This window comes from Ruegeria sp. BHSB064 (genome assembly GCF_059613205.1).
Map to the genome: position 1 here is coordinate 1 of NZ_JBXWSB010000021.1, position 51,950 is coordinate 51,950.

A 51,950-nucleotide genomic window follows, 5' to 3' on the forward strand; every position below is an offset into this window, starting at 1 on the left:
CCTGTTCCAAGCAGGCAAGCTGCGCGGAAACGTCGAACAGTCCGGCCGCTTCGGTTGTGATTTGAACATCCAACCTCGGCGCGATGCGGCGCAATTCGGCGATCGTTTCCAGATAGGATCCAGCATCCAGCGAATGCTGACCATTCGCGTCCCTTACATGAACATGAACCCCATGTGCTCCGGCAAGTTGGCAGGACCGTGCGGTTTCGACGATCTGATCTATCGTGACCGGCAGGGCAGGATGATCTGCTGTAGTCCGCCGCGCACCATTTGGCGCCACCAGGACATAGGGGGTGTTGTCGTCGTCAGCGGGATTGGGATTCATCGGTTCTTTCCTCTTACCAAGGCGCAACTAAACCTCGGACAATTCGTTTTCAATTTACGCCATAGAAAACATATGTTTTATTTTGACCATGACCCCTACCCTGATGGCACTCACGGATCAGTTAAGGCGCGAGATCGATCAGATGCCCGCGCAAATGCAGGTCGCGGCAAAGTATGTCGTCGATCATCCCGGTGACTTTGGGCTGAACCCGATCCGCGAAACCGCCGACAGGATCGGCATCAGTTCAAACGTTTTGGTACGGCTCGCGCAGCGCATGGGCTTTGACAGCTTCGATGCGTTTCGCCAACCGTTTCGCAGCGCCTTGACGACAGACAGTGAAAACCGGCTGGGGCAAGGCTGGTTAGAGCCTCCGGCGGGGCAAGACCCGTTCCATATGGCACAGGTCAAATTCGCTCAGAACGAGATGAATGTTGTGTCGCGATCCCTGCGCCTGATGGATCCGCATCTGACACAACAAGCCATCGGTCACATGGTTTCCGCGCGGCGCTGTTACGTGACCGCGACCCGGTCCAGCCACGCCCTGGCCTATTACTTTCACTACGCAGGCCGTATGGCACATCCCGGGTTGCAGTTGGTGCCCCGCCACATGGGGTCAGCCATTGACGATTTGGTCGAAGCCACGGCTGAGGATTGTCTGTTTGCCATCACCGTCCATCCCTATTCGGCCGATACGATCCAGTCGATGCGATTTGCCCGCGACCGGTCCATGCGTATCGTATTGCTGTCGGATAGCGAGGTGATCGCGCCGGGGGTCGAACCGGATGTGGTGCTGCCCGTCAGCACACGCACTCTGCATCCACTTTCAAGCTTCTCGGGCGCTATGGCCGTGTTGGAATGTTTGCTCGGGCATCTTTTTGAGGCCAGTGGCAAAGAGGCCCGGGACCGCGTGGAACAATACCAAAAAGCACGCGAAGACACGGGGGCTTATTGGCGGCCCGGCGTTTTACCAAAGCTCAGGAAACCCTGAAAACCTTGCTGTGATTCGGTACACGCGCGACGAAACGGCTAGGTTTTGCGTTTGGCACGGGGCTGCGGTCTGGTTGGAATTTCTTTGAGAAGCCCGCCAACTCCCATGGCAGCAATATCTGCACCGGTTGTCTCAACTCCACACGCGATCCGGGAAAGAACCCAATCAGCACCGTTCAACGCCGGAGAGCGCGCGCAACCCGGCAATCCAATGACCGGGCGATCCTGCAAGGCGCCCAAAAACAACAGGTTCCCGGGATCCACCGGCATTCCAAAGCGATCCACCTGCCCGCCAGCCAGTCTGACGGCCGAAGGCGCCACATCTTCCGGGTCCGACGTCGCCGAACCCGTCAGGATCATCAGCACCTCGCCGTCGCTTTGCGAGACCGCTTTGGCCAGAGAATCGACCCGGTGCGGAACGATCTGTACATCACACAGCTCCATATCCAGCAACTCGACCCGGCCCCGAATGGCGGCTATCCCCTTCTCGTTCGAAGGTCCGCCCGGAATGTCCGTCACGATCAGCCCGGCTGTTTGGTGAACCGGACGCGCCAAACGGATTGCGCCCCGCGCCAAAGCGACGGCGCGTTGGACATCCTTTTCGGGTACGGCGTAAGAGATGACCTTGATGGTCGCCACCATTCCGCCTGCTCCCATCTGCTGATGCTGCGGAACCGTGGCCACGGTGATCATCGGATTGACCTGATTGAAACGCTCAAGTGCAGCGACATCCAGAACGGCCACACCCGGCCCATCCGCCAACAGGTTGACCCGCCCTGTAAACGCCTCGGTCACGCGCAGGTTGGCTGCGGCAGCGTCAGGCGCAAGTGCTGACACCAAGGCACGTGCGGCTTCGTCTTCGTGGCAATCACCGGGCTCAAGTTGCGCGACGATGACTTCGCTCAGCCCGGTTTGCGCCAACTGCGCAACATCTTCGGCCTGCAACGCCAATCCTTTGCGCAGCTTACGCCCGTTTGCCGTCACCGAATGCGCCAAGATGGCCCCCACTGCCTGCGACACGGGAACCGGTCCAAACCTCATGCTTTGCCTCTCAGAACCGCTGTCATCTCAGCCAGAATGGCCACAGCGATTTCCGATGGTCCCGCGGCACCAATGTCCAGACCGATGGGGCCGTGAATTCTTGAGATCTGTTCCTCGGTAAACCCAGCGCTTTTCATACGTTCCACGCGCTTGGCATGGGTGCGCGCCGAGCCCAAAGCGCCGATGTAAAAGACACCAGCGTCCAGTGACGCCTGCAACGCCGGATCGTCCAGCTTGGGGTCATGGGTCAGCAAAACGATAGCGGTGCGTGCGTCCAGCCCCAGCTTGGCGACCGCTTCGTCCGGCCAATCGGTCAGGATCGTCTCCCGCGGAAAGCGTGCGCTGGATGCAAAAGCATCGCGCGGATCGATGATCGCTGGATCATAGCCCGCAATGCGCGCCATCGGCACAAGGGCCTGCGCGATATGGACGGCCCCGACAACGATCAGACGCAAAGGTGGGTTGTGAACGGCCACAAAGGTTTCACCGTCTTCTTCAAAGCCAGACCGGTCCATGCGCAGGCGTTCCGCATAAACGTTGCGGCGCAAAGCCCTGTGTCCGGTGTTTGTATTCACCTCATACGCCACGGGTTCGCGCGCGGCGCGGGCTGCGACCAGCTCGGCCAGCATGGGCTCGGGCAGGACCTTTCCAATAGGTTCAACAAGAACACGGATCGTTCCGCCACAGGCCAGCCCCACGGCAAACGCATCCTCGTCACTGACGCCAAACTCCAACAGCCGGGCTTCGCCCTCATCCAGAGCTTCAAGGGCTTCGACAATCACCGCGCCTTCCACACAACCGCCGGATACCGAACCTTCGATCCGCCCGTCGCCACCGATCACAAGCTGGGACCCAACGCGCCGAGGTGCGCTGCCCCAGGTTTCGACAACTGTCGCCAAGGCCGCGCCCCGCCCGCTGCGGTGCCAGTCCAAAGCCGTTTCCGGGCTGTTGTCGAATCGCTCCATCAAACCCTCCAGAAGTCACCCGTTTCCAACATAGGCAGGTTTGACGCGAAGAAAAGCGCAGCTGTCTTGCCAAAAGGTCTATGTCCGCTCTTTTTCAGAGCTTTAAAAGCCCGAGCCACATTCAACAAATCATAGGATTGATTGTTAGGTGTCAGGGCTCTAGCCTGCATTTGCAACCGGTGTTTTACCGGACCGCGTATCCAAAATATTTATATCGGAGACAAGCAGTTGAAACGTTTTTTGACACTGGGTGCTGCAGTAGGTCTTTTGGCCTCGACGGCAGCATGGGCTGACACATTCGAACGTTACGGAGAGGTCGAGGGCTGGAAAGTCTTCATCGACAATGAACGGAAATCCTGCCTGATCGAGGCCGTGGACGATGCGGAAAACGTCGTACAGATGGGTCTGACCGAAGATCGCAGCGTCGGTTATGTCGGCGTGTTCACCAAAGCCGATACCGATATCAAACGGGGCGAGACACAAGAGGTTGCAATCCTGATTGGTGACAACATCTACCTGGGTGAGGCCACTGGTATGAAGGGTAATATCACCAAGGGCTATTCAGGCGGCTACATTCTGTCGGACAACCCTCAATTCGCAGACGATCTGGCCAAGAAAAAGGTCATGATCGTGTTCCCCGAGACCTCATATGCCTTCACTGTTGATCTGACCGGCACGTACAAAGCCATGGAAATGGCGCGTAAGTGCAATGAAGAGCAGTTGTCGTAATCGACTAACCGGAAAGCGCGGCCATCAGCCGGGCTTTCTGACCCTGGTCGTCGGGTTCTGAAATCACGGCGGCCAGGTCTTCGAGTGAGGCAATGGAATGCCCTGCGCGGAAACTGTCCACATGCGGCAGCATGGTCGCCACGCCCTGCGCTTTTGGGGCGAACCCGTCCCAGCGCAACAGCGGATTCAGCCAAATCAGCCGTCTTGAAGACAGGTGCAGGCGCTCGATCTCTTTCTGCAGAACCTTGGGTTCGCCCCGCTCCAACCCATCCGTGATAAGCAAGACAACCGCCCCCTGCCCCATGACGCGGCGCGACCAGTCTCGATTGAATTGGTGCAGGCATTCTCCGATGCGCGTGCCACCCTCCCAATCCTGCGCCTCGGCCCCGGCGGCGGCAAGCGCTGCATCAACATCCCGTTGACGCAAATGTCGGGTGATGTTGGTCAGGCGGGTACCGAAGGTGAAGGCATGAACTTTGGCCCAGCCTGCGCCCTTGGCGTTCGATACCGTATGCAGGAAATGCAGGATGATCCGACTGTACTGGCTCATCGATCCTGAAATATCACACAGCGCCACAAGGTTGGGCCAGCGCGGTCTGGGCTGCAGCCTTGAGATATCGCGCAGTTCGCCGCCTTGCCGCATCGCCGCACGCAAGGTGCGGGCCCGGTCGATACGGTGCCCAAGATGGCTGGCCTGACCCCGGCGGGACTCGATGGGTTTGACCGGCAAGGTCATCCGCGACAAAACGCGTTTGGCTTGCGCTATTTCAGCCGTGCTCATCTGTTCAAAATCCAGATTGCGCAGTCGTTCCTCGGATGACGCCGTCTGAGTGGCGTCAATCTCGATTTCGGTTTCACCTTCGTCTTGCGCGGCAGGTTCAGGCATATCCCGTTCAACGCCGTCCAACAGAGCCTCGGCCGCCCGTTTTTCACCTGCATCCGCTTTACGCTCTTCCTGCACGCCGCGAATGGCGGGCAGCATCATGGCCATCATATGTTCCATGTATCGCGGATCACGCCAGTACATTCGAAAGACTTGCGCAAACACCGTGCGGTGTTCCGGACGGTTCACGAAACAGGCGTGCAGCGTCCAATAGAAATCGCGTTTCTCGGTAAACCCTGCCGCCCGCACAGCGTTTATGGCGTCGATCACGCGCCCCGGGCCGATCGGTAAACCCGCCTTTCTGAGGGCACGGGCAAAGTGCGTGATATTCTGTGCCAGCTTTGGGTTGTCCGGTATGTCCAGAGGGAGTTGCTCTGCCATCAGCATCCATGGGGGCTCTGCCCCCATACCCCCGGAGTATTTGGAAAAAGGTGAAGCATCAGGCCGGTTCGAGGGTGGCCTTGGCCTCGTCCAGAATGCGTTTCGCCTCGGACCCTTGCAGTTTCTGGATGTCATCCTGGTATTTCAGGATTGCGCCCAGTGTGTCGCCGATCACCTCTGGGCTCAGGTTCATCACATCCAGCGCCAGCAGGCATTTGGCCCAGTCAATGGTCTCGGCGACGCCGGGTTTCTTGAACAGGTCTTCAGTTCGTAGCCGTTGAACAAAAGCGACTACCTCACGGCTGAGCGCATTCGAAGCTTCGGGCGCGCGGGCATGCAGGATTTCAATCTCGCGCTCGAAGTCCGGATAGTCGACCCAATGGTACAGGCAGCGGCGTTTGAGGGCGTCATGCACCTCGCGCGTGCGGTTTGACGTCACGATGACAACAGGCGGCTCGGGCGCTTTGACGGTGCCGAGTTCCGGGATCGTGACCTGAAAATCGCTGAGAGCTTCCAGCAGGAAGGCTTCGAAAGGTTCATCGGTGCGGTCCAACTCGTCGATCAGCAGAACCGGCGCGCCATGTTCATCAGGCCGCATCGCTTGCAACAAGGGGCGTTCAATCAGGTATTCGTCCGAGAACAGTTCCGCCTGAAGCGCGCTGCGGTCCGCGCCGCCCGACGCCTCAGCCGTTCGGATCGCAACCATTTGCGCGGGGAAGTTCCATTCGTAAACGGCAGAGGATGCATCCAGACCTTCGTAGCATTGCAGGCGGATCAGGCGACGGTTAAGGCCGGAAGCCAGCGCTTTGGCGATTTCGGTTTTCCCAACACCTGCTTCCCCTTCCAGGAACAGCGGTCGGCCCAGCTTCAACGACAGAAAAACAACAGTCGCAAGGGCCCGTCCGCAGACATAGCCCTGGGTTCCCAGCATTTGCTGTACGGCATCAATTGAATTTGGTTGCGTCATGGAACCCTCTCTCCTTAGCGGACAAACAGGTCACGCACAGACCTGCGCGTCAAGACCTCGTGCCGCGACACAGCTACGACGTTCGGGTTGGTTGACAAGTTTTTTTGCCAACGGGTGCTGTCGCGGTTGGTCTTTTTCAACAGCTATGTTAGCGGAAGCCCATGACCGATAGCATCACGATCCGCCGCCCTGACGACTGGCACCTGCACCTGCGCGATGGCGCGATGTTGCAGGCCGTTCTACCCGAAACCGCGCGCCATTTTGGCCGTGCGATCATTATGCCCAATCTGGTGCCACCCGTAGTGACCGGTGCGCACGCCGCAGCGTATCGCGACCGCATCATGGCCGCGCTGCCCGACGGCATGACGTTTGAGCCGCTGATGACACTGTATCTGACCGAGGATACGGACCCGGACGATCTAGCCGCCGCCCATGCGAGCGGTTTGGTCAAGGCGGTGAAGCTGTACCCTGCGGGGGCCACAACAAACTCGCATTCAGGTGTGCGGAACTTTGACAACGTGCGTCCTGTGCTGGAGCGTATGGCCGAGATTGGCCTGCCCCTGTGTGTGCACGGCGAAGTCACCGATGCCGAGATCGACATTTTCGACCGTGAGGCCGTGTTCATCGACCGTGTACTGGACCCGATCCGCAAGGCCACTCCGGGTCTGCGCGTTGTGATGGAACATATCACGACCCGCGACGGTGTGCAGTATGTCAAAGCCAATGAGGCGGACCTTGGTGCAACAATCACAGCGCATCACCTGATCATCAACCGCAACCACATTCTGGTTGGCGGGATCAAACCGCATTATTACTGCCTGCCCGTCGCCAAACGTGAAGAGCATCGGTTGGAGTTGCTGAAAGCCGCGACCTCGGGCGATCCGCGGTATTTCCTTGGCACCGACAGCGCACCGCACACGGATGACAACAAAGAAATGGCCTGTGGCTGCGCTGGATGCTTCACGGCGACCAACACCATGTCCCTGGTGGCTGAGATGTTCGACCGCGAAGGCGCATTGGACAAACTGGAAGGCTTTGTTTCGCTGAATGGGCCCGCGTTCTATCACCTGCCCGTGAACGAAGACACCATCACGCTGACCAAGGGCGAGCCGGTCGTATACCCCGACAAGATCGAAACCGGAGACGGGCCCGTCACCGTTTTCGACGCCGGCTTTCCATTGCACTGGCGCGTGATCTAACCCGCCAGCTTGGAGGCCAGATCGCGGGCGCGGCCTCCGGTGCGCAGCATCGACCAGATCGCGTCCGCCTCATCCGCTCCGATCAGCTTTGCGGCTTTTGCACGTACACGATCCTCGCGGTCAGACAGCGACATTGGGGTCAGCAGATCATGTGTTGCTTCGCGGCGGATACCATCGCGGCGCAACAAAGCCAGATTCGCTTGCGTTTCTGACAAGCTCTCGTCAGCTTCAACCGTGATGCGGTCACGTAAGGACTTAATGCGTGGGTCAGCGCAAACCTTGTCCGTATAGCTGCCGGGCAAGGCTGTATCATATCCCAGGGCCTGCATCGCGATGACGGTGCGATATGAGAATTTAGCACCTAACCCGGTTGCAGGTGTCAGCTGATTACACACACTCATCCAGCGCGGGTGCGTTTTGATCTTGATCTCGGCCACTTCAGGCTCGGCGATGTCCAGTTCCCGCGCCGCTTCGAGCGCGGCGTGCAATCCGTGACAACAGGCATGGAACTTGTGACTGACGCTTTCGAACAACCATTCATCGCCCAAACCATCCAACGCGCTTATTTCCGACGCGCCCTGATGGGTTGCGCCAAAGCCAAACGGGCCTTCCAGCGCGTCTGCGTTTGCTTGAAAACCGTGATGCACCAATAAGGCTGTTTCGACACCGGCTGACGCCGCAATGCCCGCGTTATAAGGCTTGCCCATCGTCCCGAACTGCGCCTTCAGCCCGGCGGCGCGGGTGGCGGTCAGACCCAGAACGGATCGCATCTGTCCCGCATCGAAGCCCAACAACCGCCCTGTGGCGACAGCGGCCCCAAATGCGCCGGACGTGGCTGTCTGATGAAACCCGACCTGATAGTGGCCCCGGCCCAACCACAGGCCAACACGGATTGAGGTTTCCATTCCAATCAAAGCGGCTTCGAGCAAGTCGACCAGAATACGATCATCCCATTCTGCCACAGAAAGCGCCGCCGGAAGGATGGCAACAGACGGATGCCCGATATGAGCAAAATGTGTGTCGTCATAGTCCAGCGCATGAGACACGGCGCCATTCACCAACGCCGCACCGCGTAAAGGGGCCGTCCCTCCGCCGAACAGATGGGCCTGCGCCGCGCCGCCTTCGTCCAATACCATCTTTCGGATGATGGATGAGACAGGTTCGCTTGCACCCGCACGTCCAACTGCAACCCAGTCCAGAATTGACAGTGACGTGACAATCCGCGCCTGAGATGTCGTTGAAATCGGGCCCGCCGCAAACGCGGCCAATGATGTAGTGAAATCCGTCATGGGCGCAGTCTAGCGAGCGCAATTGCGGCGTAAAGACCTAGCCGTAGAGTTCTTGGGCCCGCGCCTCGAACGCGCGCACGATCCGTTGCATGGCTTCGTTGAACACAACGCCAATGATCCCTTGCAGAATTGCATTCTTGAACTCGAAATCCACGTGGAACGAGATATTGCAGCCTCCATCCGGTGCATCTTCGAACTGCCAGTCGGACTTCATGTATTTGAACGGGCCGTCCAGATACTCGGTATCGATCTTCTTCTGCTCCGCAAACAGCGTTACCCGGCTGCCAAAACGCTCGCGGAACACTTTGAACGAGATGACCAGATCAGCTTCCATCACCTGCGCCTCACCCACAGCATAGGTCTTGCGGATACGAGCTGCAGCGCACCAGGGAAGAAACTGCGGGTACTTGGCCACGTCAGCCACCAGATCATACATCTGCTGGGCGGTGTATGGCAGGTGTCGGGTTTCCGAATGGATAGGCATGGCGTCCGGTATTTGCAGGTGACAATGGCGCGTCATGTCGTATGTTGCGCGCCAAAGATCAAGGGGGCTGCGATGACTGACCGCGCATATGTGATAGATGAGATGATCTCGGCCAAGGCCATCGCTGCTAGAATAGAAGAGCTCTGTCGCGAGATCACAGCAGAATTCGGCAACACCGACAAGCTGGTTGTCGTGGGGTTGTTGCGCGGCAGTTTTGTCTTCATCGCCGATCTGGTCCGCGAACTGGATTTGCCGATCGAAGTGGATTTCCTTGAGGCGTCATCTTACGGCGACGCGATGGAAAGCAGCCGGGAAGTCCGTATTCTCAAGGACTTGCGCGGCGCAATTGAAGGGCGCGATGTGCTGGTCGTTGAAGATATCGTGGATACGGGTCACACGCTGAATCACGTCACCAAACTGCTTCAAAGCCGCAAACCCGCACGCCTGAAATCCATTGCTCTGCTCGATAAGCCCAGCCGTCGCGAGGTGGATTTCCGGTCAGACTGGATCGGTTTTGAGATCCCGGATGAATTTGTGGTCGGTTACGGTATCGACTATGCGCAGCGAAACAGAAACCTGCCCTTTATCGGCAAGGTTCGGTTTACGGGCGAATAGGTTGGCATTCACTCACTGCTTATTGCGTGGACTCTCACCAAATCATTCTACTATCTGAATACAAATAGACATAAGCTCATCTTTTCCTCTAAAGTTCTTTAAAACGATGGAGGTCTGTTGATGAAGCGTATTGTCGCGACGGTTGGTGTTGTTATGGCGATCGTAGCTCTTGCCAGTGCAGGGGCTGCCAAGGACAACAAGGGCAAAGGGCAAGGGGCCAACAAAAACAAGGTTGAAAAGGCCATCAAGTCAAACGGCAAGGCGGTTCCACCCGGCCAAATCAAAAGATATACGCGCGGCCAAAAGTTGCCGGATGACTTACGATTTGATTACATCGACGATCTCGACAATTGGAAACTCAAGCCATTGGGACCGGGTAAGAGGTATATTCGGGTGGACGATGAGATTTTGTCGATATCGGATGACACGAAGACAGTCATAGAAGCGGTTGGAATCGTTGGTGATCTTGCCAACTGAGTGAATTTAAACGGACGATCGCCTTCCGAGAGTGGTATCAATGGCGTTAAGGAAAATCCCAACACCCACAGGTATCAACTCATCTGGAAAATCGTAGTCCGGATTGTGCAGTTGTGGATGATCCCGCCCCGACCCCAACCAGAACATCGCGGCTTTTGCGCTTTTGCCGAATTGGCCAAAATCTTCTGAAAATCGCTGCGGCTGATCGACCATCTGGCATTCAATTCGCTGATCGGCACAGGATCGCTTCAGAATTGAGACGGTTTCCGGGTGATTGACGCAAGCTTCGAAGACCTCATCGTAAGAAATCTCCACCGAAAGTCCCTCGTCCTGCGCCGTCTTGTGGACCATCGCTTCGGCTTCGTCGATCAGGCGCGTCATCCGTTGATCCGAGACTGTGCGCAGCGTCACCCACAAATCAGCACGTCCGGGGGCAACACCCACAGTGCGCTCGCCCAGATTGGCGTGCGTGACGGTGGTTAAGGCGTAGTCGTCGTTCAAGTCGCCGCCTGCCCCCAAATCAGCCAAGGCTGGCATCAGTTCGGCCAAGGCACCCGCAGGTGAAATCCCATCCTGCGGGGCCGCCGCGTGCGAGGTCTTACCCGTCAAAACAATCTGCATACCGCGCGAGGCACAATTTGCCGGGCCGGTACAGAGTTCGACCGCTCCAAGCTCCAACCCCGGCAGGTTATGCAAGGACAACACGATGTCCGGAGAGATTCCGGCAAACTGCGGGTCTGCCCGGAACGCGACCGCGCCATGCCCCGTCTCTTCGGCGGCCTGAAAAATCAGAACGACCCGGCCTGATTTCGGGCGTTTGTGACTCAAAGCGTCAGCAACGCCCAGCACCATTGTCATATGGCCGTCATGGCCGCAGAGATGCCCTTTGCCATCTGTTCGCGAGACATACGGCAGATCAGACACTTCCTGGATCGGAAGGCCATCCAACTCGCACCGAACGGCCAGAGTTGGACCCGGTAGCCCGCTTTCAAAAACACCGGCAACCCCGTGTCCGCCGATGCCCGTCAGAACACGATCAGCTCCGGCTTCGCGCAATAAATCAGCAACGCGCGCCGCTGTTTGCACCTCCTGCCCCGAAAGTTCCGGGTTCTGGTGCAATTCACGGCGCAGGCGGGTCAGCCGTGCGAAAAGATCCGGGGTCACGCTTGCTGCAGCTTTTCTTGGCGCGCAGCCCTCAGACGGGCGAAATCGTCGCCCGCGTGGTAAGACGACCGTGTCAACGGTGTTGCCGACACCATCAGGAAGCCTTTTCCATAGGCCGCCTTTTCGTAAGAGGCGAATTCTTCCGGCGTGACGAAGCGATCCACACCATGGTGCTTTGGGGTCGGTTGCAGGTACTGACCAATGGTCAAAAAGTCGATATCCGCGGCGCGCATGTCATCCATGACCTGACGCACTTGTTGTTCGTCTTCGCCCAATCCAACCATGATACCGGATTTGGTGAAAATCGACGGGTCCAGCTCTTTCACACGTTGCAGCAAACGCAGCGAGTGAAAATACCGCGCGCCGGGACGGACCTCGGGGTATAGCCCCGGCACGGTTTCAAGATTGTGGTTGAACACGTCGGGTTTCGCCTGAACCACAACCTCCAGCACATCAGGTTCGCATTTCAAAAAATCCGGGGTCAGGATCTCGATCGTGGTCTTTGGCGAACGGTGGCGCACGGCACGAATGGTCTGCGCGAAATGCTCTGCTCCACCATCATTCAGGTCGTCGCGGTCCACCGACGTTATAACAACGTGGTTCAGGCCCAGTTTTTCAACCGCATGTGCCACGCGACCCGGTTCAAACGCATCCAACTCGTCAGGGCGCCCGGTGGCGATGTTGCAAAAGGTACAACCGCGCGTACAGATCTCACCCATGATCATCATGGTGGCGTGACCCTGGCTCCAGCATTCGCCAACATTGGGGCAACCCGCTTCCTCGCAGACCGTCACCAGATTGTTGTCGCGCATGATCTTGCGGGTGTCCGCATAGCCCTTGCCGCCCGGTGCCTTGACCCTGATCCAGTTCGGCTTTTTGGGTTGCGCGTTATCCGGGCGGTGCGCTTTTTCCGGGTGGCGTTGTTCTGGGATCTTGAGATCTCGCACGGGCTGTTATCCTGACTTTGGGTCAACTTTTATTACGTATAACATAGATAAGCGGACGGTGTTACACCAGCGACGCATAGCCGCTATGCACGCATTATCCACGAGCATAATGATTTAAGGCTAAACTATATTTTACCTTTTATTTTCAATGCGCAAAAGCAAGAAAAAAACTTTGCAGGTGCAGCACATCTTCGATTGAAGGTATTTTAGAACTGTTTTAAGCCCCGCGCAGATCACATTTGACTCACAGGAGCTTGAACATGAAATCTGGCGCTAAACTGCCTGACGTGACTTTTCACACACGTGTCCGCGACGACTCCATCAAGGGACCAAACCCTTTCCGTTGGGAAGACAAGACAACCGCCGATTACTTCGCTGGCAAGCGTGTGATCCTGTTCTCGCTGCCCGGTGCGTTCACGCCGACCTGCTCGACCTACCAACTGCCGGGTTTCGAGAAAGGCTTTGCCGATTTCGCCGCCAAGGGTATCGACGAGATTTACTGCATGTCGGTCAACGACAGCTTTGTGATGAACAAATGGGCGCAGGATCAAGGCTTGCAGAACGTCAAAGTCATTCCTGACGGTTCGGCAGAGTTCACGCGCAAAATGGGTATGCTGGTCGACAAAGACAATCTGGGTTTCGGAATGCGTTCTTGGCGCTATGCCGCCATCGTCAATGATGGCGTGGTCGAAGCCTGGTTCGAAGAGCCCGGTCTGATGGACAACTGCCCCGAGGATCCATATGGCGTGTCTTCACCGGAAAACGTGATGGAACATCTGCAAAAAGCGGTTGAGCCAGAAATGGCCTAAGCCGTAGCCTAAAGCTAATAGAAGGCCCGCTTTCGGCGGGCCTTTGTCATTTTCAGTGAACCTTAACCAATCATACGATCGTGCTCTGCCTGGTCCTGATAATGCCGCTTGAGCCGCTGCAAAGCGATCCGCAGCACGATTTTGCCCGACCGGGCAGACCACCCCATGCGTTTTTCTGCCTGCTCCAGCCCCTCAAGATAACAACAGCACCGCAGGGCAACGTCGCTCAGACCCGGGCCAAGTTCCGACAAGGCGCGAGCCACACGATCCCGCGCATCAGAAAAGCCCCTGCCCCCGTGCGTTTCACTGTCGTAGTCACCGCGCGCGCCAACCGTCAGGAATCGATCCCAGTTTTGCGAAACCTGCGGACCGATTTGCGCCAGTTCAAAATCTTCGCGCAAGCGTTCTCCAGCCTTTACGAGTGTTTCATCCAGAAATGGCTTTCCGTCCCGGTCGCGTCGTCTTGCCAAGGCGGTCAATGGACTTTCCGTGGCGCTATATCGAATGCGACTAACGCCCTGGGCGGGTCCCCCCGCTGGCTTTGTCCGAAAATCGCCTTGCGCTTCTGCAAAGCCAGGCTCTGCCCTGGCACTAGCCTGGTTTTCTGCCTGCGCGATCAAGTGGCTTAGTGCCGTTCGTCCCGCAGTCGTGATCCGATACCGCGAGATACGACCTGGGTTGTCGCAGGAAATCCAGTCTTTAAGCGCCAATGCCTGCGCAATCTTGCACTCGACGACCGCAGTTCTGGTGGCTGCGCTGTTGCCCGTGTCGCGGACCACAACAGCCTTGTCCATTTCCTCCGCGACGGCAAGCACCGATCCGGTTTCACTCAGACGGCGCAGAATGCGCAAAGCTTCGCGCTCAAACTCCTGCTCTTCTTCAACCTCAGATTGTGACGCAAAAGTTATTCTGCTCTCGCCCGGCACTGAAAAATGCGCTTCTGCAAGCGATTGCAGGGCGGCATCAACCAGAGGATCATCTCGGCGCATCTCGATACGCCGGATTTGTCGTAGGATGGTTGAAGCATGGCATCCGGCCGATCGCGCTATGTCACGGATCGAGCGGCCGGTTTCGGTATGGGCAAGGTATCTTTGCGCCCCCTCTGGAACCCATGCCGGAATGGTGAAAGCCATGTTGTTTTCCATCTTTATTTGCCCTCATCGACAAAACAAACTGCTACTTTTCGCCCTCGGAATGCGGGTTAACCAATTCTAACTAGAGGTCCATTCGTTACTCGTTCGTTAACCGCACGAGGCACGAACCAGATTTGATTCAAAAAGATAAACAGTCGTGAAACCATAGTTCGGCGAGACTGACCCAAAGGCAACACCCGCTTAGGTTGTGCAACAAGTTGCCCCGGAATTCTCAAGAAAAAGGGGCAAAATATGCAGGACCTGATGACAATGATCGCAACCCTTCGCCGCCCTCGTATGCTGGCACGGGCGGCCAAGTTCGGGGCAAGAGATTACAACCGGGACCGGCACTTGCAGCGCATTCTGGGATACGGGTCGCTTCCCGGATCCGGACAGGCACTACTGCGATTGATGGAGATGGAAAAAGAAGTAAACGAACAGCGTAGAGAAGAAGATGCGGCCTATTCACTGGAGCGGCATCTGGATCTGCTTATCGCGCTGTTGGGTGAGGCGCAGTTGTATCAAGCCAACCGCGCCTCAGCTTTTCAGTGATCAGGTAAACGCATCCGGCATGGAAGCCTTTTTCTCGGCGATATAGGCTTCCAAAGCCGCGGCGGTATCCGGATCCATCTGCGGCTGCTGGTAATTTGCCAGCAAATGCTCGACCCGCGCGGACGCCAATGCGCGCGTGTCACGTGCGCCCTCTTCCTGCCAGGTTTCGTAGGGTTTGTAGTCCAGCAGATCAGACTTCCAGAACGATTCCTTGAAGTTTGCCTGCGTGTGCGCACAGCCAAGATAGTGACCGCCCGGACCCACTTCGCGGATTGCGTCCATGGCCTGCGCGTTGTCGTCGTACGCGACACCCTTGGCCAATGAATGCAGAACGCCCAACTGGTCGGCATCCATGACGAACTTTTCGAAGTCGGCTACAAGACCACCCTCAAGCCAGCCGCAGGAATGCAGCATGAAGTTCACGCCGGACAACAGGCCCATGTTCAGCGAGTTTGCTGTCTCGTAAGCGGCCTGCGCATCCGGCAATTTCGAACCACAGAAGGACCCTGCAGACCGGTAAGGCAAGTTCAGTCGCCGTGCCAACTGACCCGCTCCATAGGTGATGTGCGAGGCTTCAGGGGTGCCGAAGGTGGGTGCCCCCGAATTCATGTCGATCGAGGTCACGAATGCACCAAAGATTGCAGGCGCACCGGGGCGGATGATCTGGCTGTAGGCCACACCAGCCAGAACTTCGGCCAAAACCTGCGTCAGAGTACCTGCAACCGAAACCGGCGCCATCGCGCCGCCCACGATAAAGGGCGAGATGATGCAAGCCTGGTTGTTGCGCGCATAAACCTCGAGCGAGCCCATCATCACATCGTCGAACGTCATCGGCGAGTTGATGTTGGTCAGCGATGTCATCACCGTGTTTTCCTGCACGAACTCCTTACCGAACAGGATTTCACACATCTCGACCGAGTCCTGAGCGCGGCTGGGATCTGTCACCGAGCCCATGAAAGGCTTGTCTGACAAAGTCATATGCGCCTTCAGCATGTCCAGGTGGCGTTTATTCACCGGAATGTCCGTCGGCTCACACACCGTACCGCCCGAGTGGTGCAACCACTTGGACATATAGGCCAGTTTCACGAACTTGTTGAAATCGTCCATGGTCGCATAGCGACGGCCGCCTTGCGCATCACGCACAAAAGGAGGGCCATAGACAGGTGCCAGAACCATGTTGCGGCCACCGATGACCACCGATTTCTCGGGGTTGCGGGCGTGCTGCGTGAACTCGCTGGGGGCGGTTTTGATCAACTCGCGCGCAAGTCCACGTGGGATGCGAACACGCTCACCGTCGATATCTGCACCAGCATCACGCCAGCGCTCCAAAGCAGCTGGATTGTCGACGAAGTTGACGCCGATTTCTTCCAACACGGTTTCCGCGTTGTTCTCGATGATTTCAAGCGCCTCTTCATTGAGGATCTCGAAATTCGGAATGTTCCGTTCAATGTACTTCGCGGTCTCGATACGGACTGCGGTACGTTCGGCACGGCGGGCGGCGCCACCGCCACCTCTTGCCCTGCGCCGGGTGTTTGCCTCTGCCATGAGAAAATCCCGTTTGGTTGGTTAGATTGGAGCTTGTGATACAGGTTTACCAGAACGCGGGCATCGGGATTGCGGCGCTCTGGGGGGAAAAGCGACATTGGCACCCTGCCACGTAGCAAACACCATCTATTAGTTAATCAAGCCTCAGAAACGCTATCCCACTCAATGCTTTCGATACTCGGCTCGAGCATAAGCGGGGCAACCACCTTGTGCTGAAGCTCTTCCGGGTGATCCTCCATCGAAACAAGAACCGCTATGGTCTGCGAACCGTCCGCACTGTCGCCTTTCTCGAACCCAACGATACGAATGTCATTTTGGGCCAGCGCCTTGAGAACCGCGACACGCGCATCGGCCTGCGTCTCTTCCTTACATTGCAGCAGAATCTTGAATTCCTGCGTCAGCGGAACCCCGGCCCGCGTCGTCCGTTTAAGCCATTTCACAAGGGGCCTAAGACCCAGGTTCACGAAAATGACAAAGCCCGTCATCATCAAAGCGAACAGCCACGCCCCCGTCCCCGCCATCATTCCAACAGCGGCTGAACACCACAAGGTTGCTGCCGTGTTCAGCCCGTGGATTGTGAATCCGTGGCGGAAAATGATTCCGGCTCCTAAAAAGCCAATACCCGAAACGACCTGCGCTGCCACGCGGGTCGGGCTGACCTCGTCCGGATAAAGAGCAGAAAACACAACAAAAGCCGCAGCACTCAGAGCGACGAGCGCATTTGTCCGCAATCCGGCCATTCTCTGCCGAACTTGCCGTTCGGACCCGATCAGCGCTCCGCAAAACAACGCAAGCGCCAGATTCAGCGCAGCTATTTCTATAGAAATCGGCAATCCATGATCCTTATCCAGACGAATCCAGACTTGGATCCTTTCGAATTGTCATATTTTTGTTACAAAACTTTTACAATTGACTTTTTCTCGTGGCCTGAAAATCCAATGGAATTGGACGTCGCTCTTGCGAAATGACCGGGCTTGCCCTAAGGCGCAGGCATGACCCAGACATCCCACGACCGCCTTCTGATCATCGACTTCGGCAGCCAGGTAACGCAGCTTATTGCCCGCCGCCTGCGTGAGCTGAATGTTTATTGTGAAATCCACCCTTACCAGAATGTCACGATGGATTTTGTACGGGAAATGTCCCCCCGCGCCGTGATTTTTTCAGGTGGCCCTGACAGCGTAACGCGTGAGGGTTCGCCCCGTGCTCCGCAAGAGATTTTCGAATACGGCGTTCCAATTCTTGGCATCTGCTATGGCCAACAGGTGATGATGCATCAATTGGGCGGCAAGGTTGAAACTGGTCACGGCACAGCCGAGTTCGGACGGGCTTTTGTTACCCCTGAAAACACGTTGGATATTCTGGACGGCTGGTTCACCGATGGGGATGAGCAGGTCTGGATGAGCCACGGCGACCACGTCAGTGAAATCGCGCCCGGCTTTGAGGTCTTTGGCACCTCGCCTAACGCGCCTTTTGCCATCACGGCGGACCCTGCGCGCCACTTCTATGCAGTGCAATTTCACCCCGAGGTGCATCACACACCCAAAGGTGCAAAGCTGTACGAAAACTTTGTCAAGCTGGCCGGATTCAAGGGCGACTGGACCATGGGGGCCTATCGCGAAGAAATGATCCGCAAGATTCGCGAGCAGGTCGGCGACAAAAAGGTCATCTGTGGTTTGTCCGGCGGTGTCGATAGCTCGGTTGCTGCGATTCTGATTCACGAAGCCATCGGAGATCAGTTGACCTGTGTCTTTGTCGATCACGGTCTTCTGCGAAAGAACGAAGCCGAAGAGGTCGTGGGTATGTTCCGCGACAATTACAACATTCAGTTGATCCATGCGGACGAATCCGAGCTGTTCTTGGGCGAGCTCGAAGGTCAGAGCGATCCGGAAACCAAGCGCAAGATCATCGGCAAGCTGTTCATCGACGTGTTCCAGAAACATGCCGACACCATCGAAGGGGCCGAGTTCCTGGCTCAGGGCACGCTTTATCCTGACGTGATCGAGTCAGTCTCGTTCTCGGGCGGTCCGTCCGTGACGATCAAGTCGCACCACAATGTGGGTGGCCTGCCGGAAAAGATGGGTTTGAAACTGGTCGAACCGCTTCGCGAACTGTTCAAGGACGAGGTTCGTGCACTGGGCCGAGAACTTGGCCTGCCACAGAGCTTTATCGGTCGCCACCCCTTCCCCGGACCGGGCCTGGCCATTCGTTGCCCCGGCGAAATCACCCGCGAAAAGCTGGAGATCCTGCGCGAAGCCGATGCCATCTATATCGATCAGATTCGCAAGCACGGCTTGTATGACGAAATCTGGCAGGCGTTTGTCGCCATCTTGCCGGTGCGCACCGTGGGCGTCATGGGCGATGGCCGTACATATGACTATGCCTGTGCGCTGCGGGCAGTCACTTCGGTTGATGGCATGACTGCGGATTATTACCCCTTCAGCCACGAGTTCCTGGGTGAAACCGCGACGCGGATCATCAACGAGGTCAAGGGCATCAACCGCTGCACCTACGATATCACCTCGAAACCGCCGGGCACGATTGAGTGGGAATAATAGGTGATTGAACGCGCAGAGTGATGTGTGCGTTCAAGCCGTTTCCGCAAAAATTCACTGATACATTCTTGCATCCATTCATTCTTCGGCGTTTGAATGGCGAAACAAATTTGACCGTCTTTTCTATTGCCTGGCTTTGCACTCCAACGCTTGTTTAGCCTCGCGACCAAAACTGGGTGCATCATAATGAGCCACGGGCAAAGTCATGTCTTTAAGGCTGCCCTATGGATGACGGGTGCCATCGCCTCGTTTTCATCCATGGCTGTTGCCGGACGAGAGTTAAGCCTCACTCACGACACGTTCGAGATCATGATGTATCGCAGCATCGTCGGGTTTCTAGTTGTGGCTTTCGTACTGACGATCACGCGGAACTGGGCGCAGGTTTCGACAGATCGCCTGGGGCTGCATGCAATAAGAAACACACTGCATTTCACAGGACAGAACCTGTGGTTCTACGCTGTTGCGGTCGCACCATTGGCGCAAGTCTTTGCTCTTGAATTTACGCAGCCGCTCTGGGTCATACTGTTATCCCCTCTGTTCCTGAAAGAACGTCTGACCCCTCTCAAGATAGTCGCAGCGCTTATCGGTTTTGCAGGAGTTCTAATTGTCACTCGCCCCGGTTCTGCCCCGCTGAGCCCGGGTCTTGTTACCGCTGCGCTGTCTGCTGTTTTCTTCGCGTTTACAACGATTACCACCAAGAAACTCACCCGGTTTGCAAGTATTGGATGCATCGTCTTCTGGCTGACGACAATGCAGGCTGTACTGGGTGCCGCAGCGGCTGGGTTCGATGGTCAGATTTCACTGCCGAACGCAGACACTGCTCCGTATCTCGTTCTTGTTGGGCTGGCCGGATTGCTGGCACATTTCTGTATCACCAACGCCCTGGCCATTGCCCCGGCCACCGTCGTGATCCCTTTCGACTTTGCTCGTCTTCCGACGATCGCAGTGGTTGGGATGATCCTGTATCACGAACCCATCGACCATTGGGTTCTGATCGGCGCCGGGGTCATCTTCTCTGGCATCTTCCTAAACATCTGGTCCGAAAATCGTAGCAATTTGGCAACAACTCCAAACATGAGTCGCACCAAGTAACGCTCCGTCACCAGTTGACCTTAAAGTAACCAAAAAGAAAGTATCGTGCGGAATACAACGGGCAGGCGATTGTTACACTCACGGTTATCGCCATTAAAACCCGCAGGAGACCCAGAGGGAGGACAGAATGAAAAGAACATTACTCACAACCTGCGCGCTGTGTGTTGGGGCTGTAACAGCCCATGCAGGTGGCCTTGATCGAAGCGGTCAGGGGATCAATTTGATTTTCGAAGAAGGCTCGGTGGTTCAGTTCCGGCTTGGCTACACTGATCCGAGTGTGACCGGTACAATGCCCGCATTGGCGGGTCCAAACATTGGCCAGCCTCAGGACTCTGGCGAGGTGGCGAATGACTTCTTCACGCCACACCTGGGCTACAAAGCCGCCCTGACCGAAAAGCTTGATTTCGCGATCATGTATGATCAGCCGTTTGGCGCTGATATTGAGTATGCAAGCAACTATCCTCTTTCGATCAACCCTGTTCCGTTTGGTCGGACAGACGTACTGAGGGCAACGGCAGACACGGATGCCATCACAGCATTGCTGCGCTACAAGTTCGATGGTGGCTTCAGCGCAATCGGCGGCATTCGCGCCCAGCGTGTGAAGGCATCGGTCACCGTACCGCTTGCTGCGGGCTATAACGTAGACACGAGCGCCGACACAGCATTCGGCTACGTCGTTGGTGTCGCCTGGGAAAAGCCCGAGATCGCGGCCCGCGTAGCACTGACCTACAACTCGAAGATCAGCCACGATCTTTCGCAGACCGAATCTTTGAACCCGCCGCCATTCCCCCCAATTCCGCCGGGAACGGTTGCGACGTTCAACACCAACAGCGAGATTGAAACACCTCAATCCATCAACCTGGATTTCCAGACCGGTGTTGCTCCGAAAACCCTTCTGTTCGGATCTGTCCGTTGGGTTGACTGGCCGCAGCTGGTTTACAACCCGCCAAACTATCCGCCGACCAGCAACCTGGTTGACTATGACGAAGCCACATTCACCTATTCGCTGGGTTTGGGCTATCAGTTCTCGGAAGAGTTTTCTGGCGCTGTGACCCTGGGCTACGAATCTTCACAAGGTACTCCTGTATCAAACCTCGGCCCGACAGATGGGTTCTGGAGTATTGGTCTCGGTGGCACATACTCACTTGAAAAAGCCAAAATCTCGGGCGGTGTGCGCTACACTGATATCGGCGACGCAACTGCAGACGGCGCAGGCCCCGGAGCGCGCGCAACATTCACAGGCAACAGCGCCTGGAGTGTGGGGTTCCAGATCACATACGCTCTGAACTGATCGCCACCATCTTAGAACATGTGAAAGCCCCGCTGTTTCAGCGGGGCTTTTTCGCAAGAACCGGGTCGCAGTTTCAGTTTCCGAATGTGACAGTGAAGTCATGAACGCACAAAAACACCTTTCGCCCCGCGCCTGGACCGAGCTTTTGTTGCTTGGCCTTATCTGGGGCGCATCCTTTGTCTCGATAAGAATTGCGCTGGACACCATTCCAGTTATGACATCCGTACTTCATCGCACCTTCTGGGCCATGCTGGCGCTTTGGCTGGTGGTCTGGGTTCAGGGGCATGAACTACCGCGCGCACCAAAGGTTTGGGGAGCGTTTCTGGTCATGGGGCTGCTCAACAACGTGATCCCGTTCAGCCTGATGGCCTGGGGGCAGCTTTACATAGACACCGGCCTGACCGCGATCCTGAACGCTTCGACCGCAGTGTTTGGGGTGCTGGCTGCTGCTTTGTTTTTTCGCGATGAGCGGCTGACAAGATCCCGACTGATTGGCGTGTGTCTGGGCTTCGTTGGCGTCACGATCGCCATCGGCGTGCAAAACTTCACAGGGTTCAGCCTGCAAAGCACGGCCCAGCTTGCTGTTCTGGCCGGGACGGTGTCATACGCGTTCGCGGCCGCATGGGCCCGATATGCGCTGTCCGACCTTCCCCCCATCGTTGCCGCAGCAGGCATGTTGACCGGATCGACCATCTTGGTGCTGCCCCTGACCCTTTTGACAGATGGTTTGCCTAGTCTTGCGCTGCCAGCAATCACCTGGGCGGCCATTGGCTATTACGCAATTGTCGCAACCGCGGGCGCGTACCTTTTATACTACCGTGTTCTGGCCATGGCTGGCAGCGGCAACCTGATGTTGGTGACGCTGGTGATTCCGCCTGTCGCCATCGTACTAGGGGCGTTCCTGCGGGGCGAAGCGCTGTCGCCCAATGCCTATTTTGGCTTTGCTGTTCTTGCCGCAGGTCTTTTGGTTCTCAATCGCTCTGGCCGTCATGATTGACGCCGCCCGTTGCCCGATTTAGCAAAGGCAAAAAGGGACAGCGCACAATGATTTACTCCTCAGCCGAAGACTGGCGCGCCGCACGCCGTAAGAAAGTGTTGTTCTTTGGCATGTCCGGCCTGGGCAAGACGTATGTCTCGAACATCCTCAGGGATTCCGGGAACTGGTTCCACTACTCGATCGATTACCGGATCGGCACGCGTTACATGGGTGAATACATCACCGACAATGCCAAGGCAGAAGCCATGAAGGTTCCGTTCCTGCGCGACCTGCTCTTGTCGGACTCGATCTATATCGGCTCGAACATCTCGTTCGAAAACCTGACACCGGTTGCCGCCTATCTGGGCAAACCGGGCAACCCGGCGCTTGGCGGGTTAGAAATGCCAGAGTACCGCCGCCGGCAGGAACAGTTTCGCCTGGCCGAGATCCACGCCCTTCTGGACACTGAGTATTTCATCGACCGCGCCGAGCGGTTGTATCAGTACCCGAACTTCATCTGTGACACGGGCGGTTCGATCTGCGAGTGGGTCGACCCCGAGGATCCCAAAGATCAGATCCTGTCGGAACTGTCACGCCAGACCCTGATGATCTGGTTGCAGGGGGATGACGGTCATACGGCCGAATTGGTGCGCAGGTTCGATAAAGCGCCAAAACCAATGTCTTATCAGGCAGAATTCCTGACCCGCACATGGGCGGAGTATCTGGATCAAAAAGGGTGTGCCGAATCTGATGTGGACCCTGACGATTTCGTCCGCTGGACATACGCGCAGGCTTTGGCACACCGGCAGCCCCGCTATGAGGCGATGGCCGAAAACTGGGGCTTGACAATTGCAGCAGATGACATCGGCAAGATCCGCGATGCCGGTGATTTCGATGAGTTGATCGAACGCACCCTTGAGACCAAACGCAAGAACGCCTAACTAGCAGTTTTCCTTACTCTCTTCGAAGCCTGACACATGCCTATCAAAATCCCATCTGATCTTCCTGCTTTTGACGTCCTGACCAAAGAGGGCGTCATGGTCATGGACGAAGATCAGGCGATGCGTCAGGATATCCGCCCCCTGCGCATTGGATTGCTGAATCTGATGCCCAAGAAAATCCAGACGGAAAACCAGTTCGCCCGCCTGATTGGTGCGACCCCATTGCAGATCGACCTGTCCCTGATCCGCATGACGGAACACCGCACCAAGAACACTGCGGCCGAGCACATGACCGAGTTCTACCACCCTTTCCAGGAGGTCAAGGACGAGAAATTCGACGGCCTGATTATCACGGGCGCACCAATCGAGCATCTGGAGTTTGGTGACGTCACCTATTGGGACGAGATCAGCGAGGTCTTCGAGTGGACCCAAACGAATGTTCACTCAACCTTTGGTGTCTGTTGGGGCGGGATGGCAATGATCAACCATTTCCACGGCGTGCGAAAACACATGCTGGATTCCAAAGCATTCGGCTGTTTCCGCCATCGGAACCTGAACCCGGCTTCGCCGTTTTTACGTGGATTTTCAGACGATTGCGTGATCCCCGTCAGCCGCTGGACCGAGATGAAGCAGGCCGAAATCGACAGCGCCCCTGGCTTGAATACTCTTCTAGGCAGTGACGATGTCGGGCCTTGCCTCGTCGAAGATCCGGACCACCGCGCGCTCTATATATTCAACCATTTCGAATATGACAGCGACACGCTCAAGCAGGAATATGACCGGGACGTTGCCAATGGCACGCCAATCAACGTGCCGATCAATTATTACCCGGATGATGATCCGTCACAAACGCCTCAGAACCGATGGCGCAGCCACGCGCACCTGCTTTACGGCAACTGGATAAACGAGATTTACCAGTCCACACCATTCGATATGAACAAAATTGGCCAGTAAAGCCTTCATAGCCCTTGGCCTCATCATACTTGGCCTTGCCGTGCTGACCGCTTGGCGCAGCGCCAGGAATGAGGCGATGGCAGAAGCGGCCTTTCCCCCCGAAGGTCAGATTCTTGATGTTGATGGTATCGCCGTACATGCCGTTGTGATGGGCGAAGGTCCGGATGTTGTTCTGATCCATGGTTCAAGCGGGAACACGCGTGACATGACTTTCGCGCTGGCCCCTATTCTGGCACAGAACTTTCGGGTTATCGTGTTCGACCGTCCCGGCTTGGGGTATTCAGAAAGCTTTAACCCAGAGGGCGAAACCATCATCGAGCAGGCAGATATCCTGCAACGGGCTGCCGCTCAGCTGGGGGCGGAAAAACCCATCGTTGCAGGCCAAAGCTACGGCGGATCGGTCTCGCTTGCGTGGGCGGTGACGCGGCCAGACAACATCTCGGCCCTGGTTCTGATCGCGCCTGCTGCCATCCCGTGGGAAACACCTTTGGATGGGTTTAACAGGCTGGCATCAACCGCCGCAGGCAACGCGCTGGTCCTGCCACTGGTCAGCTCTTTCGTGCCCGACTGGTATGTGACGCAAGCACTGGACAAAGTATTTGCGCCACAGATCGCGCCCGAGGGTTATGCGGAGCATTTCGGCCCCGGCCTCACGATCCGACAGGGCTCAATGCACGCAAATGCCAAGCAACGCGCCAATTTGCTGGACGAGATTACCCGTTTGCAGCCCAGATATGGCGAGATTTCCGTGCCGACAGAGATTATTCACGGCACCGCCGACGACACCGTTGGTCTTGAATGGCATTCCGAACGCCTGATCGACCAAATCCCGGGGGCCGAGCTCATCGACTTGCCCGGCATCGGCCATATGCCACAAGTGGTCGCCGCCCCCGAGGTCGCCGCCGCCATAGATCGCGCGGCCCAGCGTGCGGGTTTGCGTTAATCCGGGCTCTAATCCATAGTAAGATATGGATTTTATCGCGAGGTGACATATGGCCCGGTCCGAAAAAGGTTCTATCGAAAGGTATTATCAAAAAGATGCTCCCAAGGCGGTGCGGGAAGAGATCAAGAAATCGGGCAAAGGCGATATCCTAAACGCCACATACCCGTATCGCGAGAAGATGAAGACCAAAGACTATGACGCTCAGATGGAGCTTCTCCAGATCGAGTTGGTCAAAATGCAGTCTTGGGTGAAGGAAACAGGCCATCGGGTGGCGATCATCTTTGAAGGGCGCGACGCCGCTGGTAAAGGCGGCACCATCAAGCGGTTCCGCGAAAACCTGAATCCGCGCGGCGCGCGCAATGTGGCGCTTGCAAAACCTTCGGACGCGGAACGTAGCCAATGGTATTTTCAACGTTATATCGCCCATCTGCCCGCCGCGGGCGAAATCGTTTTCTTTGACCGGAGCTGGTACAACCGGGGTGTCGTCGAGAATGTTTTCGGCTTTTGCACACAGGAAGAGCGTGAGAGGTTCTTCCGTCAGGTCCTGCCATTGGAAATGGGTTTGGTGAATGACGGGATCCATCTCTTTAAATTCTGGCTCAATGTCGGGCGTGCCGAGCAGTTGAACCGCTTTTTGGCGCGCGAGACGGATCCGCTCAAACAGTGGAAGCTTAGCCCGATTGATGTGGCGGGTCTGAATAAATGGGATGAGTATACAGAATCGATCTCAGAAACACTGACCAGATCGCACACCGACGCCTGCCCCTGGACGATCGTGCGTTCAGACGACAAGAAACGGGCGCGTCTTGCAGCAATCCGTACAGTCCTGCACGCGCTGGACTATGACGAGAAGGACAAAAAGAGTATCGGCAAGATTGATCCGCAGATTTGCGGTGGCCCGGATGTCTGGGATGCGTAACCCGGCACCCCACCGAATTGTTTTGGCGAACAGGGTTGGACGGTTCTGCGTGTTTGCTCTATCTCGTTGTTTTCAAACACTGCATCAAGACAGCTGAGGCCGGAATGACGAAACGCGGGTATCACCACGGAAACCTGAAACAGGCTTTGGTCGAAGCTGCGTTGTCCCTGATCGAAGAAAAAGGGCCAACTGGTTTTACCCTGTCCGAAGCCGCAAAAACCGCCGGAGTGACGCCTGCCGCCGTCTATCGCCATTTTCAGGGGCGAGAGGATCTGATTGCCGAGGCCGCACGGCAAGGGTTCGAGATGTTCGCAGACCTGATGCAATATGCCTATGACAAAGGGCAGCCATCAGCGCTGGCAGCGTTCGAGGCAACCGGACGGGCTTATTTGGCCTTTGCCCGCAAGAACCCCGGTCATTATATCGCGATGTTCGAAAGTGGAATCTCTCTGAACCGCACGACCGAGCTTTCCTTGGCCGCCAACCGCGCCAAGTCGGTTCTGGAAAAAGCGGCAGCGGACCTGTCCCAACACATTCCGCCAGAAAAGCGCCCGCCTGCATCGATGTTCAGTGCCCATATCTGGGCGATGAGCCATGGTGTTGTTGAGCTTTTTGCCCGCAACACCGGCGCAACCTCGCCTTTTCCACCAGAGGACTTATTGGAAAGTGGTATTGGCATTTACCTGCGCGGTTTGGGCCTTATTCCACAAGACGACTGAAACGGGTCAGAGCAACCGACTGCCTTGTGGCATACTCAGGCCCGAGGTCACATTGATCAAGTCCATCTCGCCCATTCCCTTGATGTCGACGGTTCCAAGGTCCGAGACCTGAAACTCGTCAATCAGGGCAAATTTCATTTCTTCCGGCGCCACAATGTTCATCGGGTTGGCAAACACCTGCAACCGGGCGGCAATGTTCACAGCCGGGCCGAACACGTCGTAGACATATTTTTGAATACCGACGACCGAGCCAACCGCTGCCCCCATTCCCAAACCGATACGCGCCTGCCATTTGTGCGGATGGCTTTCGTTCCTGCGTTCCAGATATCGCAGGAATCGCACGGCACAATGCGCAACAGCCGTGGCGTGATCAGGGGTTGGGTCAGGCATACCGGACACCGCCAGATATGCGTCACCTATTGTCTTGATCCGCTCACACCCAAACTGTTCCACAATTCGGTCAAAAGCGGTGAAAATATCGTTCAACTCGCTCAGGGTTACGGTTGGGTCGGTTTTGGCTGCAAAATCCGTGAAGCCGACAAAATCCAGCATCACAACCGAAACCTGCTGATACAGCTGAGGCGTCACGACCCCGAAGGTCTTGAACTCTTCATAGACCGCGCGTGGCATCAGGTTCAGCAACAGGCGCTCAACCCTCTCCTTTTCGCGCTCAAGTTCTCGGGTGTTGCGCTCGACCATAGTGGAATAGCTGTCGATCATACTTTCCAATTCGCGAATGCGGGTGATGTTCTGACATTCCACAATCAACACCTGCTCTGACAGCCCATTGGCCAGCGACACCGCCACGGCAAAAATAAGTGTCCGGCGTTTGGGTTTGATCTGAAGCTCGACGGAATACCTGAGGCCAGACTGTTTGACATCCTCCAGTTCTTTGGGGTCGAGATCAGGCAGAATGTCTCTAAGCGTGTTGCCTTCTTCCGGTGCCCCAAACCATTCTGCGAAAGGTCCGTTGTGAAAGACAAACTCCAGATCCGAGGCACGTACCACGGCGACACCAACACCAATGGCGCGCAACAGTTGCTCATTGATCGCCAGTATGCTCATGCCGCAGTCCGGACGACGATGATGGATCGTTTGCCCTCAATTGCGGCCAGCGCTGTTTGGATATCACCATCCGACATACCATGAGCGCTCAGTGCATCGCCGAACAATTCAGCCATAACGTCAAACTCATCGTGCGAGATGTTCAGATGCCGATGCACAGCCTCAATTCTGTCGTCATTGAATGATGCAGGACCTCCGATCAACGAGGACACAAATTTCGTCTGATGATCAATCAGTCGGGGCATATCGATATCTTCGAAGTAATGGCCGATGTCGTCAGAGTCCAACGCCATCTCGTAAAACGTCATCACAACGCGGCTGATTGTTTTGAAGCCGCCATACTTTTCATAAAGTGTCTGTGTCACACGATTACCCGCGCGTTACTGATCAATAACACCACAACTCTATATCAAATTGATATTTTTGTTAATGTTTATGATCAGCGTACTCCGTCCGGCAAAGAGTTTTCAGGCAACCCAATTGAAAACCGCAGCAGGCCCTTGCGCCCGTATAACTCAAATCAGTTAAACCAATGGATGAAGCCAACACACCCGCTTGGTTGCAAACGCCTCTACTACCCATCCATTCTTCGTGAGACTTGCGATGGAGACAGTTGGTGAATCAACTCGGCTGGAAACTGTGCGCCAACAACCATCAGTTTCAGGAGGATTGTGGCGGAGAGACAGGGATTCGAACCCTGGAGACGGTTTCCCGCCTACACACTTTCCAGGCGTGCGCCTTCGACCACTCGGCCACCTCTCCGTGCCGGCGATATGTGAACCAATGTCGTCAGATTTGCAAGGCCCCAATGCCGCGAAAAATCGGGAATGACCCAAATAAGTTGCCCTGCCCCTGTGCGGCTCTCAGCAGGCCATTTCAGGCCCGTTCAAGGACGTTGGGTAACGCCGTTAAACCTCGTCACCCGCGTCGGGATCCAAATCAGCCACTGTCAGGTCAGCGGGCTTTTGTGACGGAGCCTCGGGCTTGCTTTCCACGGGTTTGGCGGGGTCTTTCTGACCTTTGACATCCGCCTGCAAAGCTTCGGGATTGCGCAACCAGATGTCGCGCTGAGCAAAAGGAATCTCGATCCCTGCTTCCGAGAATCTGCGGTTGATCTCATGGTTCATGTCGGATTTCACCGACAGCACCCAGTTCACGTCACGCAGGATTGCACGGATCTCGAAATCCAGGGAATCCGCGCCAAAACCCTGAAACACTACGCTGGGCGCCGGGTTTGCCAAAACCATCGGATGGTTGTTGGCGATCTCGCCAAGAATGGTTTCAACCTGCCGCGTATCGGTGCCATAGGCGACACCAACGGGCACGATGACACGCCCTATTGTGTTGCCTCGGGTATAGTTCGTCACCACGCCGCTGATCAGATCCGAATTTGGAACGATCACATCCGTCCGATCAAAGGTTTCAATCGTAGTCGACCGGACCGAAATATCGCGGACATAACCCATCATTCCGTTCACATCGATCCAATCGCCTTTCGAGATCGGGCGCTCGACCAGAAGGATAATGCCTGAGACAAAGTTCGAAACAATGGTTTGCAGACCAAAGCCGATCCCGACGGACAAGGCGCCCGCGACGATGGCCAGCGAAGACAGGTCAAACCCGGCCACCATAATCGCGATCAACGCGGCGATCGTAATCCCGACATAGCCCGACCCGGCCACGATCGCGTTCTGACCACCGGGATCGATTTTGGTCTTGGGAAGAAGCGAATTGCGCAGACCGCTCTGCAACAGACGCGTTATCGTGTATCCGATGGCGAATACGGCAACGAATGTCAGGAAATTGGTGGGCGAAATCGTGACGCCACCGATATTGAATCCCAGCAGAATCTGGGTCCAGACCTCCAGCAAATCCGTCTCTCGCGCACCCCAGTAAATTGCCAGAATCGGCAGGGCCACAACCGCCAGAGCGAAACCCAGCAGCACCGAAAACAATGAATCCCGAGCAGCGTCCCCCTGCCCTGTGATCCAACCGTAAACCCCGGACAAAAATCTTTGGATGATAACCAGAGCAGCGATCAGGATCAGGGTCTTGACTGCCGGGAAGACAATCGCCTCGGCCGCGTTGGTATATCCTAAGATGGCCAGAACCGGCGTCGCGATGCCAAGCAAAAACAAACCGCGCCGCAACAGTTCAACCAACTGGCTGAAACCGGCGCCGCGTGTGGTTGCATTCGGGTCTGGTTCATCCTTTTGGATTTCGTTCACCCGGATGTGACGGACACGCAACAGCAGCAAGGCGGTGAACACGACAACCGGGAAACTGACCACAGCGCGGGTCGCGTCCGCGATGTTTTCGATCTGCTCGAACAGGATGGCCATCTCGTGCAGGATCAGCATGACTGCCAGCAGATCAAGGTAGAGGCGCAACTCTCTGATCTTGTTCGCAGACAGCCGCTTGAATCCCTGTGCAGCCCCCATCAGATAAATCTGACGTCCGATCCAGTCATAGAAGAAGATGAGCGCTGCCCAATAGGGCACGTTTTCCACCAGAAAGGTACCGCGCAAGCCCAGCACACCGGTCAATGTGATCGCCTTTACGGCTGCCCATACGCCCAGCCACGGCAGAACAATGCGGAATAGCGAAACAACAAATGTCCAGACACCGGTTCCCGATCCGCCAAGTGTACGAAGATACTCGCCTGCCCTTTCTGACCATGCCCGCCCAAACGTCAGAAGGATCACAGATGCGACAAGCAACAAGGCTATACCCAAGCCCCGCTCTCGGATCCGTTCACGGACAACATCCGTGCTCAGATTTTTGACCGTTTCATTGTACAGAGATCGCGCCGCTTCGGTCAGGTCCACCCAGGCCGGGCCCCAGTAGACAGGGTTAACCGGCGAAGGGCTCCGCTCAAGCAGTTCTTTCTTTTGACGATCTCGAATGATGCGATCAATTTCGCTGATCAATCCATTGGCACGGCTATATGCCTCTTCGGATATGATCCGCGGCACGCGCAAACTGTTCAGCTGTTTTTCCAGGTGCGCCCGCAACATGGCAATGTCTTCTGGTTCAGTCGCGTCGCCTTCCGGCTTGGGACCCAGTGCATTAATCTGACCTTCCAGAGTTTGAATACGGTCCGTATTCGCAGTCCGAGCCTTATTAAAATCCTCTCGGTAAGTGCTTATTTCTGAACGTAGATTTTCCAAAGCTGCGTTCGAGGCGCGGTTCGCCTCGATCACATCTTCTGCACGGTCCGCCGTTTTCAGCCATCCCTGGTAATACTCGCTCTGCCGGTTGCTCAGCTGCGCATCCGCGCCGCCAGCGAACCCAACAAGGCACAGAAAAACAAGGGTAAGAAACAGGCGGACCTGCGTCAGCATCATACGTCCTCGAACACGCCCGGAATGCTTCTTGGGGCCTCAGTCATCCAATCCGGTACTGGCAGTTCCTTCTCACGCAGGAATTCCGGGTTGAACAGTTTGGACTGATAGCGAGTGCCATAGTCACACAGAATGGTAACGATGGTGTGGCCCGGCCCAAGATCTTTCGCCAGACGCACTGCTCCGGCCATGTTGATCGCGGTCGAGCCGCCCATGACCAGACCTTCCTCGCGCAGCAGATCGAAGATCAGCGGCAACGCCTCATTATCCGTCATCTGGTACGAGAAGTCGGGCTTGAAGCCCTCAAGGTTCTTGGTGATGCGCACCTGACCGATGCCTTCGGCAATCGAGCTGCCTTCCATCGCGATTTCACCAGTGGTGTAGTATGAATAAAGCCCGGCCCCCATCGGATCGACCAAGCCGATTTTCACACCTTTGGGCTGCAATGCATCGGCCACGCCGGCCAGAGTTCCGCCAGAGCCTACGGCGCAGACAAAACCATCGACCTTACCGTCGGTTTGCTCCCAGATTTCAGGGCCGGTTGTTTCCACATGCGCCTGACGGTTGGCAACATTGTCGAACTGGTTTGCCCAAATCGCGCCATTGGGTTCGGTCTTTGCCAGTTGCTCGGCCAGACGACGCGAATAGTGCACGAAGTTATTGGGGTTGCGATAAGGCGCGGCCGGAACCTGAACCAACTGCGCGCCTGCCAAGCGCAGCATGTCTTTCTTCTCTTCCGACTGGGTTTCCGGGATTACAATCACCGTCTTGAAACCCATGGACGCGCCAACCAGAGCCAGCCCAATCCCGGTGTTGCCCGCCGTTCCCTCGACAATCGTGCCACCGGGCTTCAACTCACCTCGGGCCACCGCATCACGGATGATATACAGCGCCGCACGGTCCTTGACGGACTGGCCGGGATTCATGAACTCGGCCTTTCCCAGGATCTCACAACCGGTTTCTTCACTGATGCGCTTCAACCGGATCAGTGGTGTTTTCCCGACTGCGTCGGCAAGGTCTCGTGCAATGCGCATGGCGCCCTCTTGTCGTTTGGTATCAGAGAAGATTTACAGCCGCGCCGCCGCGACCACAAGCGTGATAGTCATGCCCGCAACCTGTCCCGGTGGCGCGCCAGCCAATAGGCCAGAGCCACAAGTTGTACGTCTTTGAAAACATGACGATCCGTCATGTCTATGAACTTATCAAAGGGCAGGATCTGACTGCGAATATCTTCGCCTTCGGTATCAAGGCCACCAGTTGTGGTGGTATGGGTCAAATCACCCAAACCGACATACAGATACATGAACCCAGTGGAAGACCCGCTCGAGGAATATGCCCCGCCTGCGTATTCAAGCCGGTCAAACGTTACACCGGCTTCCTCCATCGCCTCACGATGGGCTGCTTGTTCCGGCTCTTCTCCGGGGTCTATCATCCCTGCGACGGCCTCCCACAGCCAGGGTTCGGGGTCGTTGATCAAAAAGGCCGGTGGCCTGAATTGTTCGACAACAAGCACAGTGTCGCGCACCGGATCGTAAGGCAGAACGGACACCGCACTACCTTGCATCAGGCTGCCCCTGTGCAACACAGGCCCCATGGTTCCATCATGCCGGCGGTGCTGAAGGTCCACTTCCTCCATACCGAAATAGTTCACATAGGCGCGATGGTGGCGATGCACGATGACATCCTTGCCCGCATCTCTTGGGTCGCCTTTGCGCCGTTTGCCCGCAAGAATCTTGGCCCAGGCCCGTGTTTGGATCGCACGAATACTTCCAGCCATGTCCTGAGGCTCCAGCCGTCCGAAATATGCCATCTCTTCTTCCGCGGCCAGCGCCGTGATCTCACCCAACCGGTCCGCCCACCGTTGCAAAGACCAGGACCCGTCTGGCTCCCAACTGCCCGGCGCGGGAAAAAAGACCTGCGCTTCCTGCTTGGTCCCGTCTTGCAGAACGACTGTCAAAGGCGTCAGGTCATAATCAAACGCGCCTTCATAAAAGGCCAACCGCGCCAGATCTTCGGACGAAAGGTCGCGCACAAAAACGCCTTGAGCGCTGTTGCCAGGTGACGGCAGGATCATCGGGAAATCCTGCCCCTTCACTGCGTCAACAGCATGATCGGGCAAAACAGCCGATTGAACCGAAATGTCTTGCAACGGGCGACCCAGAACGCGTTCGAGCAGCGGCAAATGCCGAAGCGTTCCATAGAAAAACAAATCAGACAAATTCAATCTCTCAGGTAGCAGAACACATCAGCGCCATTGACGGTGGGCCTTTTCGGTGGCCAAACCGGCAACAACCGCCCCGATCGCAAAGGTAATCAGGATTTCAGGCGTGATCAGCAGCTTGCCATAATCGACCCCGATTTTGAAAATAGCCAGAACCGCCTCGAAGGGACCGCCATATCTGTTGCGCATGGCGAGGCGGAACATCTCGTAACACCCCTGCACGAACAAAGCCCAGAAAACCAACGACGCCACGCCCGTCAGGCCATTGTTTATCCCCGCTGTCCAACCTCGTCCGGCGCGTTTACCCATGATTGCCCAGCCACAAGCCGCGCCAAGCGCCATGTTCACATAGGTAAAGTACCCATAGTCCTTACCCTCTTCACCATTATCGATGATCATCCCTGAAACGATGAAAGCCAGCACGACAAGGCAAAGAGCGGCGACAAGACGCGAGGCTGTAGGCATGTGACAGTCCGTTCATTAACTTGGTTTTGCTATGGTGATCTGTGTCACATCACAATTGCTTGTGTCAAAGGCCGCGCCACATGCGGTCAAATAATAATTCCACATGCGGCGAAAACGCTCATCAAAGCCCATTTCAGCGATTTGATCCCATTTGTCGTTGAACGTCTCGTACCAGCGGCGCAGCGTCAGGTCATAGCTTTTGCCAAACTCTTTCGACTTCACCACACGCAAGCCGGCCAAATCGATTTGCTGCCGCAAGATCGAAGGCGACGGAAGCATTCCGCCCGGAAAGATGTATTTTTGAATGAAATCAACGCCGTTCTTGTAGTAATCCCAGCGATGATCACCCACGGTGATAATCTGCAATGTCGCTTGCGCACCCGGTTTCAGTCGCTCTCGTACCGTTTCGAAGTATACGGGCCAATATTTCTGGCCGACAGCCTCGAACATCTCGATTGAAGCGATGCCGTCATATTGGCCCTGTTCGTCGCGGTAGTCCTGCAACTTGAACTCGACCAGATCCGATAACCCTGCTTTTTCAATACGTTCCTTGGCATACTTGAACTGCTCTTGGCTGATCGTCAAACATGTCACGCGCAGGCCACGTTCCTTGGCAGCGTATTCCGCAAACCCGCCCCAGCCGCAGCCGATTTCCAGTATGTGATCGCCTGGCTTCGCGCCCATCTCATCCACAAGGCTCGCATATTTCGCGGTCTGTGCCTTTTCCAGGCTTTCTTGCCCTGTTTCAAAGATCGCACTGGAATAGGTCATCGTATCATCCAGCCACAGACCGTAGAAGTCATTGCCCAGATCATAGTGGTACGAGATGTTTTTCTTGGCCTGCGCCCGGTTGTTGCGGTGCAGCCAAAATCTTAGCCGTTCATAAGCTTGTACCAGGAATTTCCCGGTAAACCCGTCATATACGGTTTCAGAGCCCAAATGCACCACATCCATGAAGGATCGCAGATCGGGCGTGCTCCAGTGACCGTCCAGATAGGCGTCGGAAAAGCCAAGCTCACCTTCACGGATCAAACGCGCAAAGACGTCACCGTCGTGAACATCGACCTGCGCAACCGGCCCCGGCTTGGTGCCTTCGGCGCGAAATGTTCGGCCATCTGGCAAAGTGATATCCAGACGCCCATGTTCCATATTGGTCAGCATCTTGAAGACTTGCGCGAAATATCTGGGCAAATCCTTCTGCCCTTCGGTTGTCGTCAGGATCATCCGCTCTCCCCTCTGCGGTATTGATGTAAGGCTAGGCCGCGATTCTGTTTCTGGCAAGTTTTCAATTCCTTAGTGGGATTTTCGGCTTTCATATGCGCTCAGCGCTCGGGTTCGTCCTTCGGCCAACGCGACAATCGGTGCGGGGTAATCAGCGTCCGGGCGCAGATCCCAAGACAGTGGAACAGCGTCAAAGTAAGAAAGGGCCGTTTCGCTCGGGCTTTTCTCGCCCTCAGCGATCCAGCGCTTCAGGTAAGTTCCATCCGGGTCGAACTTCTCGGCCTGCGTCTGTGGGTTGAAGATCCGAAAGAACGGTGCTGCATCCGGGCCAGAGCCCGCAACCCACTGCCATCCCATTGCGTTGCAGGCCGGGTCCCAATCGATCAGGCAGTCATCGAACCACTGCATCCCGATTTTCCAGTGTGTCATCAGATGCTTGGTCAGGTAACTGGCCACAATCATCCGGGTTCGGTTGTGCATTCGACCCGTGACATACATTTGCCGCAAGCCTGCGTCGACCACGGGGACACCGGTTCTTGCCTGCGTCCAGGCAACAACTTCGGGGTGGTTCGGATCCGTGTTCCACGGAAAACTGTCCCATTCCGGCTTCCAGTTGCCCGTGACCAACTGTGGCGTGTGGTACATCAGGTGATAGGCAAACTCGCGCCAAACAAGCTGGCGCAGGAAGGCCTGAGTGCCTGATACGCCCATCAATGCAGCGTGCTGAACCCGATGCCAGACTGTACGCGGGCCAATCTCGCCTAACGAGAGATACTCCGACAGGTTGGATGTTCCGTCCATATCCAGCCGATCGCGGTGCTTGGAATATTGCGCCACACGGTCCAAAAACGCCTCTAGGTGGTCATGGGCAGCCTGCTCGCCGGGTTGCACATAGGCGCGCACGACCGACGCGCCTCTGTTCATTGCGCGTTCCAACTGCCACATTTGCAGTTCTTCAGATGACGGCCAATTTGCAGGTGCACGTAATTTTGTCAAAGAGGCGTCAGGCGCCGGTACATCCCGCCCTTGAACGGCACGCCACATAGGTGTGTAGACGCGAAACGGCTGGCCAGTTTTGGTCGCCACAGTCCAGGGTTCAAACAGCAAATGTCCGGCAAAGGACTTCGCCTTAACACCTTGTTCCGTCAACACCGATTTGATCCCCTTGTCGCGCGCGATCGACGCAGGATCATAGGATCGAGACCAATAAACGGCGCCAGCGCCCGTCTCTTCGATCAGTGCTTGCAACTGGGTCAGCGCGTCGCCGCGCCGCAGGATCAATCGGCTGCCAAGACCGTCAAGGGATTTGGAAAGCGCCTGCAACCCTAACCCCAAACGCCACTTTGGCGCGGCCCCCATCTGTTCGACAAGATTATCGCACAGAAAGACCGGAATAACCGGGCGACCGCTTTCAGCCGCCGCGGTTAAGGCTGGATGGTCCGACAGGCGTAAATCGCGTCGGAACCACAAAATGATCGGAGTCTGCTCGTGCACCATGTCTGCCCTGAGGTTTTTATAACTTTACGAAAGCTCAGGGAGAGTGGATCACAAAACGCGTTCAAGTGCTCCTAAAAGCTGATCAATTTCCTGTCGCGAGGTGTAATGCGTGAAGCTCACCCGCAACACACCCTGCTCTGGGTCGACGCCCATGGCCTGCAAGGGACGCACGGCATAAAAGTCGCCCCCACTTGCCATGATACCGTATTTTGAAAGTTCAGCGGCAACCGGTCCAGCAGGTCTGTTCAACGACAACGCAACCGTCGGTGCGCGCCGGGTGGCATCGGATGTTCCAATCAGGCGCACCGCGTTGCGATCTTTGACTGCATTCAACACGGGCTGCAACAACGACACTTCGTGCATACGCATCAGGTCATGAACAAACGCACCTTGAGCGGCCGCGCCAGACTCCGGACCACCATGATGAGCGTTTAGCTGTTCGACATAATCTGCCATGCCCGCACTTGCTGCGATCTGCGCGTGATCCGGACCCGCCGGGGTAAAGCGCTTGTACAGAACATCACCGTTGAAATAATGCGCCTGATTGGGCAGCAACTCTCCTAATGTGCGGCGGATGACCATACAGCCCTGATGCGGACCATAGGTTTTGTAGGCGGAAAACAAATAGATATCCGGCCCCAGATCCCCAACATTCGGGAAACCGTGCGGGGCATAGGATACACCGTCAACGCACACAAATGCACCTGCGGCATGCGCAATCGCGGTGATTTCCGTCACTGGATTGATCTCTCCTACAACGTTGGAACAATGCGGAAAACAGACCAGGCGAACCTTTTCATCCAGCATGTTCTCGAGGTCCTGGGGATTCAGAGAGCCTGTTTCGGGCTCGATCTGCCATTCCCGTATCTCGATCCCCGCCTCGGCCAAGCGGCGCCAGGGGCCCGAGTTTGCCTCGTGGTCCTGATTTGTCACAACGATGGCTTCACCGGGCTTCATCCATTGCCGGAACGCCTGCGCCAGAACATAGGTGTTTTGCGTGGTCGAAGGGCCAAAACTCAGTTCATCGGTTTCGATGCCCAGGATCGCGGCCATGCGCGTACGCGCCTCATCCATTTCGGCGCCCCCCAGGCGGCTTGCCTCGTAAGGCGCATAGGGCTGAACTTTGCGCTGGGTGTAAAACCGCGTCAGCCGGTCGACTACTGGCTTACACGTAAACGACCCACCCGCGTTTTCGAAAAAGGCCTGTCCTTGTAAGCTGGCTTCGGAAAAAGCCGGGAACTGCGCCCGAACGAAATCGATATCCAGAGAGCTCATGCCTCATTGCTCCTTAGTTTTGCAGTTAGATCAATGAGATGCCCGCACATGTTTCCAGACGTCTCAGAAATCACGGCAGGTCTTCCAGCCCAGCCTGTAGTTGCACCTAAGTGAAGCAGACCACAAGGCAGCTCTGTAATTACACGAGCACGGACACTTAGACAGCCATGCTCATGACCGTCAAGGCTCAGCCCAAAAGAAAACCCCGGCAAAGCGCCGGGGTGTTTCAAGTTGTCAGCGTGCGCTTTAGCCCTGGACTTTGGTGTACGTCCCCTCACCTGCCAGAATTCCGCGGAACCCGCCGGGTTCGTCCAGACCGAAGACGATCAGAGGCAGATTGTTGTCGCGCGCCAGCGCGATGGCCGAGGCATCCATAACGCGCAGGCGCTTGGCCAGGACATCATCATAGGTCACAGTGTCGTAGCGCACGGCGTCGGCATGTTGTTTGGGATCTTTGTCATATACTCCGTCAACACCGTTCTTGCCCATAAAGATGGCCTCACACGCCATTTCATTCGCGCGCAAGGTTGCTGCGGTGTCCGTGGTAAAATACGGGTTGCCAGTACCGGCGGCGAAAATGCAAACCCGCTTTTTCTCGAGGTGTCTTACCGCGCGGCGGCGAATATAGGGTTCACACACTTCATCCATACGAATGGCCGAGATCACACGCGTGAACACTCCGATCTCTTCCAGTGCCGACTGCATACCCAGTGCGTTCATTACTGTAGCCAACATCCCCATGTAGTCAGCAGTGGTCCGCTCCATTCCTTGCGCCGATCCGCTCAGACCCCGGAAAATGTTGCCGCCGCCAATGACCATGCAGATCTCAACGCCCAGATCGTGAACCGACTTCACCTCTTGCGCAATGCGCTGAACGGTTGGCGGGTGCAGGCCGAATCCCTGATCCCCCATCAACGCCTCACCCGAGATTTTCAGCATAACCCTGTTATACTTTGTTTTCGGGGTTTCAGCGGTCTCTAACGAAGGGGAAAGGCTCATGTTGCGCTCCGGGCTGGCACGGGTTTAATTTCCGGCGCAAAATGAAGCAAAAACTCCGCAGGTTCAATGCGGTTGGTGAGGATTGAGGCAACCGCACATGACCCAGCAATCAACAGCGCAGTATTTTCAGCACCTGCCGCCTATTCCCGATGACAAACCGGTTCTGATTGCGGGTCCGACGGCGTCTGGTAAATCCGCTCTGGCGCTTGAGATTGCCGAACGGTTTGGTGGTGTGATCGTCAATGCGGATGCCAGCCAAGTGTATGACTGCTGGCGGGTTGTTTCAGCACGCCCATCCGCAGAAGAAGAAGCCCGCGCGCCACATCGCCTGTATGGTCACATCAAATACGATCAGGACTATTCAACCGGTCATTGGGTGCGCGAGGTGACACCGTTGCTACACGGTGAACAGCGTCCAATCATAGTGGGTGGTACCGGGTTGTATTTTACCGCTCTGACTGAAGGCATGGCGCAGATCCCAGCCACACCCCCGGAGATACGGACCGAGGCGGATCAGATGTCACTGCACGACCTGATCACCGGAGTCGACGATGAAACACTTGCCGGTCTGGACATAAAGAACAGGGCACGTGTGCAGCGCGCCTGGGAGGTGCAACGCGCCACCGGCCGCAGTCTGCTGTCATGGCAGGCTGACACACCGCCGCCGGTCTTGAGGTTGAGCGACACGGTACCGATTGTGTTAGACATTGATAAGGCGTGGCTTTTGGCGCGAATAGAACGCCGATTTGATCAGATGCTGGAACAAGGCGCCATTGAAGAAGTACGCGCTATGCAAGACCGGTTTGATCCCAACCTGCCAGCTTGCAAAGCAATCGGGGTACCAGAGCTCAGAGCCTATCTGAACGGGTCAATGACACTCGATCAAGCCCGCGATCGCGCAACGATTGCGACACGGCAATTCGCTAAACGACAACGCACCTGGTTTCGGGCTCGTATGAAGTCATGGAATCACATCGACCCCTCAAAATGATACTAAATCTGGCGCCGTTCTGACCTCTATCCGTCAAGATTTCATAAGTATCTGTTTTTAAATACCTTTTCATCTCAATCTGCGACAAGCTTGGAAGTAGTACCGCACGAACCCAAAGCTCGCCGCGGTTGCGTAGCAACATGTTCAACTTGGCGAGAATGTCGTTTTTGTACTCCCAATGACGAATTCGAACATTGACCTAGGCCGAATTCTGGTGCCGAATACCGCCATGGGGATGCACAGACACCAACAATCAGAACCCTTTGATCTGGCGACAGGTATCAACCAAGTCGCGTAGAACTAAAATCAATCAACAAAATGAAATGTCACAGGGAGACATCTATGACGAATGACGTAACCACCAACGACAAGGTGCACTGGGCGGCCGAGATGCACGCACAGGAATACCGTGATGGCAAGCTAAGCCGTCGTGAGTTCCTGACCCGTGCCACTGGTCTGGGCGTTACCGCTGCAGCTGCATACGGCATGATCGGCCTTACCGCGCCTGCTAATGCCGAAGGCGAAGATGCCAAGAAAGAAGGCGGCACTCTGCGCGTGCAGATGGAAGTTCGTGCGCTGAAAGAGCCACGTACATATGACTGGTCTCAGATTGCAAACGTGTCCCGCGGCACACTTGAAAACCTGGTCGAGTATAACTCGGACGGTACATTCCGCGGCATGTTGCTGGAAGGCTGGGAGGTCAACGAGGACGCCACAGTTTACACGCTGAAAGTTCGCCCGGGTATCAAGTGGAACAATGGCGACGACTTTACCGCAGACGACGTGGCCCGCAACGTCGCAGGCTGGTGCGACAAGAGCTCGGAAACAAACTCGATGGCTGGACGCTTTGCGACTTTGGTTGACGAGTCGACTGGCCAGGCCATCGAAGGCGCCATCGAAGTTGTCGATCCGCTGACCGTGAAGTTGAACCTGCCAAGATCCGACATTTCTTTGATTGCCGGTATGGCTGACTATCCTGCGGCGATCATTCACAGCTCTTTCAGCGAAACCGATCTGCTGAATAATGTCGGCACCGGCCCCTACCTGATGGACTCTTTGGAAGTCGGTGTGAAGGCTGTGCTGGTTCGCAATGAAAACCACACCTGGTGGGGCGAAGAAGTATTTGGTCGCCCGGCGCTGGATCGCATCGAGTATATTGACTACGGCACCGATCCGTCAGCTTGGCTGGCAGCTCTGGAATCAGATGAAGTCGACATGCTGTATGAATCGGTTGGCGAATTCATCGATGTGATGGATGGGCTTGGTTACGTGAAGTCCGAAGTTGTGACCATGAACACCATCGTGATCCGTCCGAACCAACTGGCGGAAGTCGACGGCAAACAGCCCTACGCTGACAAACGTGTGCGTAAGGCCCTTCAAATGGCCGTCGACAACTCGGTTTGCCTGGAACTGGGCTTTGGTGGTCGCGGCTCGCCTGCTGAAAACCACCATGTTGGTCCGATCCACCCGGATTACTTTGAACTGCCTCCGCAGAAAGTGGATCCGGAAGGCGCTCGCAAGCTTATGGAAGAGGCCGGTATGGCCGATTTCGAGCACGAGTTGATTTCGATCGACGACGACTGGCGCCGGAACACGACAGATGCTGTCGCGGCGCAGCTGCGTGATGCGGGTATCAACGTCAAGCGGACTGTTCTGCCGGGTAACACCTTCTGGAACGACTGGGCGAAGTATCCTTACAGCTCGACCAACTGGAACCACCGTCCGCTGGGCGTTCAGATCTGGGCGCTGGCTTATCGTTCGGGCGAAGCGTGGAACGAATTTGGCTGGGCCAATGAAGAGTTCGACTCGATCCTGACGGAAGCTCTGGCCATTGCTGACGCGGACAAGCGCCGCGAGGTGGTCGCCAAGGGCGAAGCCCTGATCCAGGAAGAAGGTGTCACGATCCAGCCATATTGGCGCTCGCTGTACCGTCACATGAAAGACGGCCTGGTGGGTACGGACATGCACGTGTCGTTCGAACACCATCACTACAAGTGGGGTTGGGCCGCTTAACGCCAGCCTGCTTCTCACAAGGGGCGCCTGATCGGGCGCCCCTTTCCAGCCGCAGACGTGCCGACACGGGGTCGGATGTCCGAGGCCAGAAAATGGTCCACTGATCTGCGGAACACCCGAACAACAGGGGCCAACATGGGACTCTTTATCCTCCGACGGTTCGGCGTGATGCTACTGACAGCATTGTGTCTTACTTTCGTGGTCTTCTTTTTGACCAACCTTTATCCCAACCTCGAAAAGCTTGCCAAAACGCAAGGCAACCAGCGGATGTCCGACGAGCAGGTCGAGACCTGGTTGGAAAACCGTGGCTATCTTCAACCCACGCTGATCAAATATGGCCAATGGCTGGGTGTGATGCCCGGATTTACCAACACGCTTGATGACGGAACGTTTTTGGGTACATGTGTGCGTCCCGGATCGACCGCAGAGAATACCGCGCGCTATTGCGGTGTCTTGCAAGGGGATTGGGGCTATTCCACGGTGTTTAAGGACGAGGTCGGTAAAATCGTTGGCGTGCGCCTCGGCAATACGGGCTACCTGATGTTCTGGGTCTTGGTCCTGATGGTGCCTTCAGCCCTGTTGGTTGGTGTTCTGGCCGGGATGCGCGAAGGGTCAGCCATGGATCGGTCGCTGTCGACCTTCTCGATCATCACGACTGCTACCCCTGAATATGTATCCGGCGTTATTTTCATCGCGATCTTCACCTCTTCGACCGTCGGATTGAAATGGTTCAAGGGTACCGCGACATCAGCGATGGAAAACCCGACCTTCGAAAACTTCTTCCTGCCGGTACTGACAATCTCACTATACGGGATGGGCTATATCGCCCGCATGACACGCGCTTCGATGACCGAAGTGATGACGGCGCAATATATCCGAACTGCGCGCCTCAAGGGTGTGTCCTTCGGCAATATCGTCATGAAACATGCGTTGCGCAACGCGCTGATCGCACCTTTCACTGTCATCATGCTGCAGTTCCCATGGCTGCTGAATGGTGTTGTGATCGTCGAAACCCTCTTTAACTACAAGGGCTTTGGCTGGGCGCTGGTTCAGGCTGCGGGCAACAATGACATCCAGCTCTTGCTGGCGATTTCTGTCGTGTCGGTCTTTGTGGTGCTGATCACCCAGCTGATCTCGGATATCGGCTACGTTTACCTTAACCCGCGTATCCGCATTTCTTAAGGAGGGTGAGATTATGGAACCATTGACCTGGACCGGCTCTATCGCCTTCCTGAACCCACTTCTGATGATCGCGCTGGCTGCGCTGGTTATCTCAATCGTAACGTGGATCGTTGCCAGCATCTTTCTGCCTGAACAGCAGATGGTCGTAAATTCAGATGGCTCCGTCAGCTCGAGCGGCGGCATCCGCGGTCTGATCAATCTGGCACTGCACTACAGCTTCCTTGCCTGTGTCGGATTGTCGATTGCCTATCTGGTGCTTGGTGTCCTGATGGGGACCGGTGCCGGAATTATCGGCGCGATTTCACAGCAGTTCCTGCCCGTTTGGGTGGCGTTGATCATCATGTTCGCCATGTCCATCGCGTTCAAACGGCGGCTGGGACTGTATGGCAAACTTTATGACAGCCCCATCGGCATGATCGGCTTTGGCCTTGTGATGTTCTGGGTGTTCACCGGCATCTTCGGTGCACTGGACCTGATCGTTACACATGACCCGCTTGTTCAGCTGTCTGGCATGAAGAACAAGGTCCCCGGCACACCCATTCCAAACCCTGAAGAAGGCCAGTTCGCCTGGTATCTTTTGGGCGGAGACAATCTGGCACGCGACGTATTCAGCCGCATGGTAAGCGGTGCCTGGATCGTGGTGCAGATCGCTCCGTTGGCGACGATGTTTGCCTTTATGGTGGGTATCACCTTGGGCCTGCCCGCCGGATACTATGGTGGTCGTCTGGACACGTTCCTGTCGTTCCTTGCAAACCTGATCCTCGCCTTCCCGGTTATTCTGCTGTTCTACCTGTTGGTGACACCGGAAATCGTGGCGACAGGCGTGCCGAACTATATGGCCGCCGTGCTGTTCGTGTTCCCAATCCTGTTCATCGGAGTATTGCTGAATTCGCGCTTCTATACGCGCCCGAATTTCCGCACACCTCTGCTGATCGGGGTGCTGGGTGTAGCGATATGGTTGTACTTGTCGCTGATCTCGACTGGCGGTTACATCATCAACACCGAGAGTTATCGAATTTGGGGGCTTCCGACTTATCTGGATCTCTTCGATATTCCCGGCGGTATTCTGGTGGTGTTCGTTTCGGTGGTCTTCGTGAACTCGCCCACGGTATTCCGTATCGTGCGTGGTCTGGCGCTGGACATCAAAACCCGAGACTACGTCGCGGCGGCGCAAACCCGTGGCGAAGGCCCCTGGTACATCATGCTGTGGGAAATTTTGCCAAACGCGCGTGGTCCACTGATCGTCGATTTCTGTCTGCGTATTGGTTACACGACCATCCTGCTGGGAACCTTGGGTTTCTTTGGACTGGGCCTGCCACCGGAAAGCCCGGACTGGGGTTCGACGATCAATGAGGGGCGCAAGCTTCTGTCGATCTACCTGCACCCTGCCCTTCCGCCTGCATTTGCCCTGCTGTCGCTGGTTCTTGGTCTGAACCTGCTGGCTGACGGTTTGCGCGAAGAAAGTCTGAAGGACTGATGTGATCGAGGCCGGGGGCTCTGCCCCCGGACCCCCGAGGTATTTTTAGCCAGATGAAGGGGATCCCCGCATTTGGTGAGGAGTAAGAAAAATGAGCAAAATGGCGGATTATGACGGCCCGATCCTGGAGATCGACAAGCTGTCTATCTCATTCTTTACCCGCCTGCGGGAAATTCCCGCCGTGATGGATTTCTCGGTCAGTGTGCAGCCCGGCGAGGCTGTGGGCTTGGTCGGCGAATCCGGGTGCGGCAAATCTACCGTGGCGCTGGGTGTCATGCAGGATCTTGGCAAGAACGGTCGGATCGTTGGTGGTACGATCAAGTTCAAAGGTCGGGATCTGGCGGAAATGTCGGCGGAAGAGTTGCGCGATATTCGCGGCAATGAAATCGCGATGATCTATCAGGAACCGATGGCCTCGCTGAATCCGGCGATGAAAATCGGCAAACAGCTGATGGAAGTGCCGATGATCCACGAAGGCGTGAGCGCGGAAGAAGCCTATTCGCGGGCTTTGGAAGTGGTGACGGATGTGCGTCTGCCTGACCCGGAGCGTATGCTGAATTCTTTCCCGCATCAGCTTTCAGGCGGTCAGCAGCAGCGGATCGTGATCGCGATGGCGCTGATGTCAAAACCGGCGCTGCTGATCCTGGACGAGCCTACAACCGCGTTGGACGTGACCGTTGAGGCCGCAGTTGTCGAACTGGTCAAGGATCTTGGCAAAAAGTACGGCACGTCGATGCTGTTCATTTCGCACAACCTCGGGCTGGTGCTGGAAACCTGTGACCGTCTGTGCGTGATGTATTCGGGTGAAGCGGTCGAGCGCGGTTCGATCAAGGACGTGTTCGACGAGATGCAGCACCCTTACACGCAGGCGCTGTTCCGCTCGATCCCGTTGCCGGGCGCCGACAAGAACTCGCGCCCGCTGGTAGCCATTCCGGGGAACTTCCCCCTGCCCCATGAGCGGCCTCCGGGTTGTAACTTTGGGCCGCGCTGCGACTATTTCGAAGAAGGGCGCTGTGACGCCAAAGACATCCTTATGGAAGCCGTGCCTGGAAACGACAGGCACCACACACGCTGCCTGAAGTTCCAGGAGATCGACTGGAATGCCCCCATCACTGTGGGTGAACAGAAAGAGAAAGGTGAGATTGGCCGGACCGTCCTGAAGATGGATAACCTCAAGAAATACTATGAGGTTGCGGCAAACGCTCTGTTTGGTGGCGGCGAAACGAAGGTTGTTAAAGCCAACGAGACCCTGAGCTTTGAGGCCCACGAGTCCGAAACGCTTGCAATTGTTGGCGAGTCTGGCTGTGGCAAGTCCACCTTCGCCAAAGTTCTGATGGGGCTTGAAACTGCAACAGACGGTCAAATCCTTCTGGACAACCGCAACATCGAACAGGTGCCCATTGAAGAACGGGATGCCAAGACTGTTGGCGAAGTTCAGATGGTGTTCCAGAACCCGTTCGACACGCTGAACCCGTCGATGACCGTAGGGCGTCAGATTATTCGAGCGTTGGAGATCTTTGGCGTCGGAAACTCTGAGGCCGAGCGCAAGAAGCGGATGCTGGAACTTCTGGATCTGGTGAAGCTGCCGCGCGCCTTTGCTGACCGGATGCCGCGTCAGCTATCCGGTGGCCAAAAGCAACGTGTGGGGATCGCCCGCGCCTTTGCTGGCGATGCGCGCATCGTGGTGGCGGACGAGCCGGTCTCGGCCTTGGATGTGTCGGTGCAGGCGGCCGTGACCGACCTGTTGATGGAGATTCAGCGCGAGCACAAAACGACGCTGCTGTTCATCAGCCATGACCTGTCCATTGTGCGGTACCTCAGCGACCGGGTGATGGTGATGTATCTGGGTCACGTGGTTGAACTTGGGACCACAGATCAGGTTTTTGCCCCGCCCTACCACCCCTATACCGAGGCGCTGCTGAGTGCGGTTCCGATTGCCGATACGTCTGTCGAGAAACAGCATATCGTTCTGGAAGGCGACATACCTTCGGCCATGAACCCGCCCCCGGGTTGCCCGTTCCAGACACGATGCCGCTGGAAGTCCGAAGTGCCGGATGGACGCTGCGAATCTCATGTGCCACCGGTACAGACCCTTGCGGACGGCCATCAGGTGAAATGCCATCTGTCCGAGGAAGTCCTCGCGCGGATGGAGCCGGTGATCAAAGTCGCGGCAGAGTAATCTTACTGTTCAGATTAAGAAAGGGCCGGTCATTGACCGGCCCTTTCTGTTAACGCCGTGTTTTTTGGGGAGATAGACGGCGCTTGGGAGTAATGCGTGAGTGGCAGCCCCCGGTGTGTCCTCAGCCTGTCATGACATTGTTTCCGAAGTGCATGAACTCTTGGTTCATTCCGGCAACGTCACCGGCCTCAAGCTGCAAGCTGGCGCTTTCGAGCATTTTATAGCTTTGCTGCCCTTTCACCCAATCGTCCGCCGATTGCAGCGTGGTCAGGGTGTAAGACGTGACCTCGTTCAGGTAATGGGTGGGAATGATAACCTTGGGCTTGAGCTTGGACACAATGTCATTGCCCTGCTCAAAGCTGAGAATATGTTCCGAACCGTCCACCGGCAGCGTCAGAACATCCACCTGTCCGATGGCATCCCAAAACTCCTGCGGGGGGTTGTGACGGTTGTCGCCCCAGATCAGCGTGCGAATGCCCCCGGTTTCAACCAGATAGACCACCATGTCCATATGGCCCACATTGTTCGGCGGACAGGCTTCTGCCCCGAACTCGGCTAGTGCATTGGTCCAATCATACCACCCGGGCGCGACACAGGCGTGCTTGTCTGCAAAGCCGGTGATCTTGAGATCGGCGAACTCAAAATTACCCACCATCCGGTCCAGAACCATGGTCGAACTTGGCCGTTCAATGGCGTCATGGTCAAAATGCGCGTGGGTCGACAAAGTGATATCCACAGGGATCTGAGGGAACTCGTTTCGGAACCACAACCCCCACGCCCCCGACGGATCATCACGCCAGGGATCGAACAGAACAGTCGCCCCGTTGGGTGACGTGATCTTGATAGCGCAATGACCATAATAGTCGATACCAACCGCGCCGGTGCTGGCCTGCCCGGTTGACCCCTGCAGGTCGATCACATGGTTGTTGTTCCCCGGCTGCAACCACGCCTGTGATTGCGCTTGGGCTGGGTTCGCCCCCAAAACAGAAGCTGTCGCGCCAACACCAGCAGCGCCCGCGGCCATGAAGAACGACCGGCGCGAAAGCCCCGGTGCCAGGTGATCCTTGTCCCCTTTCATGATGGTCGGCTTCAGATCCTTGCGGTCCATGGGATGTTCCTCTCTGTTGGAAGGGTGCAGTTCGTCCGCACCTCATGGCAGAGGGTAACAAGCCAGGGCATATCGGCTCAGACCGAAAAAATAGGGGTGAAATATGGGGGCATTCCCCATATTCGATGATCACGAAATCGAGAGCAGATGACTGCGCAGGTTCTGATCACGCCCTTCAAGCCCCAGCTTACGGCGGATGTTGTTGCGGTGGAAATCGATTGTCGACGTCTCTCGGGACAGGGCCTTGGCAATGTCTTTGGTTGTTTTTCCAAACATAACCATCTGCGCGATCTCAATCTCGGTCGGGGTCATTACTGCGAAGGCGTCCGTTAGTTTGTCTGACAGAGACGACGTAATCTCGCTCAGGTTTTTTTCGGCCAGATCAAGATAGACATTCTGCGCCTCGTCATCGGCAAGTTGGGCGCGCACCTTCTCAAGATATGGCAAAACCCGGCCACGGACCTGTTCGACGATCTCGTAATCGCGGCTCTTTCGATCATCCTCCAGACTGGACAGCAATACCCGCAATGCGGTGTTTGTTTCCTGCAACTCGCGCGTCCGATCCGAGACACGGGTTTCCAGTTGTGCCAGCGTTTCGTTCAGCTTTTCTTCCAGCGCGCGGCGCAGGTAAACCTCTTGCAACAAAGCCAAATCTGACTCGACCATGCGCGCAAACTGGGTCAACCCTTCGCGAAACAACAACGCCCTGCGGTTTTGTTTGCGATCAAGAACGCAGATTGTGCCAAACACCGATCCATCGGGCCACTTCAACGGCAGCCCGATGTAGAACGTCATCCCGTGTTCCAGGTCTTCGTTGTCGGCCCAAACCGGGTCGCAGGAGGCATCCTCGACCACCAGCTCTCCGTCCCGTTGAAGCACGCCCTGACAATAGAGCTTGGGATTCAACTGAAAACTCATCCCAACCGGATAGGGGTTTTCCGGATGGTCCGATGTAATCAGAACCGCATGATCCGGCGCATCGGTCTTCATGATCAGGCTTGCAGGCACGTCTGCCAACTCAGCCACCAGATCAACCAATTGTTGCCAGTTGACCAGCGTTTCTTTGGGAATCTGTGGGTGATCAGTGGGCATGGCGGACCTCAGCTGTGACTGGGCGATACCCGATCAGGTTAGTTGGTCCGAATGCAGAGAATCAAGAAACGCGCCCTCTGCGCCGCAGCATGTTGGTTAGCCGCCCCAGATGACCTTCACGTAATTCTGGGTTTCTTTGTATGGCGGAATGCCACCATGCTTTTCGACCGCCTTTGGACCCGCGTTATAAGCTGCTAAGGCCAGTGGCCAGGATTTGAACTTACGATATTGCCACGACAGGTAACGTGCCCCACCCTCAAGGTTTTGCTTAGGGTCGTGTGGGTTGACCCCTAAAAGCTCGGCGGTCTGAGGCATCAGCTGCGCAAGTCCCAGCGCGCCTTTGTGCGATTTCGCATGCGGGTTCCAGCCGCTTTCCTGCTGCACGAGGCGCAGAAACAGATCTTCGGGGATGTTGTGTAGCCGGGCTGCCTGACGTGCCAGATCCAGATACTGCCCTCGGTATTTTCCTGTGTAGCGCTTGCTAACCTGGGCACGAGACGTTTTCGGCTTGAGACGCTCAGAATCCCGATACTGCGTGGCTGCTCGAGAATCCAACACCTTGGATTGCTTCAGGAAAATATCCTTACGGCTTTTTGTGGACAGCGTTTGCGCCTGTACAGGCGCAATAGCCAGCACAAGGCAGACAACAGAAAACCCAGCAACCCAAGAACGCATCAATGCCAATCCTGCTCGATCAGAAACCAGTCGGAGTATAGGTATTCCCGCAAAAAATGAAAGCTTGGTAAAGAAGACAGTAAGACTCTTGTTCGACACTGTTGTATCAACATGTTTCAACCATGATGCAGGCCGTATAGGGTCTCACGAAACAAGGCGCGCCAGATTCGGCGCATATAGGCGAAAACAGAACGAGGAATTACATGGCGGGTTCAGTCAACAAGGTCATTCTGGTCGGCAATCTTGGCCGCGATCCCGAGGTTCGGTCGTTCCAGAACGGCGGCAAAGTATGCAATCTGCGCATTGCCACCTCGGAAAACTGGAAAGACCGAAACACGGGTGAGCGTCGCGAACGTACGGAATGGCATTCGGTCGCCATCTTTTCAGAGCCTTTGGCCCGCATTGCCGAGCAGTATTTGCGCAAGGGCAGCAAAGTCTACATCGAAGGTCAGCTGGAAACCCGCAAGTGGCAGGATCAGTCCGGTCAGGACCGGTATTCGACCGAAGTGGTCCTGCGCCCCTATCGCGGTGAATTGACCCTGTTGGACAGCCGCGGCGAAGGTGGCGGCGGCAGCGGCGGTGGTTATGGCGGCGGCCAGGCTGGCGGCGGTTATGGCGACCCTTACGGTGGTCCGTCCAGCTCACCGGCACCCGCATCGGGCGGAATCGACGACGACGAGATTCCGTTCTAATCGAAACGGAGATACAACATGACATGGTCCTTCTCTCTCGGCCGATTGCTCGGATCCGAACTGAGGGTCCATGTCACCTTCTTTCTGCTGTTGGCCTGGGTTGGCTTCGCGGCCTATTCAGCTGGCGGTCTGCCGGCCGCCATCGACAACCTTGTATTTGTCCTTGCGCTGTTTGCGTGTGTTGTCGCGCATGAATTTGGTCATGCGCTCATGGCTCGCCGCTATGGCATCAAAACGCCTGATATAACCCTGTTACCTATTGGCGGGTTGGCCCGGCTGGAACGCATGCCGGAAAAACCGATGCAAGAGATCTATGTCGCGCTTGCGGGTCCTGCGGTGAACATCGTCATCTGGATCGTGCTTGTTGCCCTTGGCGCTGGGACACCATTTGAAACCTTTTCGCAAATAGACACGCCTGGCACAGGGTTGTTGGACAGGCTGGCCTATATCAACCTGCTGCTGGCTGCGTTCAACATGATCCCCGCCTTTCCTATGGACGGGGGCCGTGTGTTCCGCGCCCTGCTCTGCTTGCGTATGGACCGGGTCAAAGCCACCCGCGTGGCAGCTATTGGTGGTCAGATCGTCGCCATCGGGCTTGGTTTCCTCGGCCTCAGTTCGGCGAACCCCATTCTTGTCCTGATTGCGGTGTTCGTTTTCATCGCTGCCAATGCCGAAAGCCAGGATGTCGCCTTGCGGTCCGCAGCCCGCCGCGTGTTGGCCCGGGACGCCATGATCACCGAATTTCACGCTCTGTCCCCCAGCGACACGCTCAGCACCGCAGCGCAAGCCGTCATTCACACGACACAGCACGAATTTCCGGTTCTGGATGCAGATCGCACACTTCTTGGTTTTGTGACGCGGGATCGATTGTTTGCTGCCCTCGCCAGTGATCTGCCCAGATCAACAGCAGCACTTTCGGTGATGGATGCCGATATCCCCTCGGTTTCGCTGACGACCGGGCTGGAGGGCGTGTTAGAGCATTTGCACAAAGGCGCACCGGCCATCGCAGTTGTCACCCAGGACGGGCGCATGGTGGGCTATATCACCCGTGAGAATATCGGTGAACTCATGGTGATTCAGGGCCGCTAGGGCCCTGTTTCACACAGTTGCCAAAGCGTCTGACAGGACTGACAGAACGGCGTCTTTCGGAACATCAGACGTGACAAAAGCCTGCCCGATGCCGCGCGCGAGGATAAAGCGCAATTGCCCATCCACAACCTTCTTGTCCTGCCCCATCAGTTCCACCAGCGCATCGGCACTTGGAAGATCACCCGGAATATCAGCAAGATCGGTTTTCATCCCCATCGCGCGCAGATGTGCCCGCACCCGGCTTGGGTCTTCCTGCGAACACAAGCCAAAACGCGAGGAGAGTTCAAACGCAAGCGCACAGCCGATGGCGACGCCTTCGCCATGCAGCAACCGGTCGGAATACCCAGTTGCCGCCTCAAGCGCGTGGCAGAACGTGTGCCCCAGGTTCAGCAAGGCGCGATCACCCTGCTCGGTTTCATCCCGTGCCACGACATCGGCTTTCATCTGCACAGAACGCGTGACCGCCCGCACCCGCGCTGCCATATC

General features: G+C 56.2%; 49 protein-coding genes and 1 tRNA gene. 23 read left to right on the top strand and 27 right to left on the bottom strand.

Going from position 1 to position 51,950, the window contains the following annotated elements:
* Positions 1–325 (bottom strand): 3-keto-5-aminohexanoate cleavage protein (locus AC2FNU_RS07255; RefSeq protein ID WP_496786624.1); only part of this gene is annotated, 325 nt, incomplete at its 3' end.
* 88 nt (positions 326–413) lie between these two features.
* Here AC2FNU_RS07255 and AC2FNU_RS07260 point away from each other — a divergent pair.
* Complete coding sequence (locus tag AC2FNU_RS07260) at positions 414–1,313, top strand: MurR/RpiR family transcriptional regulator (protein WP_496786626.1); 900 nt, start codon at positions 414–416, stop codon at positions 1,311–1,313.
* Between the two features lie 38 nt (positions 1,314–1,351).
* Here AC2FNU_RS07260 and AC2FNU_RS07265 read toward each other — a convergent pair whose 3' ends face one another.
* Positions 1,352–2,353 carry a molybdopterin-binding protein gene (locus tag AC2FNU_RS07265; RefSeq protein ID WP_496786628.1) on the bottom strand — a complete coding sequence of 334 codons (1,002 nt, stop codon included), beginning with the start codon at positions 2,351–2,353 and terminating at the stop codon, positions 1,352–1,354.
* A complete protein-coding gene (locus AC2FNU_RS07270) occupies positions 2,350–3,318 on the bottom strand; it encodes an XdhC family protein (protein WP_496786630.1) in 969 nt (322 codons plus the stop codon). The genes AC2FNU_RS07265 and AC2FNU_RS07270 overlap by 4 nt, the downstream gene beginning before the upstream one ends.
* A gap of 228 nt (positions 3,319–3,546) precedes the next feature.
* On the opposite strand from AC2FNU_RS07270, the gene AC2FNU_RS07275 reads away from it, so the two are divergent.
* On the top strand, positions 3,547–4,047 hold the full coding sequence (locus AC2FNU_RS07275) for a hypothetical protein (RefSeq protein WP_496786632.1): 501 nt from the start codon (positions 3,547–3,549) through the stop codon (positions 4,045–4,047).
* Positions 4,048–4,051: 4 nt separating this feature from the next.
* Here the strand turns inward: AC2FNU_RS07275 and AC2FNU_RS07280 are convergent, their stop codons facing one another.
* On the bottom strand, positions 4,052–5,311 hold the full coding sequence (locus AC2FNU_RS07280; RefSeq protein WP_496786724.1) for a vWA domain-containing protein: 1,260 nt from the start codon (positions 5,309–5,311) through the stop codon (positions 4,052–4,054).
* 58 nt (positions 5,312–5,369) lie between these two features.
* Positions 5,370–6,278: an AAA family ATPase gene (locus AC2FNU_RS07285; RefSeq protein WP_496786633.1), complete on the bottom strand. Its 909-nt coding sequence runs from the start codon at positions 6,276–6,278 to the stop codon at positions 5,370–5,372.
* A 161-nt stretch (positions 6,279–6,439) separates the two neighbouring features.
* Between AC2FNU_RS07285 and pyrC the strand changes: the two genes are divergently transcribed.
* Positions 6,440–7,477 (top strand): dihydroorotase, encoded by a 1,038-nt coding sequence (pyrC, locus tag AC2FNU_RS07290; protein WP_496786634.1) that lies wholly within the window; start codon positions 6,440–6,442, stop codon positions 7,475–7,477.
* Here the strand turns inward: pyrC and AC2FNU_RS07295 are convergent.
* Together AC2FNU_RS07295 and AC2FNU_RS07300 are read right to left on the bottom strand one after the other, a co-directional pair.
* Positions 7,474–8,766 (bottom strand): MmgE/PrpD family protein, encoded by a 1,293-nt coding sequence (locus AC2FNU_RS07295; RefSeq protein WP_496786635.1) that lies wholly within the window; start codon positions 8,764–8,766, stop codon positions 7,474–7,476. The two genes, pyrC and AC2FNU_RS07295, sit on opposite strands and share 4 nt — an antisense overlap.
* A gap of 37 nt (positions 8,767–8,803) precedes the next feature.
* Positions 8,804–9,250 carry a type II toxin-antitoxin system RatA family toxin gene (locus tag AC2FNU_RS07300; protein WP_496786637.1) on the bottom strand — a complete coding sequence of 149 codons (447 nt, stop codon included), beginning with the start codon at positions 9,248–9,250 and terminating at the stop codon, positions 8,804–8,806.
* A gap of 72 nt (positions 9,251–9,322) precedes the next feature.
* On the opposite strand from AC2FNU_RS07300, the gene hpt reads away from it, so the two are divergent.
* Both hpt and AC2FNU_RS07310 read left to right on the top strand, forming a co-directional pair.
* Positions 9,323–9,865: a hypoxanthine phosphoribosyltransferase gene (gene hpt, locus AC2FNU_RS07305; RefSeq protein ID WP_171089696.1), complete on the top strand. Its 543-nt coding sequence runs from the start codon at positions 9,323–9,325 to the stop codon at positions 9,863–9,865.
* Between the two features lie 120 nt (positions 9,866–9,985).
* A complete protein-coding gene (locus AC2FNU_RS07310; protein WP_496786639.1) occupies positions 9,986–10,342 on the top strand; it encodes a hypothetical protein in 357 nt (118 codons plus the stop codon).
* 6 nt (positions 10,343–10,348) lie between these two features.
* On the opposite strand, the gene AC2FNU_RS07315 is transcribed toward AC2FNU_RS07310, so the two are convergent.
* A complete protein-coding gene (locus AC2FNU_RS07315; protein WP_496786640.1) occupies positions 10,349–11,506 on the bottom strand; it encodes an amidohydrolase in 1,158 nt (385 codons plus the stop codon).
* Entirely contained in the window at positions 11,503–12,453 is a 951-nt protein-coding gene (gene lipA, locus AC2FNU_RS07320; protein ID WP_496786642.1) for a lipoyl synthase, read from the bottom strand. The genes AC2FNU_RS07315 and lipA overlap by 4 nt, the downstream gene beginning before the upstream one ends.
* Positions 12,454–12,713: 260 nt before the next feature.
* Between lipA and AC2FNU_RS07325 the strand changes: the two genes are divergently transcribed.
* On the top strand, positions 12,714–13,262 hold the full coding sequence (locus AC2FNU_RS07325) for a peroxiredoxin (RefSeq protein ID WP_496786643.1): 549 nt from the start codon (positions 12,714–12,716) through the stop codon (positions 13,260–13,262).
* A 62-nt stretch (positions 13,263–13,324) separates the two neighbouring features.
* On the opposite strand, the gene AC2FNU_RS07330 is transcribed toward AC2FNU_RS07325, so the two are convergent.
* Entirely contained in the window at positions 13,325–14,407 is a 1,083-nt protein-coding gene (locus tag AC2FNU_RS07330) for a DUF6456 domain-containing protein (protein ID WP_496786645.1), read from the bottom strand.
* A gap of 240 nt (positions 14,408–14,647) precedes the next feature.
* Between AC2FNU_RS07330 and AC2FNU_RS07335 the strand changes: the two genes are divergently transcribed.
* Positions 14,648–14,947, top strand: a complete 300-nt coding sequence (locus tag AC2FNU_RS07335) for a DUF6477 family protein (RefSeq protein WP_496786647.1) — start codon at positions 14,648–14,650, stop codon at positions 14,945–14,947.
* On the opposite strand, the gene AC2FNU_RS07340 is transcribed toward AC2FNU_RS07335, so the two are convergent.
* Both AC2FNU_RS07340 and AC2FNU_RS07345 read right to left on the bottom strand, forming a co-directional pair.
* Positions 14,948–16,492, bottom strand: coding sequence for a trimethylamine methyltransferase family protein (locus AC2FNU_RS07340; protein WP_496786649.1), 1,545 nt, complete (start codon positions 16,490–16,492; stop codon positions 14,948–14,950).
* A 137-nt stretch (positions 16,493–16,629) separates the two neighbouring features.
* Entirely contained in the window at positions 16,630–17,325 is a 696-nt protein-coding gene (locus tag AC2FNU_RS07345; RefSeq protein ID WP_496786651.1) for an MgtC/SapB family protein, read from the bottom strand.
* Positions 17,326–17,484: 159 nt separating this feature from the next.
* Between AC2FNU_RS07345 and guaA the strand changes: the two genes are divergently transcribed.
* From guaA to AC2FNU_RS07390, 9 genes are all read left to right on the top strand, one after another.
* Complete coding sequence (gene guaA, locus AC2FNU_RS07350) at positions 17,485–19,044, top strand: glutamine-hydrolyzing GMP synthase (protein ID WP_496786653.1); 1,560 nt, start codon at positions 17,485–17,487, stop codon at positions 19,042–19,044.
* 186 nt (positions 19,045–19,230) lie between these two features.
* Positions 19,231–20,136, top strand: a complete 906-nt coding sequence (locus AC2FNU_RS07355) for a DMT family transporter (RefSeq protein ID WP_496786655.1) — start codon at positions 19,231–19,233, stop codon at positions 20,134–20,136.
* A 127-nt stretch (positions 20,137–20,263) separates the two neighbouring features.
* Positions 20,264–21,427, top strand: a complete 1,164-nt coding sequence (locus AC2FNU_RS07360) for an OmpP1/FadL family transporter (protein WP_496786656.1) — start codon at positions 20,264–20,266, stop codon at positions 21,425–21,427.
* 100 nt (positions 21,428–21,527) lie between these two features.
* Positions 21,528–22,424: a DMT family transporter gene (locus AC2FNU_RS07365; protein WP_496786659.1), complete on the top strand. Its 897-nt coding sequence runs from the start codon at positions 21,528–21,530 to the stop codon at positions 22,422–22,424.
* 47 nt (positions 22,425–22,471) lie between these two features.
* Positions 22,472–23,344 (top strand): ATPase, encoded by an 873-nt coding sequence (locus AC2FNU_RS07370; RefSeq protein WP_496786662.1) that lies wholly within the window; start codon positions 22,472–22,474, stop codon positions 23,342–23,344.
* A 36-nt stretch (positions 23,345–23,380) separates the two neighbouring features.
* The gene (metA, locus tag AC2FNU_RS07375) at positions 23,381–24,298 is read left to right on the top strand and encodes a homoserine O-acetyltransferase MetA (RefSeq protein WP_496786664.1); all 918 of its coding nucleotides are present in this window, start codon (positions 23,381–23,383) and stop codon (positions 24,296–24,298) included.
* A complete protein-coding gene (locus tag AC2FNU_RS07380; protein ID WP_496786667.1) occupies positions 24,288–25,241 on the top strand; it encodes an alpha/beta fold hydrolase in 954 nt (317 codons plus the stop codon). Before metA ends, AC2FNU_RS07380 begins: the two co-directional genes overlap by 11 nt.
* A gap of 49 nt (positions 25,242–25,290) precedes the next feature.
* Positions 25,291–26,160, top strand: a complete 870-nt coding sequence (ppk2, locus tag AC2FNU_RS07385) for a polyphosphate kinase 2 (RefSeq protein ID WP_171089667.1) — start codon at positions 25,291–25,293, stop codon at positions 26,158–26,160.
* A 104-nt stretch (positions 26,161–26,264) separates the two neighbouring features.
* Positions 26,265–26,879, top strand: coding sequence for a TetR/AcrR family transcriptional regulator (locus tag AC2FNU_RS07390; protein WP_171089665.1), 615 nt, complete (start codon positions 26,265–26,267; stop codon positions 26,877–26,879).
* Between the two features lie 6 nt (positions 26,880–26,885).
* On the opposite strand, the gene AC2FNU_RS07395 is transcribed toward AC2FNU_RS07390, so the two are convergent.
* From AC2FNU_RS07395 to pyrH, 11 genes are all read right to left on the bottom strand, one after another.
* A complete protein-coding gene (locus AC2FNU_RS07395) occupies positions 26,886–27,944 on the bottom strand; it encodes an adenylate/guanylate cyclase domain-containing protein (RefSeq protein ID WP_496786673.1) in 1,059 nt (352 codons plus the stop codon).
* Positions 27,941–28,309, bottom strand: coding sequence for a group I truncated hemoglobin (locus AC2FNU_RS07400; protein ID WP_496786676.1), 369 nt, complete (start codon positions 28,307–28,309; stop codon positions 27,941–27,943). The genes AC2FNU_RS07395 and AC2FNU_RS07400 overlap by 4 nt, the downstream gene beginning before the upstream one ends.
* A 307-nt stretch (positions 28,310–28,616) precedes the next feature.
* A tRNA-Ser gene (locus AC2FNU_RS07405) sits at positions 28,617–28,706 on the bottom strand.
* Positions 28,707–28,852: 146 nt separating this feature from the next.
* Complete coding sequence (locus tag AC2FNU_RS07410; protein ID WP_496786679.1) at positions 28,853–31,288, bottom strand: DUF3772 domain-containing protein; 2,436 nt, start codon at positions 31,286–31,288, stop codon at positions 28,853–28,855.
* Complete coding sequence (locus AC2FNU_RS07415; RefSeq protein ID WP_475195815.1) at positions 31,288–32,322, bottom strand: cysteine synthase A; 1,035 nt, start codon at positions 32,320–32,322, stop codon at positions 31,288–31,290. The genes AC2FNU_RS07410 and AC2FNU_RS07415 overlap by 1 nt, the downstream gene beginning before the upstream one ends.
* A 68-nt stretch (positions 32,323–32,390) precedes the next feature.
* Positions 32,391–33,506, bottom strand: coding sequence for an NUDIX domain-containing protein (locus AC2FNU_RS07420; RefSeq protein WP_496786683.1), 1,116 nt, complete (start codon positions 33,504–33,506; stop codon positions 32,391–32,393).
* Positions 33,507–33,533: 27 nt separating this feature from the next.
* A complete protein-coding gene (locus AC2FNU_RS07425) occupies positions 33,534–33,974 on the bottom strand; it encodes a TrgA family protein (protein ID WP_496786686.1) in 441 nt (146 codons plus the stop codon).
* A gap of 15 nt (positions 33,975–33,989) precedes the next feature.
* Positions 33,990–35,198, bottom strand: coding sequence for a class I SAM-dependent methyltransferase (locus AC2FNU_RS07430; protein ID WP_496786688.1), 1,209 nt, complete (start codon positions 35,196–35,198; stop codon positions 33,990–33,992).
* 69 nt (positions 35,199–35,267) lie between these two features.
* Positions 35,268–36,692, bottom strand: coding sequence for a cryptochrome/photolyase family protein (locus tag AC2FNU_RS07435; RefSeq protein WP_496786691.1), 1,425 nt, complete (start codon positions 36,690–36,692; stop codon positions 35,268–35,270).
* 48 nt (positions 36,693–36,740) lie between these two features.
* Entirely contained in the window at positions 36,741–37,967 is a 1,227-nt protein-coding gene (locus tag AC2FNU_RS07440) for an aminotransferase class V-fold PLP-dependent enzyme (protein WP_496786693.1), read from the bottom strand.
* 246 nt (positions 37,968–38,213) lie between these two features.
* Positions 38,214–38,966, bottom strand: a complete 753-nt coding sequence (pyrH, locus tag AC2FNU_RS07445; protein WP_480798840.1) for a UMP kinase — start codon at positions 38,964–38,966, stop codon at positions 38,214–38,216.
* A 97-nt stretch (positions 38,967–39,063) separates the two neighbouring features.
* Between pyrH and miaA the strand changes: the two genes are divergently transcribed.
* From miaA to AC2FNU_RS07470, 5 genes are all read left to right on the top strand, one after another.
* Complete coding sequence (gene miaA, locus AC2FNU_RS07450) at positions 39,064–39,957, top strand: tRNA (adenosine(37)-N6)-dimethylallyltransferase MiaA (protein WP_496786695.1); 894 nt, start codon at positions 39,064–39,066, stop codon at positions 39,955–39,957.
* 342 nt (positions 39,958–40,299) lie between these two features.
* The gene (locus AC2FNU_RS07455; RefSeq protein WP_496786697.1) at positions 40,300–41,970 is read left to right on the top strand and encodes an ABC transporter substrate-binding protein; all 1,671 of its coding nucleotides are present in this window, start codon (positions 40,300–40,302) and stop codon (positions 41,968–41,970) included.
* A 135-nt stretch (positions 41,971–42,105) separates the two neighbouring features.
* Positions 42,106–43,152 (top strand): ABC transporter permease, encoded by a 1,047-nt coding sequence (locus AC2FNU_RS07460; protein WP_496786698.1) that lies wholly within the window; start codon positions 42,106–42,108, stop codon positions 43,150–43,152.
* A gap of 13 nt (positions 43,153–43,165) precedes the next feature.
* Positions 43,166–44,629: an ABC transporter permease gene (locus tag AC2FNU_RS07465; RefSeq protein ID WP_496786702.1), complete on the top strand. Its 1,464-nt coding sequence runs from the start codon at positions 43,166–43,168 to the stop codon at positions 44,627–44,629.
* A gap of 91 nt (positions 44,630–44,720) precedes the next feature.
* Positions 44,721–46,808 carry a dipeptide ABC transporter ATP-binding protein gene (locus AC2FNU_RS07470; protein WP_496786706.1) on the top strand — a complete coding sequence of 696 codons (2,088 nt, stop codon included), beginning with the start codon at positions 44,721–44,723 and terminating at the stop codon, positions 46,806–46,808.
* A 121-nt stretch (positions 46,809–46,929) separates the two neighbouring features.
* On the opposite strand, the gene AC2FNU_RS07475 is transcribed toward AC2FNU_RS07470, so the two are convergent.
* From AC2FNU_RS07475 to AC2FNU_RS07485, 3 genes are all read right to left on the bottom strand, one after another.
* The gene (locus AC2FNU_RS07475; RefSeq protein WP_496786708.1) at positions 46,930–47,916 is read right to left on the bottom strand and encodes an MBL fold metallo-hydrolase; all 987 of its coding nucleotides are present in this window, start codon (positions 47,914–47,916) and stop codon (positions 46,930–46,932) included.
* 129 nt (positions 47,917–48,045) lie between these two features.
* Positions 48,046–49,008: a LuxR C-terminal-related transcriptional regulator gene (locus tag AC2FNU_RS07480; RefSeq protein WP_496786713.1), complete on the bottom strand. Its 963-nt coding sequence runs from the start codon at positions 49,006–49,008 to the stop codon at positions 48,046–48,048.
* 96 nt (positions 49,009–49,104) lie between these two features.
* On the bottom strand, positions 49,105–49,683 hold the full coding sequence (locus AC2FNU_RS07485) for a lytic transglycosylase domain-containing protein (protein ID WP_496786716.1): 579 nt from the start codon (positions 49,681–49,683) through the stop codon (positions 49,105–49,107).
* 203 nt (positions 49,684–49,886) lie between these two features.
* Here AC2FNU_RS07485 and ssb point away from each other — a divergent pair, with 203 nt between their 5' ends.
* Both ssb and AC2FNU_RS07495 read left to right on the top strand, forming a co-directional pair.
* A complete protein-coding gene (gene ssb, locus AC2FNU_RS07490; RefSeq protein WP_171174437.1) occupies positions 49,887–50,375 on the top strand; it encodes a single-stranded DNA-binding protein in 489 nt (162 codons plus the stop codon).
* A gap of 18 nt (positions 50,376–50,393) precedes the next feature.
* A complete protein-coding gene (locus AC2FNU_RS07495; RefSeq protein WP_496786721.1) occupies positions 50,394–51,464 on the top strand; it encodes a site-2 protease family protein in 1,071 nt (356 codons plus the stop codon).
* Positions 51,465–51,473: 9 nt separating this feature from the next.
* On the opposite strand, the gene AC2FNU_RS07500 is transcribed toward AC2FNU_RS07495, so the two are convergent.
* Positions 51,474–51,950: 3-dehydroquinate synthase family protein (locus AC2FNU_RS07500; RefSeq protein WP_496786722.1), on the bottom strand; the 477-nt coding region annotated here is incomplete at its 5' end.

Excerpts from the sequence above, each read along its gene's own strand:
- AC2FNU_RS07335 (WP_496786647.1), top strand. The coding sequence starts at position 14,648 with ATGCAGGACCTGATGACAATGATCGCAACCCTTCGCCGCCCTCGTATG.
- AC2FNU_RS07270 (WP_496786630.1), bottom strand. The coding sequence starts at position 3,318 with ATGGAGCGATTCGACAACAGCCCGGAAACGGCTTTGGACTGGCACCGC.
- AC2FNU_RS07415 (WP_475195815.1), bottom strand. The coding sequence starts at position 32,322 with ATGCGCATTGCACGAGACCTTGCCGACGCAGTCGGGAAAACACCACTG.
- AC2FNU_RS07330 (WP_496786645.1), bottom strand. The coding sequence starts at position 14,407 with ATGGAAAACAACATGGCTTTCACCATTCCGGCATGGGTTCCAGAGGGG.
- AC2FNU_RS07465 (WP_496786702.1), top strand. The coding sequence starts at position 43,166 with ATGGAACCATTGACCTGGACCGGCTCTATCGCCTTCCTGAACCCACTT.
- AC2FNU_RS07455 (WP_496786697.1), top strand. The coding sequence starts at position 40,300 with ATGACGAATGACGTAACCACCAACGACAAGGTGCACTGGGCGGCCGAG.
- AC2FNU_RS07480 (WP_496786713.1), bottom strand. The coding sequence starts at position 49,008 with ATGCCCACTGATCACCCACAGATTCCCAAAGAAACGCTGGTCAACTGG.
- AC2FNU_RS07495 (WP_496786721.1), top strand. The coding sequence starts at position 50,394 with ATGACATGGTCCTTCTCTCTCGGCCGATTGCTCGGATCCGAACTGAGG.
- AC2FNU_RS07360 (WP_496786656.1), top strand. The coding sequence starts at position 20,264 with ATGAAAAGAACATTACTCACAACCTGCGCGCTGTGTGTTGGGGCTGTA.
- AC2FNU_RS07410 (WP_496786679.1), bottom strand. The coding sequence starts at position 31,288 with ATGCTGACGCAGGTCCGCCTGTTTCTTACCCTTGTTTTTCTGTGCCTT.
- AC2FNU_RS07430 (WP_496786688.1), bottom strand. The coding sequence starts at position 35,198 with ATGATCCTGACGACAACCGAAGGGCAGAAGGATTTGCCCAGATATTTC.
- hpt (WP_171089696.1), top strand. The coding sequence starts at position 9,323 with ATGACTGACCGCGCATATGTGATAGATGAGATGATCTCGGCCAAGGCC.
- AC2FNU_RS07365 (WP_496786659.1), top strand. The coding sequence starts at position 21,528 with ATGAACGCACAAAAACACCTTTCGCCCCGCGCCTGGACCGAGCTTTTG.
- AC2FNU_RS07265 (WP_496786628.1), bottom strand. The coding sequence starts at position 2,353 with ATGAGGTTTGGACCGGTTCCCGTGTCGCAGGCAGTGGGGGCCATCTTG.
- pyrC (WP_496786634.1), top strand. The coding sequence starts at position 6,440 with ATGACCGATAGCATCACGATCCGCCGCCCTGACGACTGGCACCTGCAC.
- AC2FNU_RS07260 (WP_496786626.1), top strand. The coding sequence starts at position 414 with ATGACCCCTACCCTGATGGCACTCACGGATCAGTTAAGGCGCGAGATC.
- AC2FNU_RS07300 (WP_496786637.1), bottom strand. The coding sequence starts at position 9,250 with ATGCCTATCCATTCGGAAACCCGACACCTGCCATACACCGCCCAGCAG.
- guaA (WP_496786653.1), top strand. The coding sequence starts at position 17,485 with ATGACCCAGACATCCCACGACCGCCTTCTGATCATCGACTTCGGCAGC.
- AC2FNU_RS07435 (WP_496786691.1), bottom strand. The coding sequence starts at position 36,692 with ATGGTGCACGAGCAGACTCCGATCATTTTGTGGTTCCGACGCGATTTA.
- ppk2 (WP_171089667.1), top strand. The coding sequence starts at position 25,291 with ATGGCCCGGTCCGAAAAAGGTTCTATCGAAAGGTATTATCAAAAAGAT.
- AC2FNU_RS07440 (WP_496786693.1), bottom strand. The coding sequence starts at position 37,967 with ATGAGCTCTCTGGATATCGATTTCGTTCGGGCGCAGTTCCCGGCTTTT.
- AC2FNU_RS07355 (WP_496786655.1), top strand. The coding sequence starts at position 19,231 with ATGAGCCACGGGCAAAGTCATGTCTTTAAGGCTGCCCTATGGATGACG.
- AC2FNU_RS07370 (WP_496786662.1), top strand. The coding sequence starts at position 22,472 with ATGATTTACTCCTCAGCCGAAGACTGGCGCGCCGCACGCCGTAAGAAA.
- AC2FNU_RS07280 (WP_496786724.1), bottom strand. The coding sequence starts at position 5,311 with ATGGCAGAGCAACTCCCTCTGGACATACCGGACAACCCAAAGCTGGCA.
- AC2FNU_RS07285 (WP_496786633.1), bottom strand. The coding sequence starts at position 6,278 with ATGACGCAACCAAATTCAATTGATGCCGTACAGCAAATGCTGGGAACC.
- AC2FNU_RS07295 (WP_496786635.1), bottom strand. The coding sequence starts at position 8,766 with ATGACGGATTTCACTACATCATTGGCCGCGTTTGCGGCGGGCCCGATT.
- pyrH (WP_480798840.1), bottom strand. The coding sequence starts at position 38,966 with ATGAGCCTTTCCCCTTCGTTAGAGACCGCTGAAACCCCGAAAACAAAG.
- AC2FNU_RS07325 (WP_496786643.1), top strand. The coding sequence starts at position 12,714 with ATGAAATCTGGCGCTAAACTGCCTGACGTGACTTTTCACACACGTGTC.
- miaA (WP_496786695.1), top strand. The coding sequence starts at position 39,064 with ATGACCCAGCAATCAACAGCGCAGTATTTTCAGCACCTGCCGCCTATT.
- metA (WP_496786664.1), top strand. The coding sequence starts at position 23,381 with ATGCCTATCAAAATCCCATCTGATCTTCCTGCTTTTGACGTCCTGACC.
- AC2FNU_RS07470 (WP_496786706.1), top strand. The coding sequence starts at position 44,721 with ATGAGCAAAATGGCGGATTATGACGGCCCGATCCTGGAGATCGACAAG.
- AC2FNU_RS07340 (WP_496786649.1), bottom strand. The coding sequence starts at position 16,492 with ATGGCAGAGGCAAACACCCGGCGCAGGGCAAGAGGTGGCGGTGGCGCC.
- AC2FNU_RS07310 (WP_496786639.1), top strand. The coding sequence starts at position 9,986 with ATGAAGCGTATTGTCGCGACGGTTGGTGTTGTTATGGCGATCGTAGCT.
- AC2FNU_RS07395 (WP_496786673.1), bottom strand. The coding sequence starts at position 27,944 with ATGAGCATACTGGCGATCAATGAGCAACTGTTGCGCGCCATTGGTGTT.
- AC2FNU_RS07475 (WP_496786708.1), bottom strand. The coding sequence starts at position 47,916 with ATGGACCGCAAGGATCTGAAGCCGACCATCATGAAAGGGGACAAGGAT.
- AC2FNU_RS07390 (WP_171089665.1), top strand. The coding sequence starts at position 26,265 with ATGACGAAACGCGGGTATCACCACGGAAACCTGAAACAGGCTTTGGTC.
- AC2FNU_RS07485 (WP_496786716.1), bottom strand. The coding sequence starts at position 49,683 with ATGCGTTCTTGGGTTGCTGGGTTTTCTGTTGTCTGCCTTGTGCTGGCT.
- AC2FNU_RS07460 (WP_496786698.1), top strand. The coding sequence starts at position 42,106 with ATGGGACTCTTTATCCTCCGACGGTTCGGCGTGATGCTACTGACAGCA.
- ssb (WP_171174437.1), top strand. The coding sequence starts at position 49,887 with ATGGCGGGTTCAGTCAACAAGGTCATTCTGGTCGGCAATCTTGGCCGC.
- AC2FNU_RS07425 (WP_496786686.1), bottom strand. The coding sequence starts at position 33,974 with ATGCCTACAGCCTCGCGTCTTGTCGCCGCTCTTTGCCTTGTCGTGCTG.